This window comes from Roseateles sp., from assembly GCF_036404855.1.
Lineage (GTDB): Bacteria > Pseudomonadota > Gammaproteobacteria > Burkholderiales > Burkholderiaceae_C > Pelomonas.
In genome coordinates this window covers 1-53765 of sequence record NZ_DASWYS010000313.1, presented here as the reverse complement: position 1 = coordinate 53765, position 53765 = coordinate 1, and the positions used below count along the sequence as shown (strand labels likewise).

Annotated in this window: 46 protein-coding genes and 2 tRNA genes; 16 read left to right on the top strand and 32 right to left on the bottom strand. The window is 68.6% G+C overall.

Going from position 1 to position 53765, the window contains the following annotated elements:
* The first annotated feature begins 59 nt into the window (after positions 1-59).
* Entirely contained in the window at positions 60-2021 is a 1962-nt protein-coding gene (gene acs / locus VGF12_RS21185) for an acetate--CoA ligase (RefSeq protein ID WP_331178032.1), read from the top strand.
* A 241-nt stretch (positions 2022-2262) separates the two neighbouring features.
* Here acs and VGF12_RS21180 read toward each other — a convergent pair whose 3' ends face one another.
* Positions 2263-2562 carry a c-type cytochrome gene (locus VGF12_RS21180; protein WP_331178031.1) on the bottom strand — a complete coding sequence of 100 codons (300 nt, stop codon included), beginning with the start codon at positions 2560-2562 and terminating at the stop codon, positions 2263-2265.
* 68 nt (positions 2563-2630) lie between these two features.
* Here VGF12_RS21180 and VGF12_RS21175 point away from each other — a divergent pair, with 68 nt between their 5' ends.
* From VGF12_RS21175 to VGF12_RS21150, 6 genes are all read left to right on the top strand, one after another.
* The gene (locus tag VGF12_RS21175) at positions 2631-2891 is read left to right on the top strand and encodes a TIGR04438 family Trp-rich protein (RefSeq protein ID WP_331178030.1); all 261 of its coding nucleotides are present in this window, start codon (positions 2631-2633) and stop codon (positions 2889-2891) included.
* 124 nt (positions 2892-3015) lie between these two features.
* Positions 3016-3993, top strand: a complete 978-nt coding sequence (locus VGF12_RS21170) for a tetratricopeptide repeat protein (RefSeq protein WP_331178029.1) — start codon at positions 3016-3018, stop codon at positions 3991-3993.
* Positions 3994-4061: 68 nt separating this feature from the next.
* Positions 4062-4871, top strand: a complete 810-nt coding sequence (gene lgt, locus VGF12_RS21165; protein WP_331178028.1) for a prolipoprotein diacylglyceryl transferase — start codon at positions 4062-4064, stop codon at positions 4869-4871.
* A gap of 5 nt (positions 4872-4876) precedes the next feature.
* Positions 4877-5605 carry a DNA polymerase III subunit epsilon gene (dnaQ, locus tag VGF12_RS21160; RefSeq protein ID WP_331178027.1) on the top strand — a complete coding sequence of 243 codons (729 nt, stop codon included), beginning with the start codon at positions 4877-4879 and terminating at the stop codon, positions 5603-5605.
* 31 nt (positions 5606-5636) lie between these two features.
* A tRNA-Val gene (locus VGF12_RS21155) sits at positions 5637-5711 on the top strand.
* A gap of 89 nt (positions 5712-5800) precedes the next feature.
* A tRNA-Val gene (locus VGF12_RS21150) sits at positions 5801-5875 on the top strand.
* 138 nt (positions 5876-6013) lie between these two features.
* On the opposite strand, the gene VGF12_RS21145 is transcribed toward VGF12_RS21150, so the two are convergent.
* The 3 genes from VGF12_RS21145 to VGF12_RS21135 form a co-directional block, all read right to left on the bottom strand.
* The gene (locus VGF12_RS21145) at positions 6014-7192 is read right to left on the bottom strand and encodes a response regulator (RefSeq protein ID WP_331178026.1); all 1179 of its coding nucleotides are present in this window, start codon (positions 7190-7192) and stop codon (positions 6014-6016) included.
* A gap of 297 nt (positions 7193-7489) precedes the next feature.
* Entirely contained in the window at positions 7490-10702 is a 3213-nt protein-coding gene (locus VGF12_RS21140) for an efflux RND transporter permease subunit (protein WP_331178025.1), read from the bottom strand.
* On the bottom strand, positions 10702-11742 hold the full coding sequence (locus tag VGF12_RS21135; protein ID WP_331178024.1) for an efflux RND transporter periplasmic adaptor subunit: 1041 nt from the start codon (positions 11740-11742) through the stop codon (positions 10702-10704). Before VGF12_RS21135 ends, VGF12_RS21140 begins: the two co-directional genes overlap by 1 nt.
* A gap of 144 nt (positions 11743-11886) precedes the next feature.
* Between VGF12_RS21135 and VGF12_RS21130 the strand changes: the two genes are divergently transcribed.
* A complete protein-coding gene (locus VGF12_RS21130; RefSeq protein ID WP_331178023.1) occupies positions 11887-12246 on the top strand; it encodes a metalloregulator ArsR/SmtB family transcription factor in 360 nt (119 codons plus the stop codon).
* Between the two features lie 213 nt (positions 12247-12459).
* Positions 12460-14727, top strand: a complete 2268-nt coding sequence (locus tag VGF12_RS21125; RefSeq protein ID WP_331178022.1) for a bifunctional diguanylate cyclase/phosphodiesterase — start codon at positions 12460-12462, stop codon at positions 14725-14727.
* A gap of 139 nt (positions 14728-14866) precedes the next feature.
* On the opposite strand, the gene VGF12_RS21120 is transcribed toward VGF12_RS21125, so the two are convergent.
* The 8 genes from VGF12_RS21120 to VGF12_RS21085 are packed head-to-tail and all read right to left on the bottom strand — an operon-like array spanning position 14867 to position 24832.
* Positions 14867-16111, bottom strand: a complete 1245-nt coding sequence (locus VGF12_RS21120) for a dipeptidase (RefSeq protein ID WP_331178021.1) — start codon at positions 16109-16111, stop codon at positions 14867-14869.
* Positions 16108-17472: an MmgE/PrpD family protein gene (locus VGF12_RS21115; protein WP_331178020.1), complete on the bottom strand. Its 1365-nt coding sequence runs from the start codon at positions 17470-17472 to the stop codon at positions 16108-16110. The genes VGF12_RS21120 and VGF12_RS21115 overlap by 4 nt, the downstream gene beginning before the upstream one ends.
* Positions 17472-18203 (bottom strand): SDR family NAD(P)-dependent oxidoreductase, encoded by a 732-nt coding sequence (locus tag VGF12_RS21110; protein WP_331178019.1) that lies wholly within the window; start codon positions 18201-18203, stop codon positions 17472-17474. Before VGF12_RS21110 ends, VGF12_RS21115 begins: the two co-directional genes overlap by 1 nt.
* The gene (locus VGF12_RS21105; RefSeq protein WP_331178018.1) at positions 18200-19435 is read right to left on the bottom strand and encodes an FAD-dependent oxidoreductase; all 1236 of its coding nucleotides are present in this window, start codon (positions 19433-19435) and stop codon (positions 18200-18202) included. The genes VGF12_RS21110 and VGF12_RS21105 overlap by 4 nt, the downstream gene beginning before the upstream one ends.
* A gap of 17 nt (positions 19436-19452) precedes the next feature.
* Positions 19453-20157: an amino acid ABC transporter ATP-binding protein gene (locus tag VGF12_RS21100; protein WP_331178017.1), complete on the bottom strand. Its 705-nt coding sequence runs from the start codon at positions 20155-20157 to the stop codon at positions 19453-19455.
* A 51-nt stretch (positions 20158-20208) separates the two neighbouring features.
* Positions 20209-20883: an amino acid ABC transporter permease gene (locus VGF12_RS21095; RefSeq protein ID WP_331178016.1), complete on the bottom strand. Its 675-nt coding sequence runs from the start codon at positions 20881-20883 to the stop codon at positions 20209-20211.
* A complete protein-coding gene (locus tag VGF12_RS21090) occupies positions 20880-22472 on the bottom strand; it encodes an ABC transporter substrate-binding protein/permease (protein WP_331178015.1) in 1593 nt (530 codons plus the stop codon). Before VGF12_RS21090 ends, VGF12_RS21095 begins: the two co-directional genes overlap by 4 nt.
* Positions 22466-24832 (bottom strand): TonB-dependent receptor, encoded by a 2367-nt coding sequence (locus VGF12_RS21085; RefSeq protein WP_331178014.1) that lies wholly within the window; start codon positions 24830-24832, stop codon positions 22466-22468. Before VGF12_RS21085 ends, VGF12_RS21090 begins: the two co-directional genes overlap by 7 nt.
* Positions 24833-25287: 455 nt before the next feature.
* Here VGF12_RS21085 and VGF12_RS21080 point away from each other — a divergent pair, with 455 nt between their 5' ends.
* The gene (locus VGF12_RS21080; RefSeq protein ID WP_331178013.1) at positions 25288-26196 is read left to right on the top strand and encodes a LysR family transcriptional regulator; all 909 of its coding nucleotides are present in this window, start codon (positions 25288-25290) and stop codon (positions 26194-26196) included.
* A 113-nt stretch (positions 26197-26309) separates the two neighbouring features.
* Here the strand turns inward: VGF12_RS21080 and VGF12_RS21075 are convergent, their stop codons facing one another.
* From VGF12_RS21075 to VGF12_RS21040, 8 genes are read right to left on the bottom strand one after another with little or no spacing between them, the layout of a single operon-like run.
* Positions 26310-26765: a nuclear transport factor 2 family protein gene (locus VGF12_RS21075; protein ID WP_331178012.1), complete on the bottom strand. Its 456-nt coding sequence runs from the start codon at positions 26763-26765 to the stop codon at positions 26310-26312.
* Positions 26762-27535 (bottom strand): SDR family NAD(P)-dependent oxidoreductase, encoded by a 774-nt coding sequence (locus VGF12_RS21070; RefSeq protein ID WP_331178011.1) that lies wholly within the window; start codon positions 27533-27535, stop codon positions 26762-26764. The genes VGF12_RS21075 and VGF12_RS21070 overlap by 4 nt, the downstream gene beginning before the upstream one ends.
* A gap of 5 nt (positions 27536-27540) precedes the next feature.
* A complete protein-coding gene (locus VGF12_RS21065; protein ID WP_331178010.1) occupies positions 27541-28077 on the bottom strand; it encodes a DUF3833 domain-containing protein in 537 nt (178 codons plus the stop codon).
* The gene (locus tag VGF12_RS21060; RefSeq protein WP_331178009.1) at positions 28074-29366 is read right to left on the bottom strand and encodes an MFS transporter; all 1293 of its coding nucleotides are present in this window, start codon (positions 29364-29366) and stop codon (positions 28074-28076) included. The genes VGF12_RS21065 and VGF12_RS21060 overlap by 4 nt, the downstream gene beginning before the upstream one ends.
* Before the next feature lie 11 nt (positions 29367-29377).
* The gene (locus tag VGF12_RS21055; RefSeq protein ID WP_414710171.1) at positions 29378-29935 is read right to left on the bottom strand and encodes a chalcone isomerase family protein; all 558 of its coding nucleotides are present in this window, start codon (positions 29933-29935) and stop codon (positions 29378-29380) included.
* Positions 29932-31173 (bottom strand): cyclopropane-fatty-acyl-phospholipid synthase family protein, encoded by a 1242-nt coding sequence (locus VGF12_RS21050; protein WP_331178008.1) that lies wholly within the window; start codon positions 31171-31173, stop codon positions 29932-29934. The genes VGF12_RS21055 and VGF12_RS21050 overlap by 4 nt, the downstream gene beginning before the upstream one ends.
* 2 nt (positions 31174-31175) lie before the next feature.
* Positions 31176-31952, bottom strand: a complete 777-nt coding sequence (locus VGF12_RS21045) for a DUF1365 domain-containing protein (protein ID WP_331178007.1) — start codon at positions 31950-31952, stop codon at positions 31176-31178.
* On the bottom strand, positions 31949-33268 hold the full coding sequence (locus VGF12_RS21040) for an NAD(P)/FAD-dependent oxidoreductase (protein WP_331178006.1): 1320 nt from the start codon (positions 33266-33268) through the stop codon (positions 31949-31951). The genes VGF12_RS21045 and VGF12_RS21040 overlap by 4 nt, the downstream gene beginning before the upstream one ends.
* Before the next feature lie 123 nt (positions 33269-33391).
* On the opposite strand from VGF12_RS21040, the gene VGF12_RS21035 reads away from it, so the two are divergent.
* Complete coding sequence (locus VGF12_RS21035; protein WP_331178005.1) at positions 33392-34030, top strand: helix-turn-helix domain-containing protein; 639 nt, start codon at positions 33392-33394, stop codon at positions 34028-34030.
* A 55-nt stretch (positions 34031-34085) separates the two neighbouring features.
* Here the strand turns inward: VGF12_RS21035 and VGF12_RS21030 are convergent, their stop codons facing one another.
* The 3 genes from VGF12_RS21030 to VGF12_RS21020 all read right to left on the bottom strand — a co-directional run bounded on the left by VGF12_RS21030 (position 34086) and on the right by VGF12_RS21020 (position 35518).
* Positions 34086-34631 (bottom strand): hypothetical protein, encoded by a 546-nt coding sequence (locus VGF12_RS21030; RefSeq protein ID WP_331178004.1) that lies wholly within the window; start codon positions 34629-34631, stop codon positions 34086-34088.
* Between the two features lie 99 nt (positions 34632-34730).
* A complete protein-coding gene (locus VGF12_RS21025; RefSeq protein WP_331178003.1) occupies positions 34731-35282 on the bottom strand; it encodes a DUF2478 domain-containing protein in 552 nt (183 codons plus the stop codon).
* Positions 35279-35518 (bottom strand): hypothetical protein, encoded by a 240-nt coding sequence (locus VGF12_RS21020; RefSeq protein WP_331178002.1) that lies wholly within the window; start codon positions 35516-35518, stop codon positions 35279-35281. Before VGF12_RS21020 ends, VGF12_RS21025 begins: the two co-directional genes overlap by 4 nt.
* Before the next feature lie 146 nt (positions 35519-35664).
* Between VGF12_RS21020 and VGF12_RS21015 the strand changes: the two genes are divergently transcribed.
* The gene (locus tag VGF12_RS21015) at positions 35665-36096 is read left to right on the top strand and encodes a ModE family transcriptional regulator (protein WP_331178001.1); all 432 of its coding nucleotides are present in this window, start codon (positions 35665-35667) and stop codon (positions 36094-36096) included.
* 102 nt (positions 36097-36198) lie between these two features.
* On the opposite strand, the gene VGF12_RS21010 is transcribed toward VGF12_RS21015, so the two are convergent.
* Positions 36199-37350: a PepSY domain-containing protein gene (locus tag VGF12_RS21010; RefSeq protein WP_331178000.1), complete on the bottom strand. Its 1152-nt coding sequence runs from the start codon at positions 37348-37350 to the stop codon at positions 36199-36201.
* Positions 37347-37523 (bottom strand): hypothetical protein, encoded by a 177-nt coding sequence (locus tag VGF12_RS21005; RefSeq protein WP_331177999.1) that lies wholly within the window; start codon positions 37521-37523, stop codon positions 37347-37349. Before VGF12_RS21005 ends, VGF12_RS21010 begins: the two co-directional genes overlap by 4 nt.
* A 132-nt stretch (positions 37524-37655) precedes the next feature.
* On the opposite strand from VGF12_RS21005, the gene VGF12_RS21000 reads away from it, so the two are divergent.
* Complete coding sequence (locus tag VGF12_RS21000; RefSeq protein ID WP_331177998.1) at positions 37656-39749, top strand: TonB-dependent siderophore receptor; 2094 nt, start codon at positions 37656-37658, stop codon at positions 39747-39749.
* Here the strand turns inward: VGF12_RS21000 and VGF12_RS20995 are convergent.
* On the bottom strand, positions 39737-40237 hold the full coding sequence (locus tag VGF12_RS20995) for a dihydrofolate reductase (RefSeq protein ID WP_331177997.1): 501 nt from the start codon (positions 40235-40237) through the stop codon (positions 39737-39739). The two genes, VGF12_RS21000 and VGF12_RS20995, sit on opposite strands and share 13 nt — an antisense overlap.
* Before the next feature lie 231 nt (positions 40238-40468).
* Between VGF12_RS20995 and VGF12_RS20990 the strand changes: the two genes are divergently transcribed.
* From VGF12_RS20990 to VGF12_RS20980, 3 genes are all read left to right on the top strand, one after another.
* Positions 40469-41515 (top strand): extracellular solute-binding protein, encoded by a 1047-nt coding sequence (locus tag VGF12_RS20990; protein ID WP_331177996.1) that lies wholly within the window; start codon positions 40469-40471, stop codon positions 41513-41515.
* Between the two features lie 77 nt (positions 41516-41592).
* Positions 41593-43173: an iron ABC transporter permease gene (locus VGF12_RS20985; protein ID WP_331178033.1), complete on the top strand. Its 1581-nt coding sequence runs from the start codon at positions 41593-41595 to the stop codon at positions 43171-43173.
* Positions 43170-43844 (top strand): ABC transporter ATP-binding protein, encoded by a 675-nt coding sequence (locus VGF12_RS20980; protein WP_331177995.1) that lies wholly within the window; start codon positions 43170-43172, stop codon positions 43842-43844. Before VGF12_RS20985 ends, VGF12_RS20980 begins: the two co-directional genes overlap by 4 nt.
* Positions 43845-43877: 33 nt before the next feature.
* Here the strand turns inward: VGF12_RS20980 and thyA are convergent, their stop codons facing one another.
* The 6 genes from thyA to VGF12_RS20950 all read right to left on the bottom strand — a co-directional run.
* Entirely contained in the window at positions 43878-44774 is an 897-nt protein-coding gene (gene thyA / locus VGF12_RS20975) for a thymidylate synthase (protein ID WP_331177994.1), read from the bottom strand.
* Between the two features lie 116 nt (positions 44775-44890).
* A complete protein-coding gene (locus VGF12_RS20970; protein WP_331177993.1) occupies positions 44891-45493 on the bottom strand; it encodes a TetR/AcrR family transcriptional regulator in 603 nt (200 codons plus the stop codon).
* 17 nt (positions 45494-45510) lie between these two features.
* Positions 45511-46923, bottom strand: coding sequence for an efflux transporter outer membrane subunit (locus tag VGF12_RS20965; RefSeq protein ID WP_331177992.1), 1413 nt, complete (start codon positions 46921-46923; stop codon positions 45511-45513).
* Between the two features lies 1 nt (position 46924).
* On the bottom strand, positions 46925-50068 hold the full coding sequence (locus VGF12_RS20960) for an efflux RND transporter permease subunit (RefSeq protein WP_331177991.1): 3144 nt from the start codon (positions 50066-50068) through the stop codon (positions 46925-46927).
* Between the two features lie 15 nt (positions 50069-50083).
* The gene (locus VGF12_RS20955; RefSeq protein ID WP_331177990.1) at positions 50084-51298 is read right to left on the bottom strand and encodes an efflux RND transporter periplasmic adaptor subunit; all 1215 of its coding nucleotides are present in this window, start codon (positions 51296-51298) and stop codon (positions 50084-50086) included.
* A gap of 700 nt (positions 51299-51998) precedes the next feature.
* Positions 51999-53765 (bottom strand): penicillin acylase family protein (locus VGF12_RS20950; RefSeq protein ID WP_331177989.1); only part of this gene is annotated, 1767 nt, incomplete at its 5' end.

Genomic DNA, 53765 nt, shown 5'->3' with positions numbered 1-53765 from the left:
AGGACTTCGTCAGTCGTACCAAGCACAGTCCGCGCCAAGCTAATCGAGGAGACAACGCCATGAGCACGCTGAATACCTATCCGCCCAGCCCCGAGTGGCTCGCCAACGCCCACGTGAAGGGCGAGGCTGGCTATGCGGCGTTGGTGGCGGAGGCCGAGAAGGACTACGCCGGCTACTGGGCCCGCCTGGCCCGTGAACTGCTGAGCTGGCAGACGCCTTTCACCAAGACGCTGAACGACAGCGATGCGCCGTTCTTCAAGTGGTTCGAGGACGGCAAGCTCAACGTCTCGTACAACTGCCTGGATCGCCATGTCGAGGCCGGCAAGGGTGGCAAGACGGCACTGATCTTCGAGGCCGACGACGGCACCGTCACGAACGTCAGCTACGCCGAGCTGCTCGACAAGGTCAGCCAACTGGCCAATGCGCTGAAGGCGCGCGGCATCCAGAAGGGCGATCGCGTCGTCATCTACATGCCCATGTCCGTCGAGGGCGTCGTGGCCATGCAGGCCTGTGCTCGCATCGGCGCCACGCATTCCGTCGTCTTCGGCGGCTTCTCGGCTCAGTCGCTGCGCGACCGCGTCCAGGACGCCGGTGCCGTGGCGCTGATCTGCGCCGACGAGCAGCAACGCGGCGGCAAGTCGCTGCCGCTTAAGGCCATCGTGGACGAGGCACTGGAGGGCGGCTCGTGCCCGACGCTGCGCGACGTCATCGTCTACAAGCGCACCGGCGGCAAGATCGGCTGGATCGAGGGGCGCGACCTGTGGCTGCACGACCTGATGGCCGCCGAGTCCACCCACTGCCCGCCCGAGTGGGTCGAGGCCGAACATCCGCTGTTCCTGCTGTACACGTCCGGCTCCACCGGCAAGCCCAAGGGCGTGCAGCACAGCAGCGGCGGCTATCTGCTGCACGCTGCGCTGACCACCAAGTGGACCTTCGACCTGAAGGACAGCGATGTGTTCTGGTGCACGGCCGACATCGGCTGGGTCACGGGCCACAGCTACATCACCTACGGCCCGCTGGCGCTGGGCGGCACCGAGATCGTCTTCGAAGGCGTGCCCACCTATCCGGACGCCGGCCGCTTCTGGCAGATGATCCAGAAGCACAAGGTCACGATCTTCTACACGGCGCCCACGGCGATCCGTTCCCTGATCAAGGCGGCGGAGACCAATGCCGCCGTGCATCCGAAGAACTACGACCTCTCCAGCCTGCGGCTGCTCGGTTCGGTGGGCGAGCCCATCAACCCGGCCGCGTGGGAGTGGTACCACGAGCATGTCGGCGGCCGTCGCTGCCCCATCGTCGACACCTTCTGGCAGACCGAGACCGGCGGCCACATGATCACGCCGCTGCCTGGTGTGACGACGCTGGTGCCGGGCTCGTGCACGCTGCCCTTCCCGGGCATCACGGCGGCCATCGTCGATGAGACCGGCAACGACGTGCCCAACGGCCAGGGCGGCATCCTGGTCGTCAAGAAGCCGTGGCCCTCGATGATCCGTACGATCTACGGCGACCCGGAGCGCTTCAAGAAGAGCTACTACCCGGCCGAGCTCAAGGGCTACTACCTGGCCGGCGACGGCGCCATCCGCGATGCGGAGACCGGCTACTTCACGATCACCGGCCGCATCGACGACGTGCTCAACGTGTCGGGCCATCGCATGGGGACGATGGAGATCGAATCGGCGCTGGTCGGCTGCACCGACCTGGTGGCCGAAGCGGCGGTCGTGGGCCGCCCGGACGACACGACCGGCGAGGCCATCTGCGCCTTCGTCGTGCTCAAGCGTCCGCGCCCCAGCGGCGACGAAGCCAAGGCGATTGCCAAGCAGTTGCGCGACCACGTGGCCAAGGAGATCGGCCCCATCGCCAAGCCCAAGGACATCCGCTTCGGCGACAACCTGCCCAAGACCCGCTCCGGCAAGATCATGCGGCGGCTGCTGAGGTCGGTGGCCAAGGGCGAATCGGTCACCCAGGACACTTCCACGCTGGAGAATCCCGCGATCCTGGAGCAGCTGGGTCAGGCGTACTGACCCGCCCACGAGCTGCACCCATGCAAAGGCCCGCGAAAGCGGGCCTTTGTTCGTTCAGGGGGCATGGCCCAGGCCTTCCGGCGAAGCCTGACCTGGCATGGGCCAGCGGGTGACGGAAGTGGGCCTGCGTTTCTGCAGGTGCGTTTGACCGTCTAAACCCTGCGGTCGCGGTGTCACGAGCCTGCCGCGATGTGCGCAGCAGGCGCCCGTCCGGCGGCTGGCGCGGGGCGGGCGAGGAACTTCACTTGACGGTCAGCACCCACTTGGCCAGCGTCTCGGCTTCGGCCGCGCTGACTTGCGGATTGGCCGGCATCGGCACCGGGCCCCAGGCGCCGGAGCCACCCTTTTGGATCTTCTCGGCGAGCTTCTTGTAGGCGTCCTTGTCCTTGCCGTACTTGGCAGCCACTTCCTTGTAGGCGGGGCCGACGAGCTTCTTGTCCAGCGCGTGGCAGGCCATGCAGTTCTTCTTCTGCGCCAGTTCCTGGTTGGCAAAGGCGGCGGGGGCGATGAGGGCGAGACTCAGGATCAGGACATTCTTCATGCTTACCTTTCGAGGCGGTGGACTACAGTGACCATAAAGATACCTGAAATACCTGAAGGAGAGCCCGCATGGGTTTCGTATTGATCGGCGTGCTCTTGATCGTGTTGCGTCTGGGCGGCTGGGTCCAGTTCCACAAGGACGATTTCTGGGCGTGGGTCATCGTGCTGTCGCCCTTCGCGCTGGCGGTGTTGTGGTGGGCCTGGGCCGACTCATCGGGCCGGACCCAGCGCAAGGCCATGCAGGTGCTGGACGAGCGCAAGGCCGCCCGGCGCGAGCAGCAGATGGAAGCACTTGGTCAGCTGAAGCCGGGTGCCAAGAAGAAGCGCTGACGGCCGGCGGCTGGTTTGCCGGCTCCGGCATGGGGAGCCCCTGCCTGAAGTCACGGCGGGAAAACCCAGGCATCGGCATGTTGGCCGGGCGCGTTCAAGGTGCGCCCTTCAGGAGACTTCCCGCATGCATCTGCGTTTGATCCCCCTCGCGCTGGCCCTGTGTGCCGGCGCAGCCCAGGCCGACCTGCTCAAAGATACGCAATGGCAGTCCTGGCTGGACGCCGGCAAGACGGCCGAGCTGGACCGCGCCGCTCAAGCCCGCGCCAAGGCCCAGCCGGACGATGACCAGGCGGCCGTAGCCCTGGCCATGGCCGCCGTCGACGACAACGACGCCGTGCGCCTGGAAGCGAGCCTGCCCGCGCTGCTGGCCTGCGCCGACAAGCGCCCGCAAGCCATCTGCAGCTACGCCCTGGGCCGCGTCTACGGTCAGCAGGCGATGACGGCCAGCGTCTTCAAGATGCCCGGCCTGGCGAGCAAGACCAAGGATCAATTCGTGAAGGCCGTGGCGCAGGATCCCTTGCTCTTCGAGGCGCGCAGTGCGCTAGCGCAGTTCTATCTGATCGCGCCGGGCTTTGCCGGCGGCAGCGTGGCCAAGGCCAGGGAGCTGGCCGGCGAGGCGCGCCAGCCTGAACAGGCCAAGCTGGTGCGCTTCCTCGTCGCTGCCCAGGACAAGGACTGGGGCGGCGCCGAACGCGAATTGAGCGCCGTGAAGGCCGGCGACGACCGTACGCTGCAGCGCGAGCTGCGCAACGGCTGGATGCGCCTGGGCGCGGAGTTGGTGGAGCAGAAGTCGTTGGCCAAGGCCAAGACGGTCTTCGAGACGGTGCAGCGCGACAATCCTCAGCACGCCGCCGGCCCTTATGGCCTGGCCCGCGTTGCGCTGGAAACCCAGCAACCCGACGAGGCGCTGCGTCTCCTGGAGCGCTGCCGGGCCTTGGACGGTGCCGACCGCTACCCGCTGGACCATCGTGTGGGTCAGGCACTGATCGCCAAGGGCGACAAGGCGGGCGCCAAGGCCGCGCTGGAGCGCTTCGTGCAGAACAAGCGCGCCAGCCCGCGCAATCTCGAGGACGCGAAGAAGCTGCTGGCCAGCCTGGCCTGACCTGCGTCGGAGCGTGCGGGGAGGGCGCTGGCTATGATGCGCGCGCTTCCGCCACTCCGTCTCGAGCCATGCTGGTTCACCCGCAGTTCAACCCCATCGCCATCGAGGTCGGCCCCCTGGCCGTGCATTGGTACGGCATCACCTACCTGATCGCCTTCGGCCTGTTCCTGTGGCTGGCGACGCGGCGCGCGCGCATGCCCCAACATGCGGCCGTGGGCTGGACGAAGCAGGATGTCGACGATGTCCTCTTTTATGGCGTGCTCGGCGTCGTGCTGGGCGGGCGCCTGGGCTACTGCTTCTTCTACAAGCCCGACTACTACATCCATCACCTGCCGGAGATCCTGCAGGTCTGGAAGGGCGGCATGTCCTTCCACGGCGGCCTGCTGGGCGTGCTGCTGGGCCTGTGGCTGTTCGGCCGCAAGCGCGGGCGCAGCTTCTTCGAGGTGTCGGACCTGATCGCGCCCTGCGTGCCGACGGGCATCATGGCGGTGCGCCTGGGCAACTTCATCAACGGTGAGCTGTGGGGGCGGCCGGCACCGGCTGATCTGCCGTGGGCGATGGTCTTCCCGCAGGCCAACGATGGCGGCATCGCGCGCCACCCGTCCCAGCTCTACCAGGCAGCCGGGGAAGGCCTGCTGCTCTTCATCGTGCTGTGGCTGTACGCCCGCAAGCCGCGTGCAACCGGGCAGATCTCGGGCGTCTTCATGATGGGGTACGGCGCGCTGCGCTTCGTGGCGGAATACTTCCGCGAGCCCGACGACTTCCTCGGCCTGCGCGCGCTGAACTGGAGCCAGGGCCAGTGGCTGAGCCTGCCGATGATCCTGGTCGGCGCGGCGATCTTTGCCTGGGCGACCCGGCGCAACCAGCGGCCCGCCTGAGCGACATGAGACAGATCTTCTTCGACACCGAAACCACCGGCCTGGAGGCCGACAAGGGCGACCGCATCATCGAGGTCGGCTGCGTCGAGATGGTCAACCGCCAGCTCACCGGCAACAACCTGCACCTGTACATCAACCCCGAGCGCGCCAGCCACGAGGATGCGCTGCGGGTGCACGGGCTGACCGAAGACTTCCTGTCGGACAAGCCCAAGTTCGCCGAGATCGTCGACCAGCTCCTCGCCTTCCTGGCCGGCGCCGAGCTCGTCATCCACAACGCGCCCTTCGACATCGGCTTCATCAACGCCGAGCTGAAGCGCTTGAAGCGTGGCGTCCTCACCGACCACGTCGCCGGTGTGCGCGACACGTTGCTGATGGCGCGAGACCTCTTCCCCGGCAAGGCCAACTCGCTGGATGCCTTGTGCCGCCGCCTGGAGGTGGACAACACCAAGCGCGTGCTGCACGGCGCGCTGCTGGACGCCGAGTTGCTAGCCGACGTCTACATCCGTCTGACGCGCGGCCAGGACGCGCTGTTGATGGACGACCACGGCGATGCGGCGGGTGGCGACAGCCATGCCGCGGTCGAGGCCATCGACCTGAGCCGTTTCGAGTTGCCCGTGCTGCGTGCCAGCGAGGCGGAAGCGGCGGCGCATGCCAAGCTGCTCGTCGATCTCGACAAGGCAGCAGGCGGAAGCTGCAAGTGGCGTGTGTTGGAACCAGCGCAACCCGTGGCATAATCGCGGGCTTCCCGGAAGTCGGGCACATTCAGGGCGGTTAGCTCAGCGGTAGAGCACTGCCTTCACACGGCAGGGGTCGCAGGTTCGAACCCTGCACCGCCCACCAAGAGTCTTTGCGACCCAGGGACTTGCGGTGAATCCTGAATGCGCGACTCAGCGGGATGGCCGAAAGCAGGCCAGAACGAGTTTTTGATTGGGCGGTTAGCTCAGGGGTAGAGCACCACATTCACACTGTGGGGGTCGCAGGTTCGAAACCTGCACCGCCCACCAATCAAGGACTCAGCAAGAACCCGGCGTCAGCCGGGTTTTGTTTTTTGCGCCCCTCGAAAGCAGTCTGCGGGTGACACCGACCACCCACGCGGAGTTCGTTGCACCCCGCTGGCCGCCTGGGAGGCAGCCCTTGCTGCCTCACTGCGCCGAGAGAGGACGCCCTGGCAGGACCCGGTGCAGTTCCTCGGCCAGAGCCCGAAGGTCCATGGGCTTGTTGAGATAGCCATCCATGCCGGCATTCAGGCAGGCGCTGCGGCGCAGCTCTGTGTCACCGCTGGTGGCGGCCACGATGGGGAAGGGCGGCAGGGTGCCGATGCGCTGCAAGGTCCTCAGGTGCTCGCTGGCTTCCAGGCCGTCCATTAAAGGCATGTCAACGTCCATCAGGACCATGTCGGGCGGCTCGTCGCAGCAGGAATCGAGCGCCTCGATGCCGTCGCCGGCGACGACCACCTCATAGCCCAGCGCTTCGAGCTGTCCTCGCGCCACGATCTGGTTCACGACGTTGTCGTCGACGACGAGCACGCGCCGGCTTTCCTGGGCGTACAGCGGTGCCGGGGACGTCAGCCGTGAGAGGGCCGTCGACGTCCGGGTGTCGACGTGCGCGGTGAAACGTTCCAGTTCCAGCGGGCTGAGCGGCAGCACCCGGATGTCGACGGTGGAACTGCCCCTTGCGTTCAGGCTCTCAGAGCCGGAGACCACGGCAAGCACTGCCCACAGGCTGGGCAACGCGTGCACGATCTGTTCGAGCAGGAACACTTCGTGACCGGCATGCTCCGTGACGATCATCAGCACGGGGGCCTGGGCGGCAGACATTGCCGCCATGGCGTCCTCAAGCTGCCCGAACGAGACGACGTGCCAGCCCAACTGGCGCAAGCGGGCCTCGACCGAGTCCAGTGCACCGGGCAGCGGACTGACCAGCCAGGCCACCGAGCCGGCTGCGTCGGGCGTGTGCTCGGACGGAAGTTCTTGCGCGGCCACCTCGCCGCTCAAGGAGATCACAAGGCCGTTATCGCCTGCGTCTACGAACTGGACCGATCCACCCGTGGCAGGACACTCACCTGCGGCATGTTCAACCTTGCTCTGCTCGACAGCGGCTTCCTCGGGGACCAACTGCAGGCGGTGCAGCACGCCCATCACGTCGCCCGATCGGCTGGACCCTGTCCCTGCGGCATGGATGATGATCTTGCAGCGGCCGAAGACCGGCGGTTCGATCTCCGCGCTGAACATGACGAAGCCCGATTCGAAGCAGTCGACGATGCCCAGCAGGACGCGGTGGATGCCAGCCCTCAGGTACGGCCCGGGATCGTCGAGCGCCACGCGAGGTCCACGACAGTCGAAATACGTGACCAACCCCTTTTTGCGGGCATGCGGCAGGACGTCGCGTGCACTCTGCGTGAAAAGCTCTGAAAACTCCATGGGCCCACATTTGCTACTGGCCTTCAGCGTAGATCCAAAGTGGTTGCCGCATCGTTTCCAGATGTGGCCAACGCTTACTGTTCTACACAAACAGCTGCTTCTGCGGCCAATAGGCGCGAATCCGCCGCCTTCTCGCGGCTGTGGATATTCACGGCGGCCGTGTTCAGGATGCGAGCCGGCGCCCGATGTGCCGGTACCTCATGGGGTACGCGTGGCTTGAGATGGCGGGGATGTGGGCGTCTCGTGGCGGTATGCCACGTAGTACAGGAGGGGAATGACGACCAGCGTCAGCAACGTGCTGACCAGGATGCCGAAGATCAGCGAGATCGCCAGGCCGTTGAAGATGGGGTCGTCGAGGATGAAGAAGGCGCCGAGCATGGCGGCCAGGCCGGTCAGCACGATGGGCTGCGCACGCGTGGCGGCCGAATGCACGACAGCCTCCTTCAGCGGGCGCCCTTGTGCCACCTCCAGGCGGATGAAGTCCACCAGCAGGATGGAATTGCGCACGATGATGCCCGCCAGCGCAATCATGCCGATCATGCTGGTGGCGGTGAACTGCGCACCCAGCAACGCATGCCCCGGCATCACGCCCACCAGCGTCAGCGGGATGGGCGCCATGATGATGAGCGGCGTCACGTAGGAGCCGAACTGCGCGACCACCAGCAGGTAGATCAGCACCAGGCCCACCGCGTAGGCTGCCCCCATGTCCCGGAAGGTCTCGTAGGTGATCTGCCACTCGCCGTCCCACTTCAGTGTGTAGTCGCGCCAGGCATCCTCGGGCGCCTGGATGAAGGCCTCGGCCAGCACGCCGCCGCCGGGTGTGACGATCCGGGACAGCGCGTCGCGCATCCTGAACATGCCGTAGAGCGGGCTGTCCAGCGCGCCGGCCATGTCGCCCACGACGAAGTGCACCGGCAGGCCGTCCTTGTGGAAGACGGGCTGCTCGCGCAGGCCATCGCTCACCTCGACCAGTTCCCGCAACGGCACGAGGGCGCCGGCGGCGCTGCGCACGCCGAGCTGCAGCAGTGCATCGAGATCGCCCTGGCGTTCGGCCGGCAGCTGCAGCCAGGCACTGGCGGGGTACTTGCTACCGTCGTGCAGCCACGTCACGGCCTCGCCCCCGAGACCGGCGGCGATCGTCGAGACCACGGCGGCCTGGGGCACGCCCAGCAGCGCCGCCTTGCGGCGGTCCACCAGCAACAGCTTCCTGGGCGCCGCCGCGATGCCGGAATCGTCCACGTCGACGATCCCCGGCGTCTGTTCGAAGACCTGGCGCACCTGTCGGGCCACCTCACGGCGGCCTTGCACATCCGGGCCGTATATCTCGGCCACGATGGGCGACTGCACCGGCGGGCCGGGCGGCACTTCGACCACCTTCACGTTGGCGCCGTGGCGGCGGCCGATCTCCTGCAGCGCCGGACGAAGTCGCGTGGCAATGGCGTGGCTCTGCGCGCTGCGGTGGTGCTTGTCGACGAGGTTGACCTGGAGGTCCCCCACCTCACCGCCAGCGCGCAGGTCGTACTGGCGCACCAGGCCATTGAAGTTGATGGGGGCGGCGGTGCCGGCATAGGCCTGGTAGTCGGTCACCTCGGGTTGGCGGGCCACGTAAGCCGCCAGTTCTCGAAGCACCGCTGCCGTGCGCTCCAGCGGCGTGCCCGCCGGCATGTCGACGATGACCTGGAACTCCGACTTGTTGTCGAAGGGCAGCATCTTCAGCACCACGAGGCCCAGCGCCGGCAGGGCGAGCGAGACGGTGATCAGTCCGGCCACGCCGACCCCCAGCCACCGCCGGTTGCGCGCGCCGGCGGCATCGTCCAGCAACGGGCGGAATACCCGTTCGAACAGCGGCCCCAGCCGCGCCGCCAGACCATGGCTGGCATCGCTGCCCTGACCCGTGCGCCCGAGCCACAACCGAGCCAGCCAGGGCGTGACGACGAAGGCGATGGCCAGCGACAGCAGCATGCCCATGCTGGCGTTGATGGGGATGGGGCTCATGTAGGGCCCCATCAGGCCCGACACGAAGGCCATGGGCAGCAAGGCCGCGATGACGGTGAGGGTCGCCAGGATGGTGGGGCCTCCCACCTCGTCCACCGCGCCAGGGATCAGCTCGGCCAAGGACTTGCCGGGATGCAGTGCTCGGTGGCGGTGGATGTTCTCCACCACGACGATGGCGTCGTCCACCAGGATGCCAATGGAGAAGATCAGCGCGAACAGCGACACGCGGTTCAACGTGAAGCCCCAGGCCCAGGAGGCGAACAGCGTGACGGTCAGCGTCAGGACCACCGCGCTGCCGACGATGGCCGCCTCGCGCCGCCCCAGAGCGATGAAGACAAGGGCGATCACGGAGGCCGTGGCGAACATCAGCTTCTGGATCAGCTTCATCGCCTTGTCGTTGGCCGAGGCGCCGTAGTTGCGGGTCTGCGCCACTTCCACGCCCTGCGGGATCACGGTGTTGCTCAGCCCCGCCACGCGCCGCATGACGGCATCGGCGACCTGAATGGCGTTCTCGCCGGGCTTCTTCGTGATGGCCAGGGTCACGGCCGGGACTTCGGCGCCCCCGGCGCCGTGCCAGACGTAGCGCTGCGGCGGCAGCGGACCATCCACCACCTGGGCCACGTCGCCGAGATAGACCGGTCGGCCATTGCGGGCGCCGACCACCAGTTGACTCAGTTCGCGGGCGTCGCGCAGATAAGGGCCGGCCTCGACGTCCACGGCACGGTCACCTGACAGCAACTGGCCCGCGGCGGCACCGCTGTTGGCGGACTGCAGGGCCTGGCGCAGCTCGGCCACGCCGAGGCCTGCGGCGGCCAGGCGGGCCGGGTCCAGTTCCACTCGAATCGCACGGCCCGGGCCCCCTAGCGTCGTCACCGTGCGGGTGCCGGGAACGCGCTTGAGGTCGGCCTCCAGGCTGTGGGCGATTCGCTCCAGGTCGAAGGCCCCCGTCTCGGCGTCCTTGGCGTGCAACGTCAACGTGACGATGGGCACGTCGTCAATGCCCTTGGGCTTCACCAGCGGTGCCGCCACCCCGAGTCCTTGAGGCAGCCAGTCGGCATGGGACTGGACGGTGTCGTACAGCCGCACGAGCGCTTCGGTGCGCGGCACGCCGACCTTGAACTGCACGGTCAATACCGCCAGCCCCGGGCGCGACACGCTCATCACATGCTCGACGCCGGCCATCTGCGAAAGCACCTGCTCGGCCGGCGTCGCCACCATCTGCTCCACGTCCTGCACGGCGGCACCAGGGAACGGAACCAGCACATTGGCCATGGTCACGTTGATCTGCGGCTCCTCCTCGCGCGGCGTGACCAGCACGGCGAACGCCCCCAGGAGGAGGGCCACCAGGGCCAGCAGCGGCGTGATCTGGGCCGATTGAAAGAAGCGGGCAATGCGCCCGGACAGGCCGAGAGCCATCACAGCCTCCGCGCCGCAGCTTGCGGATCCAGGGCGATGCGTTCACCGGCCTTGAGACCGGTCAGCACTTCGGTCTGGTCGCCGCTGACCGGCCCGGTGCGCACCTGGCGAAGCATCGGGCGGTCGTCGGTGCTGACGACGTAGACGCCCTTGAGTTCCGCGCGCTGCACGAGGGCCCGGCTGGGAATGAAGACACGCTGCGTCTCGCTGCCTTCGGGGGCAACCGGCAGCCACGCCCGCGCGAAGCCACCGGGCGCAGCACCGCTGCCGGCCGGCAGTTCGATGCGCACCGTGACCGTGTGTGTCAGCGGGTCGGCCGCCGGCAGTACTTCCCAGCGCGCCGCCATGACGCGCCGCCCGGTGAGCTCGACCGCCACGGGCGTCGCGAGCCGGCTCCTGAGCAGACCGGCCGACGACTCCGGCACGGCCACGGCCAGGCGCAACGCCGACGGGTCGAACAGCGTGACGAGGGCCCGGCCGGGCAGCGCCATGTCACCCGGCATGACGCTCACCTCGGCGACCACGGCGTCGTAGGGCGCCTTGACGAGAAAGTACCCGGTCTCGGTGCGCGCGGCCTGCGCCGCGGCCATCTGGGCATTCGCCTGCGCCGTGGTGGATTTGAACTGGGCTTCGGCCTGGTCCAGTGCCGCCTGGCTGATGAAGCGGCTGGCAAAGAGCTGGCGCTGACGCTGCATTTCCAACGTGGCGGCCTGCTGAACGGCGCGCGCGGCCTCCACCTGGGCCGCGGCCGCACCGGCCTGTTGCTCGGCCGCACGGGCGTCCAGCCGGGCCAGCAACTGGCCGGTCCTCACCCGGTCGCCCGCTTTCACCGGCAGGGCTACCACGGCGCCGGCAACCTGCGCCGAAACCACTGTCTGGCGCACGGCTTCGACGGTGCCGTCGTGACTGCCCAGCCCGGGAGGGGCGGCATGCGCCACCGTCCAGGTTGCCAGTGGGTCAGCCGCTGGGCTGACGGTCGGAAGGAGGCCCGCCATCAGGGCCAGGATGGCGAGTGACAGGACGTGGGACCGGCGGGACATGCGGACTCCTGAACGTGATCTTTCGTGCTTGATGATCTATTATTTAACTAAGTAGCTAAATAGTCAATCGCAAGCATGAGCAAGCAGATGCCTTCCACGCAAATCGGGCATGATGGGCCCCCGCCCCCCAGTTCATGTCTCGCGATGCAGGACCTGCCCGACGAAGCCCTTCAGCAAGTTGCCGCCTATTTCCAGGCGTTGTCCGAGCCCACGCGACTGCAGATCCTCAACCTGCTGCGCCGGGGCGAGCGCAACGTGGGGGAGATCGCCCAGGCCTGCGGCTTCACGTCGGCCAACATCTCGCGGCACCTCTCGGTGCTGATGCAGCAGGGCCTGGTCACCCGCGAATCGCGGGGGTCCGCCGTCTACTACAGCATCGCGGACGAATCGGTCTACGCGCTTTGTGACCTCGTGTGCGGCAGCATCGGCCGGCAACTGGAGCGGGCCGCAGCGCAGCGCAACACCTTCCTGAAAGGCGCCAAGGCGTCGCGTCGGGTCGGTTGACCGGCCGCCTCAATGCGGCGGGGCCGTTAGCCGTGGTCGTGGCCGCGGTCGCCCGCCGGCGAGGCGGTGTGCCAGTCCTGCGGCCTGAAGGCCTTAGCGAGGACGCGCCCTCTTGCCTACTGCCTGCGTCCTGCACGGTTGAATGGCATGGCGATGCATCGCTGCTCCGGTAGACTGGACTGAATCCACGAAGGACAGACCAACAAGTTGGGGATGCACGCACATGAGGCAGGGCCTCCGGTGCGGGCAGGCACCCTCTGCGACATGCCGCTTAGCGATCCTCAAGATCTCGTTGACAGGGCCGCGAATCGACGGCGCAGAACAGGAAGATGGCTCGTCGGGGTCAATCTCGCGCTGGCACTCCTCCTGTGTGCCCTGGTCACGTTCGTCCTGGACAGGTCCCATCGCGAGTTCCAGAATGACGCGCGCAATGAGGCAGAAGGCCTGGCTTCTGTTGCGCAACTGAATATTCAGATTGAGATCGACCGCGTCGATGGCGTGCTGCGCTCCACAGCCTCCGAGTTGGAGCGGTTGATGCGTTCGGGAGCCCTCCCCGATGCAACGATCAACGAGATCCTGCGCTCCCGATACGAGCTGCTGAGCAGCATTGAGGCATTCCGGCTCACCGATGCCGATGGCTTGATCCGTTGGGGTGCAAGCGAGACGGACGGCACAGGGCAGGACCTCTCCGATCGGGACTATTTCCATCAGGTGAAGGCGCAGCCCAAGCCCGTCACAGTGATTGGCGGGCCGCTGAAGTCGAAGGTTTCGGGCCACTGGGTGGTCACGCTCGCGCATCCCGTGCGTTCGGCGGGCCGATTTGCCGGCATGCTCTACGCGAGCATCGGCACGGAGCATTTCCGGCGCATGTTCCAGCAGTACGGTATCGAACCCCTGGATGCGATCACGCTTCGAAGGGACGACCATCGGCTCGTCGCGCGCTATTCGCCCGAGAGCCCCTCTCAGGGGGTGCCCGGCGATACCTCGGTATCCCAGGAGCTGCGCAAGGCCTTGGCCGCCCATCCCAGCGCAGGCAGCTTCGTGTCACGGACCGCCGTGGATGCGCAAGTGCGAACCACAGCCTACCGCAAGTTGGAGTCCTGGCCTCTGGTGGTCCTGGCAGGCATCAACAACGAGCGCTTCTTCGGGACATGGCGTCAGCAGGCCGTGACCGTGGTGGCCCTGGCGGCGCTGGTCTGGATGCTGGTCGTCGGGGCGACATGGAAGGTCCAGCGAGCGCATCGGCGTGTCGAAGCAGTCATTCAGGATCTGGCAGAGCAGGGCAAGCGCATCCAGGCGTTGCTGCGCACCGCGGGCGACGGCATCCACATCATGGACCGCACCGGCCGTCTGGTGGAGATGAGCGATTCCTTCGCCGAGATGCTCAAGTCCTCTCGCGAGAAGCTGCTGGGGCGGCACATTGCGAGTTGGGACCCGAACCAGGACGAGGCCAGCATTGACGCGTGGCTCGCAAAGGTCAAGCCGGGCGATCGTCAGCGGGTCGACGTGCAGCACCGCCGCGACGACGGGCAGGTCATCGACGTGGAGTTGCAGCTGAGCATGGCAGACATCGCCGGCCAGCTCTTCGTCTTTGGCTCTTCCCGGGATGTCACAAGTCAGCGTCGCCTGATGCGCGAACAAGCCGCCATGCTGGATACCGATCTGGTCGGCATGGCGAAGATCGAGAACCGGACCATCACCTGGCGCAATCGCGCGCTGGAACGCCTCCTGGGCTACGGCGAAGGCGAGCTGCAGGGCAGGGCAGTGAGCGACCTCTACTGGGACCAGGCCGCCCATCGGGAGGTCGGGGTCGAGGGTTACGAATCCCTTAGAAAGACCGGGTACTACCGCTCGCAGCTCCGCATGCGAAGCAAGGCCGGCGAGCTCGTCTGGGTCGACTTCGGGGCGGTGCCCTTCTCGCCCTCCGAGCTCTTCGTGATGCTCGTCGACATCACTGCAACGAAGAAATCCCTGGAGAGCTGGGTGCATGCTGCGTCGCACGACCCGTTGACCCAGTTGCCCAACCGCGTGCTGCTGCACGACCGGCTCGCTCAGGCCCTCGGCGTGGCGCGCCGACAGCAAAAGCAGACGGCGATCTGCTATCTCGACCTGGACGGCTTCAAACCAGTCAACGACCAGCATGGCCACGCAGCAGGGGATCATCTGCTCAGGTCGGTCGCCCAGCGGCTCGTGGCGGCGGTTAGGCCATCGGACACGGCGGCCCGGCTGGGTGGCGACGAGTTCGCCCTCGTGCTGGTCTGTGTGGAGGGCGACGACTGGCGACCCGTGCTGGATCGCGTGGTTGCGTCCGTCCGGGAGCCCGTCGAACTGGACTCAGGAGCGACGATCACCGTGGGTGTGACGGTCGGCGTGACGATCGCAGCGTTTGACGAGGCCGAGGGGCCGCAGGAACTCATCGCCCGCGCTGATCATGTCATGCTGCGCGGCAAGCGCGCCGGCAAGGGGCAAGTCTTCACCTGATCGGATGTCGCGTCACGGCCCAGGACGTTGCCGCCGCCGTACGTCTGCAGGGCAGTCGATGCACTGATCGAGTGCCCGATGTGTGTGCCTGGCAAGGCCGCCCAAGGCGGCTGACCGCTTGGCAGCGCGACAGCACCGTTCAGGGGATGCCTGGCGCCTTGCAGTCCCCCGCTGAATCCGATCTCGGGAACGCCTGCGCGCTGTCCAGAGCCCGCATGAGATTGCCGCCCCAGATGCCCGCGATCTCCGCTTCGCTGTAGCCGGCATCCATGAGCCGCTCGGTGATGCGCGGCAGCTCCGACACATCTTCCAGGCCTGCGACGCCGCCACCGCCATCCCAATCTGCACCGATGCCGACGTGGGCGGGGCCGACGAGCTTGAGCACATGCAGCAGATGCTTCATGAAGTCGTCCAGGCTTGCCCGGGCCTTGGGATAGCGCCGCTCGACCTCGCCGATCTGCTCCGCCAACGCCTGGAACTCCGCCGGCTGCAGCGCCGCCATGCGCCGGATCTGCGCGTACAGAGGCTGCAACAGCGCCGCGCGCCGCGGATCGTCCTTCTGCGCAGACAGGTAGCTGCTGTAAAGCGTCACCTGCATCACGCCCCCCTTCTTGGCCAGCCTCAAGAGGCGCGCGTCGTCGAGGTTGCGTCGGTGTTCGGTGATGGCGCGACTGGCCGAATGCGACAGCACGATCGGGGCGGCCGATGTCTCCAGCAACTGGTCGAACACCTCATCCGAGGCGTGGGATGCGTCCAGCAGGATGCCCAGACAGTTGGCGCGACGCACCAGCTGTCGCCCCACGGGGCTCAGGCCATGCCACTCGGGCGCTGCGGTGGCCGAATCGGCCACCGCGTTGTTGCTGGCGTGAACCAGTCCGAGCATGCGCAGTCCGTGCCGGTGGTAGGTGTCGAGCAGCGCGGGGTCGGACGCCACGGGCTCGGCGTTCTCCATGCTGATGAACACCGCATGCCGGCCCGCAGCGGCAAGCCGTCGTGCATCGGCGCTGTTCAGCGCCAGGCCGAACTGACGGGGGTGGCGCGCCACCAGGTCGTTGAGCCGCATCAGTTGCGCCAGGCCATGCTGGGCCGCTGCGGCCCGCCCCTGCAGGTCGCGACTGCCCTGCGGCGTGTAAATGGCCCAGAAGGCGCCATCGAGCCCGCCTTGAATCAGGCGTGGCCAGTCCACCTGCGAGAGGTCACGGGCGGTGTCGTGGCGTTCCAGGATGTTCCAGCCCGGTCGTTCCAGCTGCCTTGCCGTGTCGATGTGGCTGTCCAGCACCATGACGCGCCCGTGCAGTGCCAGTGCCGCCTCCGACACAGGCGCTCCGCTCGAGGGAAGGCATGCGAGCAGGGCGAGCGTCGCGATCAGGGGACGCAGACTCATGGCGACTGGAACAGCAAGGCGGCCACCCGCTCGGGCTCGCGAGCCAGCGCCAAGAGGCGTTCGGCCATCGGTGCCGAGCACAACGCGCCGACCTTGGCGCTGAACAGTGCCTGGCGCGCCGCGGCGTCCAGGCCGTCCTGCGGGCCTTCGCACATCTGCACGTCGATCTCCGTGCCGTCGCTGAACACTCGAACGATCGCGGGGAAGCCGCCCGTGGCCTGCTGCTTGGCCGTCAGCTCGACACTGGCACGCAGGTCCACGCGCCGCATGAACTCCTGCACCGCCGGATCGGCCAGGGCGGGGCCTTCGAAGTCGCCGAGACCTGAGCGGTGTCGCACCATTGCGCTGCTCACGGCATAAGGCAGGCTGAATCGTGCTGCCAGCGAGTTGGTGATGCTGCGCGTGGACAGCGAGCTCGCGCTGCCCTGGTTGACCTCGATGCGCACGCTGTCGATGCGCTCGAGCGGCACCCGTTCGACCAGCCTCAGCGCGGCCGTGATGGCGGACTGGCAGCCAAAACACGCCGGATACGGCTTGATCTCGTAGCTGCCCAGGTCGGCTTCGAGCGGGTTGCCCAACAGGCGCTGCGGCTGCTCGGTGCCCAAACCGAAGCTTGCCAGCCAGCCGTGTTCACCGGTCAAAGGCTGGCGTGGCCCATCGGCACCCGCTTGCGCGAGCTGCAGGGCCTGCACCGGGTGACGGGCGGCGAAGCCCACGGCGAAGTCCTTGTCCAGGCTGTAGCTGCCCACCTGCGGTGACAGCGAGGACAGCAAGCCGGCGCTCAGCGAGCTGGCACAGATCGCCACCGTGTTCAGCGCCAGCTCCACGTCGTCGCTGACCAGGGCGGCGACGCCCAGAGCCGCAGCAACGGGCGCCACCACGGACGTGGTGCGAAAGCCGGCCTTCCCGGCGCGGTGCCCGCGACCCAGGGCCTCGGCGAGGCGAATGTTGGCGGCAAAGGCCACCCACAAGGCCCTCAGCAACCGCTCACCCGAGATGCCGCGCTGCTCGGCCAGGGCCAGCAGGGCGGGGACGATCACCACTGCGGCATGACCGTTGTTGCGTGGGTTGATCAGCACCTCCTGGAAGTCCAGTGCTTCGGCGGCGCAGCCGTTCAGAAAGGCGGCGTCGGCCGGCCCGACACGGAAGTCCGCGCCCCAGACCGCGCATCCATCGGCCTGTGGCGAGACCATCGCCCGGTCGACGCGGGTGCCGCCAACCTGCCCGAGCCGTGCATGGCTGGCGATGGCCACCGTGTCGGCCAGGAGCACGCCGATCACTTCGCGCACCTTGCGTCCGGGCGCGTGTTGGAGCAGGGCCAGGTGGTTGGCGACCCACTGTCGATCCAAGGTCGTCGTCATCACTCCACCCCATTGGCCATGATGCCGCCATCGATCACGAAATCGCACCCATTGGCATATCCCAGCGCGGGCGCTGCCAGCGCGCGGATCGCCTGACCGATCTCGACGGGTGCCGCCAGGCGTCCTGCTGGAATGCGTGCAATCAGCTTCTGCTCGTTCAGGCGCCCGGCCTCCAGGGCCTTCGCGACCATCGCCGTGCGCGTGTAGCCCGGGCTCACCGAGATGGCGCGGACCCCATGCTCGGCGAAGTCCAGCGCCAGCACCTCCGTGAGGCCGACCACGCCGGCCTTGCTTGCCACGTAACTTGCGCGGCCGGGGCCGGACCGGTGGGCGACAAAGGACGCCACGTTGATGATGAGGCCGTTGCCGGACGCCTTGAGTGCAGGCAAGGCGGCCTGGCAGCAATAGAACGTGCCGCTCAGATTGGTGTCGATGACGGCGCGCCAGTCCTCGGCGGCCATCGTCGCAGCATGGGCGCGCCGGGCGATGCCGGCGCAGTTGATCAGCAGGTCCAGGCGTCCCAGCGCTGCGGCAGCAGCACGCACCGAGTCCGAATCGCGGATGTCCACGGCCTTGATCGGGGCGTCCAGGTCTGCACTGCCTTGCAGGTCCCAGCCCAGGACTTCGTCGCCGGCTTCGCGGAAGGCCTGCGCCACGGCCTGCCCGATGCCGCTGGCGGCACCGGTGACCAGCACACGGCGCGCCGGCGAGGGGGAAGTTGGAGGATTCATATCAGGGCTCCCTGTTCGATCAAAGTCTGTTGCACCACCGGGAGTGGTGCGCGCTGCCCGGGAGACGACAGCGCCGCGGCAACCCCCGCGGCATGGCCCGTGGCGAAGGCACAACCCATCACGCGGACCGAGCCGAACGCGGCGTCGTCTGCCCCGATGCTGCTGCCCGCCAGCCAGCAGTTGCCGTCGCCATCGGTCTGCAGCGCGCCATAGCGGATGTGGAACCAGTCGTCGCCGGCGATCCAGCGGTACTCGGTGACACCCGCGCGCGGGTGCAGCTCGCCTGGCCAGCCCGAGCGGGCGATGCCGTCGGGGTGGCGTCGCGCGTGGACCAGGTCCTCGAGCACGGCGTCGCATTGCGACGCGATGTGCTGCGTGGCTCGAACACCCAGCGCCGGCCCGGTCACGTCCAGCTGCGCAGCGCCAAAGCCCGGAACGCAGCGGCGCAACGACTGCAGGTAGTCATGCGCGATGGCGCGCGCCTGCATCTCGGCGCGCGTGAGGCTCTCAGCCGAGCAGTCGTCCAGCTCGACGTCGACCATCATGGCCCAGCACGCGTCGCTCCATGGCAGGGGCACGAAGTAGCCGCCGTTGCGACGGGCCAGCGGCGCCCCGGTGCACGCCTCGTAGTCGAGTGCTGCACGGCGCAGGTCGTCACGGTCGTGGCTGCAGGAGGGATCCAACCCCGACAGCCGCGCCGTCAGCGTCGCTGCTTGGCGCCGCGGCTTCATGCGCTCCGGCCAGGCCAGGGCGGCCAGATTGGCGTTGCCTGTCGCGTCCACGAATTGCCGTGCCCGAACCTCGAAGAGACCTTGAGGGTCGGCGCACAGCAGGCTCTCGATGCGGCCAGCACGTTCCTGCACGGCCACGACGCGGCAATGCAGCAGCGGCGCCACGCCCGAATCTCGCACCAAGCCGTCCATGGCGCGCTTGAGCCGCTCCGGGTCCAGCAGGATGATCCAGTTGCCCGAGCTCTGATGCCTAGGCTCCACGTCGTGGCCCAGCGCCTGCAATGCGTCCAGGGTCTTCTGTCCTACGCCGGCGACCACCTGCTGCGGCCGCGCGCCGCGCGTGTGAAAGCCGCAGTAGGCCTGAACGCCGGCCACCGTGGCGGTGCCGCCGAGGAAGCCATAGGCCTCGATCAGCGCGACCTTCGCGCCGCAAGCCGCGGCGCCGAGCGCGGCAGCGACGCCACCCGAGCCGCCGCCGACCACCACGATGTCGAACTGCAAGGGGGGGCGTGGAGCACTCACAGCACTTTGTCCAGGAAGGCCCGCGTGCGGGCATCGACCGGCGCGTCGAACACCTGCTTGGCGACGCCGTGTTCCACCACCTTGCCCTTGTCCATGAAGTACAGGTAGTCGGCCACCTCGCGCGCAAAGCGCATCTCGTGCGTCACCAGCAGGCAGGTCATGCCGTCGGCAGCGATCTCCTGGATCACGCCCAGGACTTCCTTGACGGTCTCCGGATCGAGCGCGGCTGTGACTTCGTCGAACAGCATCACTTCAGGCTGCATGCACAGGCTGCGGGCGATCGCCACTCGCTGCTGCTGGCCGCCGGACAACTCGCCGGGATAGGCGTTCTCCTTGCCGGCCAGGTGCACCTTGGCGAGCAGCTCGCGCGCCCGGGCCTCCACCTCGCCACGTTCACGGCGCAGCACCTGGATCGGGGCCATCATCACGTTCTGCAGCACGGTGCGGTGCGGAAACAGGTTGTAGCCCTGGAACACGATGCCCACGCGGCGGTGCAGTGCCTGGGCATCCAGCCGTGGGTCGTCGACACGGGTGTCGCCGACCCTCACGCTGCCCGCATCGATGCGTGTCAGCGCATTGATGCAGCGCAGCACCGTGCTCTTGCCTGAGCCGGAGGGGCCGATGATGCAGGCCACCTCCGAGCGAGCGATGGCCAAGTCCACGCCATTGAGCACTGAGGTCGGCCCGAAGGACTTGCGCACGTCCCGAAGCTCGATGAACGGGGAAGGGAGATCTCGGATGTTCACGGGCACCTACCTGCCTGAGCGGCGGCGCTCCAGCGTGCGCGCCAGCATGGAAATGGGGAAGATGTAGACGAAGAAGGCCATCAGCACGACGCCATAGACGGGCAGCAGCAGCTCGGTCCGCGCCTCGGCCGCCAGCACCTCGCGCGCCACGCTCAGGCCTTCGCTCACACCAACAAGGCTGCCGAGTGCCGTCGACATCGTGACGACGCAGTACAGCCCCATGGCGGGCGGCAGCATGAGCCGTATGGCTTGCGGCAGGATCACGCGCCACAGCCGCGCCGCCGGGCTGTAGCCCAGGGCTGTCGCGGCCTCCCACTGCGCAAGGGGCACGGCCCGCAGGCCGCCGCGGACGATCTCGGCAAAGTTGCCGGTGGCGGGCAGCGTCAATGCCAGCACCGCCTTGAGCCAGGCCGGGAACGGCCAGCCCGCGCCGATGGGGAGTTCGTAGGGCAGCGCCTGCATGACGAAGAACATCACCACCAGCCAAGGGGCATTGCGCAGCAGCTGCGTGAGCCAGGTGGCCGGCCGGCTCAAGGCCCTGGACGGGGCCAGCTGTGCGGCGCCCAGCAGGGTGCCCAGCACGCATGCCAGCGACATGGCGAGTGCCCCCATGCCCAGGTTCACCAGCAGTCCGCGGCCCATGAGCGGCAACCAGGGCCACAGCGTATCGATGAGGTTCACAGTCCGACCCCCGGCAGCTTCAGGCGGCGCTCCAGGCGCGACAGTCCGACGACCAGCAGCGCCATGAACCCGAGGTAGGTCAGCAAGACCAGCAGCATCATCTCAAGCACGTTGTTGCGGTCGCTCCAGATCTCCTGCGCGCTGTAGAGCACTTCCGGCACCGCGACCGCGTAGGCGATGGAAGTGCCCTTGATCAGCTGCACGAGGTTGTTGCCCAGGGCCGGCAGGCTCGCGCGCAGCGCCAGCGGCAGCTCCACATGACGCAGACGCCCCCAGCGTCCGTAGCCCAGGGAGAGGGCGGCTTCGCGGGTGGCCTGCGGCACCGCATGGAAGCCTGCACGGAACACCTCGACGGCGAACGCGCCGTAGTGCAGGCTGATGCACAGGGCGGCGAGCGGGAACGCGTCGGCGTACCAGGGCGCTGGGGCGCCGGGACTGGCGCTGCGCAGCAGCGTTCCTACGCCGAAATACAGGAAGTACAGCTGCACGAGCGTCGGCGTGTTGCGCAGCAGCTCGACATAGCCCAGCACCAGCCAGCGCAGTGGGCGAGGGCCCCGGGTGGCGAGCGCGCCCGCCAGGCCGATGACACATGAGACGGCCATGCAGAGCAGTGCGAGTGCCAGCGTGGTGAGCATGCCCCCGAAGAAGAGGCCGGCGGACCAGCTGTCGTAGAACACCGTGAAGTTCCAGCCGGTGCGCTGGTAGAGCTGCTGGAAGGCCTCCGTCACCCGATGCAGCACGCGCGGCACGCCCTGGTCGTCCAGGCCGCCACGCTGTTCATCGGACGCCTGCAGCACGGGTTTGTGTGGCAGGCCGTACCGTGTTTCCAGGCGTTCCAGCAGGCCTTCGCTGCGCCACTGCCGCGCATAGCCATTGAGCAGGGCGCGCAGCTCCGGGTCGCCGTGGGCGATCGCCATGCTCCAGGGGGCTTCGAGGATGGGCGGCAGCACGATGGAGAAATCCGCCCACTGCGTCGAGTCCTTCAGGCGCAGCCGGGCGACGGCTTCGTCCATGACCTGCCCCACGCATCGCCCATCGCGCATCGCCTGAGCGCTTTCCGTGAGCCCCGCGAAGGCGAGGATGCGCACACCGTAGCGCTCGGCCACGGCCTGGTTGTAGGTCGAGCCGTGGCTGCTGCACACGGCCTGGCCGCGCAGACTCTCCCAGCTGGTCGGGGCCTTGTCGCTGCGGGCAAGCAGCACCGCGCCCGAGCTGTAGAAGTTCGGCGCGATGAAGTCCACCAGGCGCCGGCGTTCGGCGGTCACGCTGAAGCCGGTGATGATCAGGTCGCACTTGCCCTGATCGAGGAACACCACGCGGTTGGCACCGCTGGTGGCGATGGTTTCCCGCTTCAGCGGCTGGCCGAGTTCGAGGGACAGCCGTTGACGGATGTCTTCGGCCAAGTCGATGTTGAAGCCGCGGGCCTCGCCATTCGGGCTGAGGTAGGCGAAGGGCCTGTTCTCGACGTTGGTGCAGACATTCAGCACGCCCTTGGCCGCGATGCGCTGCAGCACGGCCCCGGCGTTGGCACCGGTGCTCAGCACCAGGGCCAGGATGCCAGCCAGGGCGAGCCCGCAGCCTCTCACCATTGGTAGCTGGCCTTGGCGTAGTAGAACGCCCCGTTGATGCCGAACGGCGAGTAGGAGATGTACCTGACGTTCTGGTCACCGGGGTTGTTCACGGCGTTGCGCTTGTCCGGGTAGACGTTGGCGATGTTGTCACTGCCGACGGTGAATTCCCAGTGGTTGCCGCGGTAGCTGGCGGACAGGTCGAGCACCCACTTGGCGGCGTAGGTCTGGTCGAAGCTCGCACCGGTGTTGCTGATCGCGACGAACTTGCCGTAGCGAACCAGGTTGCTGCGCAGGCCCCAGGCCCCGTAGCTGTAGTCCGTGGCCAGCGACAGCTTGCTGCGCGGCGTGCTGTCGGTGAGCACGCCGTACTGGTCGCGACGGTCGATGCGCAGCAGGGTCAGTCCGTTCTGGCTGAGCACGGCTGGGTTGGGCTTGACTTCCGTCACGCGGCTGCGGGCGTACGAGTAGCCTAGGGAGTTGCTGACGCGACCGCTGTTCTCGAAGCGGTAGCGATGCTGGACCACCACGTCCACGCCGGTGGTGGTCGTGTTCACCGCATTGGTGAAGTAGCGGATCGACTGGTACAGGCCCCTCGGGATGCCGTTGGCCACCAGGTAGTTCTGGGCGGCGGTGTTCTGCACATCCAGCGTGCTGGACAGCGTGATGCGGTCGTCGATGGTGATGCGGTAGGCATCGATCGTCGCGCTGAGTGTCTTGGTGGGCTGCAGGACCACCCCGGCGCTGATGTTGCGCGACTTCTCGGCCTTCAGGTCCTCGGCACCGAACAGGCGCGCGACCGGATCGTCGACCGGCGCGGTGCGCTGGTCCTGGAAGGCGTTGATGGTGGTATTCAGCGCACTGGCGGTCGCCGCGTAGTGCTGCTGTGCCAGCGCCGGCGCACGGAAGCCCGAGGAGACGCTGCCGCGCACGGCCACCTGCGGCGTGAAGTCGTAGCGCGTGGAGGCCGAGCCGGTGGTCGAGCCGCCGAAGTCGCTGTAGCGGTCATGGCGCACCGCCAGCGACGAACGCCACTTCTCGGTGAAGTTGGTTTCCAGGTCCAGGTACAGGCCGACCAGGTCACGCCGGAAGCTGCCACTGTCAGTCGACTTGAAGCCCGAGAAGCCCTCGACGCCGGTGCCGTAGTAGGAGGCCGCCTCGCCAGCACTTTCCTTGTAGGTCTGGTGCTGGTACTCCACGCCCGTCGCCACCGACACGGGATTCGCGAGGCCGGGCACGGCCAGGGCGTTGCTCAGGCCGAACTGGTAGACGGCGAGGCTGCTCTTCAGGCTGCCATCGTCGAAGTCCCGTTGCCGGCTGCCTGTGTCGCGGAACAGGTAGCGGTTGAGTGAGTCGCGGGTCGAGAAGTCGATCTCGTTCTGGCCGTAGTCGGCGCTGGCATCCCACTTCCAGCCGCCGGCAAGGCCACCCTTGAGGCCGAACACGAACGATTGGTCCACGCTGCGCGCATGCAGGCGCGGCCGGTAGCCCTCAGGGTAGGCCTGCGCGTCGTAGGTGGAGGCCCGGCCGTTTCGGAAGGCGTCCCACGTGTCGCCGTCGGCCTGGTTGTATGAAGCGAAGCCATAGGCGCTCAGGCCGTCACCGAAGCTGTAGTCGGCGTTGACCAGCAGCTTGGCGTTCTTCACCTGCGGATCGCCCAGTCGGTAGGTGGTCGTGCCGTAGCCGGGCGCGCCGACGTTGCGCAGATCAAGGCCTGCGCGATTGGTGAAGTCGTTGGAGTTGGCTTCGACGCTGGCGTGCAGCTTGCCGCGACCCAGGAGCGAGAAGCCGGCGTCGGCATTGAGGTGGCGCCGCAGGCCGTCACCCTCGCCCGTCTGGCCCAGACTCGCGGTGATCTGACCGCCTTCGGCGTCATCCTTCAGGATGATGTTGATGACGCCTGCAATCGCATCCGACCCGTAGCGTGCAGACGCGCCATCGCTGAGGACTTCCACATGGTCGATGGCCGAGACGGGGATGGTGTTCAGGTCGACGGGCGCCGAGCCGCGGCCCTGGGTGACGTTGGTGTTCAGGAACGCGCTGGTGTGGCGGCGCTTGCCGTTGATCAGCACCAGCACCTGGTCCGGTCCCAGGCCCCGCATCTGGGCCGGGCGGATGATGCCGGTGAAGCCGGAACTGGCGGGGCGGGGGAAATTCAGGGAAGGCACCAGGCGCGAGAGCGACTCGCCCAGTTCGCTGCTGCCGCTTTGCTCCAGATCCTTGGCGGAGACGACCTTGATCGGCTGCAGCGATTCCGCTGCCGTGCGGTTGGCGGCACGGGTGCCGGTGACCACCACCGTGCTCAACGCCTCGGTCTCGTCGGCCGCGTGGGCGCTGCCTGCGCTCGTGATGCTGAGGATGGCGAGTGCGAGTCGCGGCATCGCGAATCTGTGGCTTGGCTGCATTTGAATACCTCTTCTTGGAAGCTCGGACTGATCTGGGAAAATCGGCGGTTTAAACCGCATCGATTTGATGATGTGTCGCCTCGCGCTCGTCGAGCTCGGTTATCCGGGCCTTGTTGGGAAAATGAGGTCGGCCCGGTCCCGGTAAGATAAATGCGTTCCCGATCGATGAAAATTGACTTTTTCAGGGGCGGCCTTAACTTTTGCTCCTTAGGTTGATTTCGTCATTTGTATATACTCGGTGCGGATATCTCGAACCACGCCCGGCGCGTGGGCACGGATGCGACCTGCAATCCGACCTCATGGGAAGGCGCCTTGCACATTGATCTCGAAGCCGCCGGCCTGCGGCCGGCGCCCCGGGCCCGCATGGGAAGGCGTGGGATCGACCCCACTTGCCGGACCTTGAGGCGGGATCTCACCGGGAGGCAGCGCTCATGAATCTGCGACAGATGGAGGTCTTTCGCGCCATCATGCTCACCGGCAGCATCACCGGCGCGGCGGAGCTGCTGCACATCTCGCAGTCGGCGGTCAGCAAGATGCTGAGCCACACCCAGCAGCGCACGGGGCTGAAGTTGTTCCAGCTCAGCAAGGGACGCCTGGTGCCGACCAGCGCGGCGAAGGAGCTCTACTCAGAAGTCGAGCACCTGTGGCGCAATGTGGAGAAGGTCCACGCGCTGTCCAAGGAGCTGGCGGACCCGAGCAAGGGAAACCTGTACGTGGCCGCCTCGCCGAGCTTGGGCATGACGGTCGTGCCACTGAGCGTCGCGGACACCATCAAGAAGGCGCCTGATCTGAAGGTCAAGGTGATCTTGCCGTTACCCAATCAACTGATCGACGTGGTGGCGGACAAGGTCGTGGACATCGGCATCGGCACCTTCGAGGTCAGCCACCCCAGCATTGAAGTCCATGCGCGCTTTCGCTGCCCGCTGGTCTGCATCATGGCGCCGGGCCACCCGCTGGCGGCGCGCCGTGAAATCCACCCCCGCGACCTGGTCGGCCACCGGCTGATCTCCGTCCCCTTCCAGGAGCTGTATGGCCTGAGCGAGGAGAAGGTCTACGGCGACGTGCTGGAGGATTTGGACAAAGGCGTGGAGGTGCGTTCAGGACTGATTGCCAGTCTGTTCAGTCGCGCAACGGGTGAAGTCGCGGTCGTCGATGCCATCGCAATTTCCGACGGATTGATTCCTGAATTGGAAATTCGCCCACTGGTGACCGGGGAGAGTATCAATATCAACGTTGCATATAACCGGTTCAAACCGGCTTCGCCCCAGGTGACCCTATTTGAGGAATTGCTCCTGCACCGCTTGAAGGAGTGCTGCACGGAGGTCACGGCGCGCGCGTGATCCGGGGCAGGGGCAGCGCGCCCCGCACCCCGCATTCCAAGGCGAGCACGGCTGACATCGATGCCGACGGCGCGTGCTTTAAAGAGGCCCTCGGGCCTCGGCCTCTGAGGCCTCTACGTCTTCTGCGGCGTGGACAGTCGCCGCCGCAGTGTGCGCATCACGGCGCCCAGCAGCGGCAGCTTGGCGTAGAGCTCCTCCGCGGCATCCCAGTAGTCCCGGTGCAGGGTGACGAGACCGTCGAGCGAATACTGCAGATGCGTTGCGCCCCGGATCGTCATCGGCATGCCATTGCCCTGGCGCAGGAAATGGAGTTCCCAGGTGAGGAAGGCATTGCTGCCTTCCGATGTCGCGACCAGGACGACGAACCGCGGGTCGCGCAACTCGTCGAACATCTGGGTGAAGATGCGCTCGATGGCCATCCGGCCGCTGACCTCGTTGAAGGGGTCCTTGAAGCGGGCTTGCCCGTCGTACAGCGCCAGCAGCGCGGGCAGGTTCTCGCGGGTGAGGCCGCCATAGGCCTCTACCAGTTGGCGGGTGCGGGAGTCGGATGAATGGACGGGCATGTTCATGAGGCTCCCGTGGCGCGGCGCACGGCCGCGAAGTACCAGGCGTCGGGCAGGCAGCGCAGCAGGCGCATCCAGGCCGTGAAGCGGCGAGGGAAGTTCATCTCGAAGCGGCCGCGGGCCCAGCCTCGAATCATCTGCTCGGCGGCTTCTTGCGGAGAGATCAGGGCCGGCATGTGGAAGTGGTTCTGTGCGGTCAGCGGCGTCGCGACAAAGCCAGGATTGACGATGGACACACCCAGGCCCAGCGGGTGCAGGTCCAGGTAGAGGTTCTCGGCCAGGTTGTTCAGCGCCGCCTTTGTGGGGCCATAGGCCAGCGACAGCGGCAAGCCCCGATAGCCGGCCACGCTGCCGACGAGGCAGAGGTGGCCCTGGCCGGCTGCGATCAGCATGGGCAGCACGGCCTCCAGCAGATGCAGCACGCCGCCGTAGTTGACGGCCAGGTGCTTCTCCATCTCCTGGCGGTCGAACTGAACGGCCTGCTGTGCCTTGTAGTGGCCGGCGCAGTAGAGGATCAGGGCCGGGGTGCCCAGGGTCTGCACGGTGTGCGCGGCAGCGCGGAGTTCCTCGGGCCGTGTCACGTCGAGCGGCAAGGCCACGCTGCCGGGGTGCGCTTGCTCGAAGGCCTGCAGCTGCCCGGCCTGCCGGGCCGACACGATCACCCGGGCCCCCTGACGACTCAAGGCCGCCGCCACCGCATGGCCGATGCCCGATGACGCGCCGATGACCCAGACCCAGCGGCCCTGCCATTCTCGCAGCGGGGGATTCAGCGGCATGGCGATCAGTCCTTGGTGATGACGAGGGTCACATCGCCCAGGTGCAGGCCGAACTTGCTCATGGCCGAACGGTTGAGGATGGTGCGTTCGTCGACGAGGAACATCCAGTCGTCGAGGGCAACGTTCCAGATGCGGTCATCGACCGGCAGCGCCAGGGTGTAGTTCCAGCGCAGGGCGTTGCCGGCGCTCTCGCCTGTCGCCTCGCCGACGACATCGTCCGCCGTGCCGCTGTAGCGCCCCTGGCCGAGGGTGCGCAGCCGCCAGACGCGCCGCTGCGTGCTGCCGTCGCTGTACTGGAACCGTTCGTCGAGGATGCCGACGTCGCCCTCCCAACTGGCGTCCATCGTGACGGTGAAGCGCTTCACCACGCGGCCCGAGCGGTCGGTGAAGATGCCCTTGGCGCTCAGCGGGCCGCTGAAGAAGCTGCGAAGGTCGAGCCTGGGCACTTCCTTCGCATAGTCCTTCACGTCCGGCGAGGCGCAACCGGTCAGTGCGATGACGAGGCCGGCACCCAGCAGGGAGCGGCGAGTCAAGATGTTCATGTGCGGTCCTTCCAGCTCGGGTTGAGGCGCTCGGCACGCAGCAGTGCGGCGGCGGCCATGAGCTTGAGCAGGCAGGGCAGCCCGCCGTAGGCCCAGGCCAGGGCCTGCAGGCCGGCGGCACTGCCGCCGCCGCTCTGGTAGCCGGCGAGCGACAGCAGGGGCAGGGCCAGCCCCGCGGCCAGCGCCAGGTTGAGCTTGGTGGCGCAGGCCCACCAGCCCAGGTAGGCCCCTTCGTCGCGGCCGCCCGAGCCACCCTGGTGGATGACGCCCGTCAGCAGCGCGCCGGGCAGGGCCAGATCGGCGCCCAGGGCCAGGCCGCTGAATAGGCAGACGGCCGCGAAAGCGACGCCGTCACCCGCCGACAACCACGGCGTGGCCCCGAAAGCCAGCACGCTGGCCACCATGCCGACGCGCCAGGCCGGCGCGACGCCCCATCGGGCGGTGGCGCGCACCCACAGCGGCAGGCCCAGCACCGCGGCGCCGAAATAGCCCAGCAGCAGCGGCGCCTGCCAGCTCGGCAACTGGAGGCGGTCGGCGACAAAGAAGGGCAGCAGCGTGGCCGGAATGGCGCTGGCGATGCCGTTCAACATGAACACGGCCAGCAACTGCCGAAAGGCGGCCCGTCGCCAGGGCGAGCGATCGGCGCTCGCAGGGGACGTGGACGGGGGGCGCAGACTGGCCGTGGCCGGGAGTCGGCTCAGCCCGAACAGGCCCAGGGCGAGCAGTGCGGCAAGTGACGCGCTGGTGGCATTCCAGCCCAGCCAGGCGGGCAGGGCGCTGGCCAGCAGCACGCCGGCCAAGGTGCCGCCCTCTCGCCAGCCGGTGACCTGGGCGCGCAGCTCGGGCCCGCCGCCCCAGCGCGTGCCCCAGCTCTGGTGCAGGATGCTGACGCCACTGTAGGCCAGGGTGCACAACAGCAGTGCCGCGGCCAACCAGGCCGTCACCCCGGGGGCCTGCACGGCGGGGGGATGCCACAGCGCCGTGAAGGCGAGGGCCAGCACCAGGCTGCCGAGGCCCGCGGCCCATCGCGCGGTGGCAGCACCGCGGCGGAACAGGTGGTCGGCGGCCCGTCCCAGTGCCGGGTCGATGACGGCGTCGAACAGCCTCACGACGAGCATCACCGTGCCCAGCACCGACAGCGGCAGGCCCAGCACCGAGGCGTAGTGGAAGGGCAGGTGGACGTAGAGGGGCAGGGAGACGAAGGCCAGCGGCACGCTCAGGCTCCCATAGGCCAGCCCGCGTCGCCAGTCGAAGGCGATGGGCAGGGGGCCAAGGGCGGACGTGGACATGGCGCGAGGGATCAGCGGGCCAGACCGAGCAGGGCGTCGCGCAGCGCGGGCGCCGACGACTGCTGGGACAGCCAGATGCCGAAGAAGAGGCGGGCGTAGTCGGCGTCCACCAGCTGCGCGGTCAGTTTGCCGTTGTGGAAGAAGCTCACGTCGCCCTGGCCGTCGTGCAGGCCTAGCAGTCGGTCGCTGGCCACGACGTCGGGAAAGGCCTTCACCATCAGGCTGCGCCAACGCTTGGCCGTCGCCTCGTCGAAGGGGCCGACGCGGCGCATTTCGGCCACCGAGCGTTCTGCGATGGCCTGGCCTTCCAGGCGGCGGTCATAGATCAGCTCGAGGGCAAAGGGCTGGCGGGCGTAGTCCGCGGCGACGAAGCTGGGTGCCGTCCACAGGCGGGCCTCGTAGACGCGCAGGCCGAAGAAGCGCAGCACGCCGCTGCCCTGCAGGCGGGCCTGGGGCAGGGCGCTGCTGACTTCGGCAGGGGCGGGGGTGTCGGCGAAGGCTGGGAGCATGGTGATGGGGGTCAGGGTGGCGGCCGCCGCCAGGTGAATGCAGAGGCGGCGCTGCATCATGGGCCGGGCTTTCTCAGCGTGAACTGGATGACGTCGGTGTTGCCGGTGTCGAAGGCGGCTTCACAGTAGGCCAGATAGAAGGCCCAGATGCGCTGGAAGCGATGGTCGAACCCCTGGCGCTGCACGGCGTCGAGCTGGTCGACGAACGCATCGCGCCAGCGGCGCAGCGTCTCGGCGTAGTCGCGCCCGAAGGCCAGTCGGTTCTCGACGACGAAGCCGGCGCGGCGGGCTTCGGCTTCGAAGGCCGACGGGCTGGGCAGCAGGCCGCCAGGGAAGATGTACTGCTGGATGAAGTCCGTCGAGCGCAGGTACCGTGCAAACAGATCGTCGCGGATGGTGATGGTCTGGATGCAGGCATGGCCGCCGGGCTTGAGACAGGCATTCAGGGTCTGGAAATAGCCAGCCCAGTATTCGTGGCCGACGGCCTCGAACATTTCGATGGAGACGACGGCATCGAAGGGCTCGCGGCCGTGGCGCGCCGGCAGGTCGCGGTAGTCCATGTACAGCAGCTCGGTCTGGTCGGCCAGGCCGGCGGCCTGCATGCGCTGCTCGGCCCAGCGCAACTGCTCGGCCGAAAGCGTGACGCCGGTCAGCCTGGCGCCGAACTCGCGCGCGGCCAGCTCGGCCAGGCCGCCCCAGCCACAACCGATCTCCAGCACGCGCTGGCCCGGCTCGACACGCGCCTCGCGCAGCGCGCGGCGGTACTTGGCCTGCTGGGCGGCCAGGAGGTCGGCGCCGCGCGGGTCGCGGCCCTCGAACCAGGCCGCGCTGTAGCTCATGCTGGGGTCCAGCCAGAGTCGGTAGAAGTCGTTGCCGAGGTCGTAGTGGGCATGGATGTTCTTGGCGCTGCCTGAGCGCGAATTGCGCCGCAGCAGATGGCGCAGGCGGTAGCCGAGGCGGCCCCACCAACTGCCGTAGAGGACGCCTTCGACGTGCGTCCGGTTCAGCAGACACAGCCGCAGCAGCTCGGTCAGGTCGGGACTGTCCCAGTCCCCTGCGATGAAGCTCTCGGCGAAGCCGATGTCGCCGGCCCTGAGCGTGCGCTCGAAGACGCGCCAGTTGGCCAGCGTCAGCGTGGCGCGAGGTGCTCCCGCGCCGAGCATCTGCACTGAACCGTCAGGCAGGCGCAGCTCCAGCTGGCCGAGAGGCAGCCGCTCCAGCAGCCGCAACAGCCGGCGTGCCGCGACGGGGGGTGACTCGGGGAGGGGGGAGGCCGTGAGGGCGGTGGGGGTGCTCATGCTTATCGGCTCACGAAGTTCTGGGGGGCGGTGGGCTTGCTGAAGAAGGGCACGCGCTTGATCCACAGCCGGGCGGCCTGCCAGTGGATGCGCAGCATCACGCCCAGGGTCATGAAGGGCATGCCGAAGAGGGCGCGGCGGACATTGGCGGACGTCAGCGCAGCCAGGGCGCCGCCGACGCTGGTCTGCAGCAGCGGGCCCTGGGCGTCGTGCAGGTCCACCCGCGCGACGGTGTGGGCGGGCTGGCCGTCGGCCGTGCTCAGGCGCTCGAAGCGGAAGCTGTACTCGCCGCCCACGCCACAGAAGGGCGAGACGTGGAAGACCTTGCTGGCATGGCAGGGCCTGCCCCAGCCCAGCGCCGGTCCCGCGAGCAGGTAGGCGTGGCGTTCGCCGAAGGTGTTGTTGACCTCGGCCAGCACGGCCGCGAGCGAGCCGTCGGCGCGGTGGGCATACCAGAAGCTCACCGGCTTGAAGACGTAGCCGAGCACGCGCGGAAAGGTCTGCAGCCAGACCTCGCCGTCGGCGTCGTGGATGCCTTCGTCCTGCAGCAGCTGCTCGAACCAGGCCAGGGCGTCGTGGCCGCCTTGACCGTGGTCACGGTCCTGGAAGCTGAGCCAGCCCCGACGGTTGCGATTCAACGCGGGGCAGGGGTGTTCGCGCAGGCTGCGCAGCGGCAGCAGCAGGAAATAGCTGCGGTAGCGGAAGGCGTGCTCGACCGGCCGCAGGCGCCGGTGCCAGACGGCGCCGAAGCCGATGCAGGGCGAAGCGGGCGTGCTCACGCGGCACTCCTCTCGTCGCGAGGCACAAAGGCGCTCAAGGCCTGCAGCACGTCGTCTGCCGCCTGGAGTCCGGCGCGCAGTCCGTCTTCATGGAAGCCATAGCCGCACCAGGCGCCGGCGAACCAGGTGCGCTGCAGTCCCTGCAGTGCCGGGACGCGGCGCTGCGCCTGCAGGGCGGCGAGGTCGAACACGGGGTGGCTGTACTCGATGCGGCGGTGCACGAGATGGTCCGCGATGGGCCGTGCCGGGTTCAGCGACACGATGACGTCCTGCTGCCAGGGCAGGGGTTGCAGGCGGTTGATCAGGTAGTGCAAGCAGACCTGCGCCTGCTCGGCGGCCTCGCTGCCGGCGCGCTCGTAGTTCCAGGAGGCCCAGGCCGCGCGCCGCTGTGGCAGCACGCTCACGTCGCCGTGCAGCACCGCGGTGTTGGGCTGGTAGCGGATGGCGCCGAGCACGGCGCGCTCGTCATCGCTGGCGCCTTCGCCGAGCAGGGCCAGGGCCTGGTCGCTGTGGCAGGCCAGCACGACGGCGTCGAAGATCTCGCTGCCCTGCTGGGTCAGCAGGCGCACCTGGAGGCCGGAGCGCTGCAGGCCCAGGACGGGCGTGTTCAGCCGCGCGTCGGGCAGGCGCGCCACCATGCGGCGCACGTACTCGCGGGAGCCGCCGCGCACCGTGTACCACTGCGGGCGGTCGGTGACCTGGATCAGGCCATGGTTGTGGCAGAAGCGGACCAGCGTGCCGAGCGGGAACTGCAGCATCTGGTCGGTGGGGCAGGACCAGATGCAGCCGATCATCGGCAGCAGGTAGTGCTCACGGAAGGTGGGCGAGAAGCCCTGGGCGTCGAGGAAGTCGCCGATGGAGCCCTGCAGCGTGGCGTCCGGCGCGGTTTCAGCCAGGGTCGTCGCGAGGCGGTTGAAGCGCAGGATCTCCGCCAGCATGCGCCAGAAGCGCGGCTTGAGCAGGTTGCGCTTCTGGGCGAAGACGCTGCGCAGCGAGCTGCCGCTCCACTCCAGGCCGGCCTGGCCGTCGGCCCGCGGCACCTGCACCGAGAAGGACATGTCCGATTCGGCCGGCGTGATGCCGAGGTCGGCGAAGAGCTGGATCAGCAGCGGATAGGTGCGGCGGTTGAAGACCAGGAAGCCCGTGTCCACGCCGTGCACCACGCCTTCGAGTTCGAGGTCGACGGTGTTGGCGTGGCCACCGAAATGGCCGCCTGCCTCAAACAGCGTGACGCGGTGTTCGCCCGGAGCCGTCGCGATGCGGTGGGCCGCGGCCAGGCCCGCGATGCCGGATCCGATGATGGCGATGCGATGCATGGCGGGCCCCTTTTGAACTGAATAGGTCATGATCTGAACTCGTCAGTTCACAGAATAACCCATCAGTCTGAAATTTGCACCATCGGGTTTTCGAGACGGCCTTGCGGGTCTAGAATCCAGTCCATGAGTGCCCGTCCGTCCATCAAAGACCAACTGCTGCGCGTGCGGCAGGACGCCATCGTGGGGGCGGTGAACCGCCTCCTGGCCACCAAGGGCTATGACGCGATGACGGTGGACGAGGTCGCGGCCGAGGCCGGCCTGGCCAAGGCCAGCCTGTACAAGCTCTTCCCCTCCAAGGAGGAACTGGCGGGCGCCGCCATGGTGGGCGTGCTGGACCGGGCCCTGGCCTTCGTCGACGCCTTGCGCGGCCGGGCCGAGCAGGTCGCCGAAGGCGATGCACCCGTGCCAGCCATCGAGCAGCTCAAGGCCGTGACCCGGTGGGCCATGGCGACGCAGCTGGAAGGCGAGATGCCGTCACTGCCGGCGCACAACTCCAGCCTGAGCGCGTCGCTGCAGTCGAACGAGGCCTACATGGACCGGCTGATCTCCCTAAGCAACCGCCTCAGCATCTGGATCACCGAAGCCCAGACCAGCGGCCAGCTCAACCCGCAACTGCCGCCCGAGCTCGTGCTCTACACGCTGTTCGCACGCGCCTGCGATCCGGTCGTGGCCCTGCTCAAGGAGTCCGGGCAGTACACCCACGAGCAGATCCTCGACTGGGTGACTTCAACGACGTTTGGCGGTCTGGCCGAACCGCGCTGAAAGGCGCGGGCCAAGCCCCCGGGGCTTCGGAGGGCGCGGACCGCCGCGGAGCGTCTCAGTTGCCGTGGCGGCTCCAGGCCATGAAGGCCCATCGCATGGGCCTGCCCCCGAGGGCGGCACGTTCCGGGTTGGCCTCGTACCAGGCCTGCAGCCGCTGACGCGCCTTGCCCGTCACGGGTCCGTGCGTCCAGGCCAGCCGCTCGAGGAACGCTTCGAAGTTCTCGCAACCCGCCAGGCGACTCGGCGTCTCAATGAAGTCGACCCGCGGACTGATGCCCATGCGATGCAGCACGCCCAGCACGAGAAAATGGTCCGGCAGCGGCAGCTGCAGCGGCAGCGGCGGCGGGGCCGGGTCGAGCAAGGCGCCGATCTCGGGATCGAAGAAGTGCCCGCCCACAAGATAGGTCAGGTACACCCTCTGGCGCGCGTGGGCATGCAGCTTCTCCAGCGCGTCGCCCAGGTCACCGACCAGCGTCGATCGGGATGCGATGGCGATGTCGCACGCAGGGATGTCGCTCCAGTCGTCCTCCCAGGCTCGCAGCATCGGGATGATGTTGTCCGCCCCTGCGGCCGTGGCGTCCTGTCGCAGCTGATCCAGCATGTGCCGGCTGTAGTCCAGTGCCACCACGCGGCACGGGCGCCGCGCCAGGGGCAGTGCCGACGAGCCAGGCGCACCGGGACAGTCGTGGCGATGGCGCCATCACGAGGCCTCCGGTGCGGCGAGCGCCTGCTCGATCCAGCCCTCGATGGCTTGCGCGTCGGCCGCCAGCATCGTCGTGCCGCCACTGAAGCGCTCCCAGGCCGCCAAGTGCTGGGGCGCCACCACCGTCAGCAGCGGAAGGCCCGCGGCCATCAACGTCAGCAGCTCCTGCGTGAAGCCGGCGCCTTCCGCCTCCAGCCCGCCGAAGCGATTGCAGATGACCAGGTCGGGCGCCTGCAGCGCCGCATCCCGCAGCACCTGGCTGGCGCGCGCGAAACCCTGCGGGTCGGCGCGACAGCCCGCGGCACCGCGGCCCAGCGGCTGCGAGACCAGGTACTCGTCGAGGGTGTGAACGTCGATCAACACCATGTCGCCCGCGCACCCCACCGCGCCTTCGGTGCGGATCATCACGAGGCCGCGCACCTGGCGGCCCGCGCGCCGCTGGGCACAGGCGATGCCGGCCAGTAGCGCGTCCGCCTGCCCCCGTTGCAGGCCTTCGTCCAGGATGGCCGCGGACCTGACGGCGAAGACGTCTTGCGAATCAGAACTCATAGCGTGCGTTGGCGAACCAGGTCCGCCCGAGGGGCGAGGAAGCCGGCATCGAGCGCGTAGAGCAGGTGCGGGTCCAGCTGATGGAGCTTTGCGCGGGGCTGCGCGGTCGCGCCACGCTCCGGCGCCGCGGGCTCATGCTCGCAGCAGCGGATCGCGGCGGCCTGCTGGCCCCGGGTCGCCGCCGCGTCCATGACGGCGGCTCTGCCGGCGCTGCGTTTGAAAGGGGGCGTCAACATCAAGACCTCTTGAGTGGGACACGTTCGTTAGGATGGTCGCAATATACGGACGAATATATCGATTGCCTACCCAGTCAGATCAAGGAAACGCCACGGGACGACTGACCGCGATGGTTAAATGGGCGCGTTGAGCCCCACCGACGTCCATGCCTTCCGCTGTCAAGACCTCCGCGCCAGCGCCCGCCCCGCGTTCATCGGTGGCGGAGAAGTCCGCGTCGCGCACGTCCGCCGACCGGCCGCAATTCAGGCTCCGCATGCGGGTGACGGTGGGCGAGGCCATCGCCGTCGGGCCGGGCAAGGTGGCGTTGCTGGAGGCCGTGGAGGCGCACCGCTCCATCTCCGCGGCGGCGAAGGCGCTGGGAATGTCCTATCGCCGGGCTTGGCTGCTGGTCGACGAGCTCAACCGCTCGCTCAAGGAGCCCGCAGTGACAGCTGCGGCGGGCGGCGTCCATGGCGGTGGCACGGAACTGACGGACGTGGGCCGGCAGCTCATCGTGCTCTACCGCCGCATCGAAGAGCGGGCGATGTCGGCCTGCGAGGAAGACATCAGGCGCCTCACGGCGCTGGTGTCTGCCTGACGATCCTTCAGGCTCAGGCTCAGGCTCAGGCTCAGGCTCAGGCTCGAGCTCACGACCGGCGCCGCGGCGCCGGGTGCCTCAAGGTGCTGGAACGATCGCCCGTCAACGGCTGCCGCGCCCCGCGGCCGCCGCGCCGGCGGCCCGCGTCGCGGCGCCACCCTGGCGGCGTTTTTTCAGCCACAGATAGAGACCGCTGCCGAGGACGATGACGGTCACCACGTCGAGCAGGGCCCAGATGATTTTCATCGGCAGCCCGCCGTAGTCGCCGAAGTGCAGCGGCTGCGACAGCAGCAAGGCTGTCAGGTACCAGGGCAGGTCGGGCGCGGCAGTCACCTCCGCGCTGCGTGCGTCCACCAACACCGGCTTGAGCAGCTTGGCTGTCAGCGGTGTGTTGCCCTGCATGAAGAACGTCGTGTGGTGAGGGCTCGAGAAGGCCGTGCCGGGGAAGGCGATGAAGAGCAGACGCTTGTCCGGCTGGTGGGCCTGCGCCGCCTCCAGGCTGCGCTGCAGCGGCGCGCGCTCGGCCTCGGGGACGATGGGCTGGCCCTGATAGGGGGAGAGCAGGGCGCTGAGCTGGTCGTACTGCCAGTACTTGACGAGCAGGTCGGCCCAGGTGTTGATGACACCGGTGGCGCCCACCACCAGCGCCCACACCAGCGTGACGATGCCGAGCAGGTTATGCAGATCCAGCCAGCGGGTGCGCGGGCCGCTGGCCTGGCGCACGGCGCCGAAGTCGAGCTTGCGCATGAAGGGGGCGTAGAGCACCACGCCCGAGACGATGGCGATGACCAGCAGCAGGCCCATCAGCCCGAGAAAGAGCTTGCCGGGCAGGCCGGCGAAGAGGTCGATGTGCAGCCGCGCCATCCAGTACATGAAACCCTCGTCGTAGCGGGGTTCGGCCAGCACCTGCGCATTGCGGCCGTCGATGGCGACCGAGCGGTAGTCGTCCGTCACGTCAAGGCGGGGCGTCAGCGTCACGTACCACAGCCGCGCGTCCTCCTCGTCGGGTGAGGCGTACTGGACGACGCGGTCGGGATGGCGGGCGCGGCCGGCGGCGACCACCGCGTCCAGTGGGGCCTGACCGGCCCGTGCCTGCGGCTCGGGCAGCTCCACCGCCTTGCCGGTCAGGTGGGCGATCTCGTGCGCAAAGATCAGCGGCAGGCCGGTCAGGCACAGCAGCAGCATGAAAAGGGTGCAGACCAGGCTGCTCCATTTATGCAGCCAGGCCCAGACGCGCAGCGACCGCGCGCTCATGCCTTGCGCCCCGCAAAGCTGTGCCGGGCCATGACGAGCAGTGGCAGGCCGAGGGCAAACCAGGCCCAGGCGTCGCCCCAGTCGTCGGAGACGAGGGCGCTGACGAGCCCGGAGGCCGAGAGGAGGGCCAGCGCGACGGGCCAGGCCCAGACGCGGCGGAAGTGAACAGACATGGGATCTCCTGGGTGTCGACGTCGCGCCACGGGCGGGGCCGATCTCCGTCATCTTATTGGAATCTACATGCGAATCATTCGCATTTGTATTTATAGTGCGGGCCATTCCCCCTTTTTTTGTCAGGTTCATCCATGAAGAACACATTCGCCCTGAGCACCTGCGCCGTCGCCATCGGGGCGATGCTGGGCACGGCCCACGCCCAGGTGCCGACCGAGCAAATCGAGGCCGTCGTCGTGACCGGCAAGCGGGCCAACCGCCTGTCCAAGGGCGCCACCGGCCTGCCCATGCAGCTCAAGGACACGCCGCAGACCATCAGCACGCTCGACAAGGAGGACATGACCCACTTCGGCCTGACCGGCAGCAACGAGGCGCTGGGCCTGGCCACGGGCATCAACGTTGAGCAGTACGAAACCAACCGCGCCACCTTCAACGCCCGCGGCTTCGAGATCCAGCTGACGCAGCTCGACGGCCTGGGCATGACCAACTCGTGGGGCACCGTCGTCGGCCGCGAGGACACCTACCTGTTCGAGAAGATCGAACTCATCCGCGGCGCCAACGGGTTGCTGACCGGCGTGGGCAACGCGTCGGGCACGATCAACTACGTGCGCAAGCGCCCCACCAATGAGGACGGCGGCGAGGTCAACCTCACCCTCGGGTCCCACGGCCTCAAGCGCGTGGCGCTGGACTACAACCAGGTCCTGACCGCCGACGGCGCCTGGGCGGGTCGTCTGGTCGTGGCCCGCGAGGACAAGGACTCCTACCTGCGCGACCTGCATGACAAGCGCACCACCGTCTACGGCGTGGTGGACGGCCAGATCGGCAGCAACGGCGTGCTGACGGCGGGCGTCACGGTGGTCGACGCCCGGCAGGACTCGCCCATGTGGGGATCGCTGACGCTGGTGCGCACGGACGGCACGCAGGCGGACTTCCCGGTGGGCTCGTCCACCTCGCAGCGCTGGACCTACTGGAACACGATGTCCTACAACGCCTTCGTCGAGTACACCCACCGCCTGGCCCAGGACTGGGAGGCCAAGCTCACCTACGACGTCCGCCACGGCAACGAGGCGACGAAACTGTTCTACGCCTACACCGACTTCTCGACGCCCCCGAAACCGCTCAACCCCGACAACACCGGCCTGTCCGGCTGGCCCTACCGCAGCCTGGGCAGCACCGACAGCTCGGTGGTCGATGCCAACCTGTCAGGCCAGTTCTCGGCCTTCGGCCGCAAGCACAGCCTGCTGCTCGGCGCGAGCCGCTCCAGTGCCCGGAACACGGCGGACAGCTTCCCGGCCCTGAGCAATGCCTTCATGCCGCTGCCCGCCTTCCCGTACGACGGCAACAGCTCGCCGGAGCCGACCTGGGGGGAGCGCACCTTCGCCAGCGCCGGGGAGCAGACCCTGACCCGGCTGTACCTGGCCACGCGCATCGCGCTGAGCGATTCGCTGAAGGCCATCGGCGGCATCAACGCGGTGCGCCTGGTCCGCGGCGGCGGCTCGCGCTACGGCAGCAGCGGCCAGTTGGTGGATCCGAAGACCGAGAAGGTCAGCCCCTATCTGGGCTTCACGTATGACATCACGCCGGACCTGCTGGGCTACGTGTCCTATTCGGACATCTTCCAGGCGCAGGAACAGAGCGACGTCAAGGGCGACGTGCTGGCGCCGACCCAGGGCCGCAATGCGGAAGCGGGCCTGAAGGCGGAATGGCTGGGCAAGTCGCTGCTCACGACGGTTGCGGTCTTCGACGGCGAACAAAAGGGGCTGTCCACCTTTGCCGGCATCACGGGCAGCGGCCAGTACTACTACGTGCCCAAGGACGTGAAATCCAGGGGCTTCGAGGTGGAAGCCACGGGCCGGCTCGGCAAGGACGCCAAGTTGACCGTCGGCTACACGCAGTTGCGGCTGTCGGGCCTGGACGGCCAGGACACCTTCGAATGGGTGCCGCGACGCACGCTCAACTTCCGGGTCGATGGCCCCATGCCCGGGCTGTCGGCCCTGCGCCTGGGCCTGGCCGGTCGCTGGCAGTCCGACGTGTACAAGGTCGGCAGCGCCCGGCAGGACGCCTATTTCAAGGCGGATGCCTTCGCCGCGTACGCGCTGAACGAGCGCACGACGCTGCGGCTCAACGTCAACAACCTGTTCGACAAGAAGGCCATCGGCGGCCTGGCCTATGGCGCCATCTACACGGCGCCGCGCAACGTCGCGCTCTCGCTGAACTACCGGCTCTGAGTGCGCACGTAGTCGACGAATGCGAAGCCCAGGCCGTTCGCGCTGGTGTGGGCTTCGCGCGCGGCCTCCGTGAAGTGCTGCCGCGGCCAGTCGGGGAAGTGGCGGTCGGCGTCGGGAAAGGCGGCGTCCACCTCCGTCAGCGCCAGCTTGCTGGCTCGGGGCAGGGCCAGCGCGTAGATCTCGCTGCCGCCGATGACGCACACCTCGGGCTCGGCCGCGCAGGCGGCGAGTGCCGCGTCCAGGCTGTCGAACACCTCGGCGCCTGGCAGTCCCGTGGCACTGCGGCTGACGACGAGATTGCGCCGCCCGGGCAGCGGGCGGAACCGCGGGGGCAGCGAGTCCCAGGTCTTGCGGCCCATGACGACTGGCTTCCCCAAGGTCAGCGCCTTGAAGCGCGCCATGTCCTCGGGGAGGTGCCAGAGCAGCGCGTTGTCGCGCCCTATGGCGCCGTCCCTGGCGATGGCGGCGACCAGCGTGACCCGGCTCATGGTCGGGCGGGGGCGGAGCCCAGGGGCGGAAGGAGGGGGTTCTCTGACATGTCGTGACCGGAGGCTGCCGTGGGACGCACCGTTCGGGCCTGGACGCGGGCCGGCAGCACCCCCAGGGTCGCATCAGATTATGGCGGCCGCGCAGCGCGCGGCGGCGCCGGCAGTGCGGGTTTGCGATGATAATGATTCTCATTTGCTGGCTTGCCCGCGTCACTGCCCCAGGAGAGATCGATGACCTTTCGCCCCCGTGCCCGCTTCACCGCCCTCGCTGCCAGCATCGTTGCCCTCTGGGTGAGCGCGGCCCCGGCGCATGCCGACGGGGAGGTGACGGTCTACACGACGCGTGAGCCGGGCCTGATCCAGCCCCTGTTGGCCGCCTTCAGCGCGCGCGCCAACGTCAAGGTCAACACCGTCTTCGTCAAGGACGGCCTGCTGGAGCGGGTCAAGGCCGAGGGCGCCCGTTCGCCGGCCGACGTGCTGATGACCGTCGACGTCGGCAACCTGCTGGACCTGGTGGACGCCGGACTGGCCCAGCCGGTCAAGTCCGCGGCGCTGGAGCAGGCCGTGCCGGCCAACCTCCGCGGCGCTGACGGCCAGTGGTTCGCCCTGTCGCAGCGCGCCCGTGTGCTGTATGCCGACAAGGGCCTGAAGCTGGACAGCATCCGCTACGAAGACCTGGCCGACCCGAAGTGGAAAGGCAAGGTCTGCATCCGCGCCGGCCAGCACCCCTACAACACCGCGCTGGTCGCGGCCATGATCGCCCACGCTGGCGAAGCCCGGACGGAGCAGTGGCTGCAGGGCGTCAAGGCCAACCTGGCGCGCAAGGCCACGGGCGGTGACCGGGACGTCGCGCGCGACATCATGGGCGGCATCTGCGAGATCGGCCTGGCCAACTCCTACTACGTGGGTCAGATGAAGAGCGCCAAGGAAGGCAGCGATGCCCGCAAGTGGGGTGATGCCATCAAGGTGCTCAAGCCGACCTTCGCCTCGGCGAAGAACGGCGGCACCCACGTCAACATCAGCGGCGCCGTCGTCGCGCGCAACGCGCCGCAGCGCGCCAACGCGGTGAAGCTGCTGGAGTTCCTGGCCTCGGAGTCGGCCCAGGCGCTCTACGCCCAGGCCAACTACGAATATCCCGTGCGTGCCGGCGTGACGCTGGACCCGATCATTGCGGCCAGCATCGGCGAGCTGAAGGCCGACCGCCTGCCCATCACCGAGATCGCCAAGCACCGCAAGCAGGCCAGCGCGCTGATCGACAAGGTCGGCTTCGACCGCTGACCGGGGCTCGCGTGAAGTCCGTGCGGTCTGTCGGGCCGCTGTGGCGCGCGGCCGCCATCGTCATCGCGCTCGGCGCGATGGCGCCCATCCTCAGCCTCTTCTGGCTGGCGGCCGAGGCCGACCGCAGCCACTGGGCCTTCCTGTCCGCCTATGTGCTGCCGCAGGCGGCGATGAACACCGTCGTGCTGCTGGCGGGCGTCGGCGCGGTGGTGCTGGTGGTCGGCACCGGCACGGCGTGGCTGGTCAGCGCCTGCGACTTTCCCGGCCGCCGGGTGCTGGACTGGGCGCTGCTGCTGCCGCTGGCGATGCCCACCTACATCGTGGCCTTCGCCTACCTCGACCTGCTGCACCCCATCGGCCCCGTGCAGGGGGCCCTGCGCTGGGCGCTGGGCTACGACAGCCCGCGCGAGTTCCGGCTTCCGGACCTGCGGTCGATGGGCGGCGCGGTCTTCGTCCTCGGCTTCGTGCTCTATCCCTATGTGTACCTGACGGCGCGGGCCATGTTCATGACGCAGCCGCTGCACCTGCTCGAGGCGGCGCGGGCGCTGGGCGAGAGCCGCCTGGGCGCCTTCCGGCGTGTGGCGCTGCCGCTGGCCCGGCCCGCCATCGCCGTGGGACTGTGCCTGGCGCTGCTGGAGACGCTCAACGACATCGGCGCTTCCGAGTTCCTGGGCGTCCACACGCTCACGGTGGCGATCTACACCACGTGGATCACGCGCTCGGACCTGGGCGGCGCCGCGCAGATCGCCTGCGTGGCGCTGATCATGGTCGTCACGCTGGTGCTGCTGGAGCAGCAGGGCAGGCGGCACCAGCGCTTCGGCTCCGCGCAGCGCATGCATGCGCTGCGGCCCCGGCGGCTGGCCGGCGCTGCCGCCTGGTCGGCCACGTGTGCGGCGGCGCTGCCGGTGCTGATCGGCTTTGTCGCGCCCGCCCTCTATCTGGCCTGGGAGACCGTCAAGCGCCTGCAGTTGGGCAGCGGCGTCTCGGAGCACCTGCTCGCCAGCCTGCTCAACACCGTGACGCTGGCGGCGGGCGTCACGCTCTTCACGGTGGTCGCCGGGCTCGTCGTGGCCTGGGCCGCGCGCAACCAGGGCACGCGCCACAACGGCGACCAATGGCAGGCGCGCCTGGCGTCGCTGGGCTACGCCGTGCCAGGCACCGTGCTGGCCATCGGGCTGCTGACGCCGGCCCTGGCGGCGGACAACGCGCTGGCCGACCTGCTGGGGCTGAAGTCGTTGCCGCTGATGTCCGCGGGCATCGTGCTGGTCGTGGCCTGCGGCATCCGCTTTCTCGTGATGCCGATCGGCAGCATCCAGGCCGGGCTCTCCCGCATCCCGCCGGCCATCGAGCAAAGCGCCCGGGTACTCGGCGAGAGCGCTTCCGGCACGCTGCGCCGGGTGCACCTGCCGCTGCTGAAGCCGGCTGTGCTGACCGGCGCGCTGCTGGTGTTCGTCGACGCGATGAAGGAGCTGCCGGCGACGCTGCTGCTGCGGCCGGCGAACTTCGACACGCTGTCCACCTTGCTCTACGGCGAGGCGGCGCGCGGAACCTATGAAGAAGGCGCCATCGCGGCGCTGGCCATCGTCGTAGCGGGCTTCGTGCCGGTGGCCCTGCTGGCGCGCACCTCGCGCGCCGAAACCAAGAAGGAGGTCGCATGAGCGTTGCACTGCGCCTGGAAGGCGTCAGGCTGGGCTACGACCTGAGGCATGAGTTCCACACCGTCGTGGACGACGCGTCCCTGACGCTGGAGGCGGGGCGCATCGGCTGCCTGCTGGGGCCGTCGGGCGGCGGCAAGTCCACGCTGCTGCGCGCCATCGCCGGCTTCGAGCCGGTGCGGGCGGGCCGCATCCTGCTCGGCGACCGCGTCGTGGCCTCGGCCCAGGTCAGCGTTCCGCCGGAGCGGCGCAGCGTGGGCCTGATGTTCCAGGAGTACGCGCTGTTCCCGCACCTGACGGCCGCGCAGAACGTCGGCTTCGGGCTGAGGACGTGGCCCCGCGCCGAGCGCGACGCCCGCGTGCAGGAACTGCTGGCGCTGGTGGGCCTGGAAGGTGCCGGTCGCCGCTATCCCCATGAGCTTTCCGGCGGCCAGCAGCAGCGCATCGCGTTGGTCCGCGCGCTGGCGCCGCGGCCGGCGCTGCTGCTGCTGGACGAGCCCTTCTCCAACCTGGACGCCCAGACGCGCGAGCGCCTGATCGTGGAGGTGCGCGACATCCTGCGCGCGGCCGGCCAGACGGCGCTGCTGGTGACGCACAACGAGGCCGAGGCGGCGGTGCTCGCCGATCAGGTCAGCACGGTCCGCAACGGCAGGCTGGAACACCGCAGCACCTGAGGCCGGCGGGCGCCGTGCGAACCGGCGCGGACCTCAGACCGCCACGTCCGCCTTGATGGGGGGGTGCGGGTCGTAGCCCATCACCTCGAAGTCATCGATGGTGTAGCCGTCGATGCTCTCGGCCTTGCTCGTCAGGCGCATCGTGGGGGCAGGGCGGGGCGTGCGGCTCAGCTGCTCCCGCGCCTGCTCCACGTGGTTCAGGTACAGGTGCACGTCGCCGCCCGCCCAGATGAACTCGCCAGGTTCCAGGCCGGCCTGCTGGGCCAGCATCAGCTGCAACGCCACGGCACCGGTGAAGTTGAAGGGGGCGCCGAGGAGGATGTCGCAGCTGCGCTGGAACATCATGCAGTTCAAGCGGCCATCGCTGGTCGTGTGGAACTGGTAGACCATGTGGCACGGCGGCAGCGCCATGTCGGGGATGTCCGGCACGTTCCAGGCATGGAAGAGGATCCGGCGGCTGGCCGGGTTGTTCTTGAGCGCGTCGAGGACGCCGGCGATCTGGTCGTGCTCGCGGCCGTCTGCCCCCAGCCAGCGGCGCCACTGCTTGCCATACACCGGGCCCAGCTCGCCCCAGCGGGCGGCAAACGCGGCGTCTTCGATGATGCGCTGCTCGAAGGCGTCCTGCGTGAGGGACTCGCCCGTCGCCTGACGGAACTTGGCCAGCGGCCAGTCCGTCCAGATGCGCACGTTCTCCTGCAGCAGCGGCCGGATGTTGGTGCCGCCGGTGAGGAACCACAGCATCTCCTTGACCGCCGTCTTCCAGTACACGCGCTTGGTAGTGAGGATGGGGACCTGACCGCCGCCGAGCGGGAAGCGGCACATCGCGCCGAAGACCGACAGCGTGCCCACGCCGGTCCGGTCCACCCGCTTGTCGCCGTTCTCGAGGATGTGGGCGAGGAGGTCGAGGTACTGGTGTTCCGGCAGCCGCATGCCAAAGGCCTTCTTGTGAGGGGGAGCGGGCGGAATTATCGCTGGCGGGGGGGCGGGTGCCGCCCGGACCAGGGCGGCATGCCGGCCCGGCGCGCGCGCCGTCGCCCGCGTGGGGTTCAGTCCGCCAGGATGACGTTGAGGATCCGGCGCATGACGGGCGCCATCTGCGTCGACAGCGCCGCCATGTCCGGCCGGCGCACGCTGAGGACCGTCAGTCCGTTGAAGAGGGCCCCGAGCATCAGCGCGCGGCCCTGGATTTCGTCGGGCGGCAGCGCATCCGCACGCGCGCCCAGGCTGAGCCGGATCAGCTCCTGCGCCTTCTGGGTCACCAGGGCTTCGCTGCGGTGCACCACGGCGGCGAGCTTGGGGTTGCGGCTGGCCTCGGCCAGCACTTCCAGCTGCAGCGCGGACTTGGCCACGTGGCTGTGCTCGTCGATGGCCTGCTCCGTGGCGGCCAGCATCTTCTGCAGCAGGTCGCCTTCTTGCTTGAACTCGGCGATGCGGTCCAGCACCTCCTCGCAGTCCCGCTCGACGATGGCCGCGATGACGTCGTCCTTGTTCTCGAACAGGTTGTAGATGTGGCCCGGGCTCATGCCCGCCGTCTTGGCGATCTCGGCCATGCTAGCGGCGTGGAAGCCGCGCCTGCGGAAGCACTCGGCGGCGGCCTCCAGCACCTGCTGGCGGCGGGCGAGGGTGCGGTCGGACGGGGAGGCGGTCATGGCGGCGGCGAAGTCGGTCAGGACGCGGATTGTCTGTCGCCTGGGCGGTCGCCCTGGCCCCCACCCAGGGCCTTGTACAGCGTCACCCGGTTGACCTGCTGGGCCAGCCGGGCCGCGATGAGGCCCTGCTGGGCGCCGTACAGCGAGCGCTGCGCGTCCAGGGTGGCGAGGCGGTCGTCCAGCCCTTGGCGGAAGCGGGCCTCGGCCAGGCGCAGTGCATCCTGTGTCTGCGCGACGAGCCGCTGCTGCGACGCGATCTGCTGGTCCAGCGTGGCACGCTCGGCCAGCGCGTCGGCGACTTCACGGAAGGCGGACTGGATGCTCTTCTCGTACTGCGCCACCGCGATGTCGCGGTCCACCTCGGCGATCTTCAGGTTGGCCCGGTTGCGCCCGGCATCGAAGAGGGGCAGCGTCAGCTGCGGCACGAAGCTCCACATGCCGGTGCCGGCGCGGAACAGGTCGTCCAGGGCGGGGCTCGCGCTGCCGGCGCTGGCCGTGAGGCTGATGCGCGGGAAGAAGGCCGCGCGGGCTGCGCCGATGTTGGCATTGGCGGCCTGCAAGCTGCGCTCGGCCTGCTGCACGTCCGGCCGTGCCAGCAGCACGTCGGATGGCAGGCCGGCCGACAGCTCGGTGGTCTGGGTGACGGGAGCGTCCGTGCCGCTCACGGGCCATTGGCCCGCTTGCAGCGGCTGGCCCACCAGCAGCTCCAGTGCATGGCGGTCCTGGGCGACCTGGCGGGTCAGCGCAGCGAGGTCGGACTGGGCGGTCTCGGCCGCGATCTCGGCCTGGCGCAGGTCCAGCGTGGAGGCCACGCCGGCGCCCTGCAGGCGCTGCGTGAGGCGCAGGCCGTCCTGGCGCGACAGCAGCGTCTGCTCGGCCAGGTGCAGGCGCTCCTGGTCGGCCGCCAGCGTCAGCCAGCCGCCGGCCACGGCCGCGACCAGGCTGATCTGCGTGCTGCGGCGGGCATCCTCGGTGCCGAGGTACTGCGCCAGCGCCGCGTCGCCGAGGCTCTTCACGCGGCCGAACAGGTCCAGCTCGTAGGCGCTGATGCCCAGCGTGCCGGTGTACTGGCGGGTGATGGTGCCGCCGGGCGCGCGCGTCGCGGTCTGGCCCAGGCCTGCATTGACCGTGGGCAGCCGGTCCGCCTGCTGCACGCCGTACTGCGCCTGGGCCCGCTGCACGTTCAGCACGGCGACGCGCAGGTCGCGGTTGCTGGCCAGCGCCTGCTCGATGAGCTGCTGCAGCCGGGGGTCGGTGAAGAACTCGTGCCAGCCGATGTCGGCGGCCTGGGTGTCGGCCGTCGCCTGCGGCACGGGCCACTGGGCCGCCACCGGCGCGTCAGGGCGCTGGTAGGTCGGGGCGAGGCTGCCACAGCCCGCCAGCGCGAGGCTTGCGGCCAGCAGCGTGGGAAGGAAGAACTTGCGGCTCATCTCAATGGCCCTCCAGGGCTTGGGTCGTGGCGGCGGGGGCGGGCGGCGTCGCGGTGCGTGCCGGGAACCAGCGCCGCACAGCGACGAAGAAGACGGGCACGAAGAAGATGCCCAGCACGGTGGCGGACAGCATGCCGCCCAGCACGCCGGTGCCGATGGCGTTCTGGCTGCCGGAGCCGGCGCCGGTGGCGATGGCCAGTGGCAGCACGCCCAGCGCGAAGGCCAGCGACGTCATCAGGATGGGCCGCAGCCGCAGGCGCACGGCCTCCAGCGTGGCGCTGACGGCGTCCTTGCCATGCTCCATCTGCTCCTTGGCGAACTCCACGATCAGGATCGCGTTCTTGGCCGACAGGCCGATGGTGGTGAGCAGGCCCACCTGGAAGTACACGTCGTTGGACAGGCCGCGCAGCGTGGCCGCCAGCAGTGCGCCGATGACGCCCAGCGGCACCACCAGCATCACGGAGAACGGGATGCTCCAGCTCTCATAGAGCGCGGCCAGGCACAGGAACACCACCAGCAGCGACAGCGCGTACAGCATGGGCGCCTGGTCGCCGGTCAGGCGCTCCTGGTAGGACATGCCCGTCCAGCTCAGGCCCACGCCGGTGGGCAGCTGCGCGGCGATCTCTTCCACGGCCTTCATGGCCACGCCCGAGCTCTTGCCGGGCGCGGCGCCGCCCAGCACTTCCACGGCGGGGAGGCCGTTGTAGCGCTCCAGGCGTGCCGGACCCTGCTGCCAGTGCGCCGTGCCGAAGGCCGAGAAGGGCACCATCTGGCCGGCGGCGTTGCGCACGCGCCAGCTGTTCAGGTCGTCGGGTTGCATGCGGTAGGCCGCGTCGGACTGCATGTAGACCTTCTTCACGCGGCCGCGGTCGATGAAGTCGTTGACATAGGCACCGCCCCAGGCGGTGGACAGCAGGCTGTTGATGTCGGCTACCGACACGCCCAGGGCACCTGCCTTGGCCGTGTCCACGTCCAGACGCAGCTCGGCGGCGTCCTCCAGGCCGTTGGGACGCACGGCGGACAGGCGCGCGTCCTGGCTGGCCGCGCCCAGGAACTGGTTGCGCGCGGCCACGAGGGCATCGCGGCCCACGCCGGACTGGTCCTGCAGGTAGACGTCGAAGCCGCTGGACGTGCCCAGGCCCGGCACCGCGGGCGGCGCGAAGGCGAAGGCCGACGCGTCGCGGTACTGCATGAAGGTGCCCATCGCGCGGCCGGCCACGGCCTGCACGCTCTGGCCCTTGCCCTTGCGCTCGCTCCAGTCCTTGAGCTTCACGAAGCCCATGGCCATGTTCTCGCCGCGGCCGGCGAAGCTGAAGCCGATGACGGAGAACACCGACTCGACGTTGTCCTTCTCCTGGGTGTGGAAATGTTCCTCCACGCGCTGGAGCACCTCCAGCGTGCGGCCCTGCGTGGCGCCGGACGGCAGTTGCACCTGCGTGAACAGGATGCCCTGGTCTTCGTCGGGCAGGAAGGACGTGGGCAGGCGCATGAAGAGCACCGCCATGCCCGCGACGATGAGGCCGTAGACGATGAACTGGCGGCCCCAGCGGCGGATCATGCCCGCCACGATGCCCTGGTAGCCCTGGGCGGTGGCGTCGAAGCGGCGGTTGAAGGCGCCGAAGAAGCCGCGCGTGGCCGGGCCGTGGCCGGGCTTGAGCAGCGTGGCGCACAGCGCCGGCGTCAGCACCAGTGCGACGAACACCGACAGCACCATGGCCGACACGATGGTGATGGAGAACTGGCGGTAGATGACGCCCGTGGAGCCCCCGAAGAAGGCCATAGGCACGAACACGGCCGACAGGACGAGGGCGATGCCCACCAGCGCGCCGGTGATCTGGGTCATGGACTTGCGCGTGGCCTCCAGGGGCGACAGACCCTCCTCGGTCATCACGCGCTCGACGTTCTCGACGACGACGATGGCGTCGTCCACGAGCAGGCCGATGGCCAGCACCAGGCCGAACATGGTCAGCGTGTTGATGGAGAAGCCCGCCGCGGCCATGACGCCGAACGTGCCCAGCAGCACCACCGGCACCGCGATCGTCGGGATCAGCGTGGCGCGGAAGTTCTGCAGGAACAGATACATCACGAGGAACACGAGCACCACGGCCTCGATCAGCGTCTTCACCACTTCGTGAATGGAGACCTCGACGAACGGCGTGCTGTCGTAGGCGATGACGGCCTTCATGCCCTGGGGCATGAACTGCTGCAGGCGCTGGATCTCGGCCTCGACGGCCTTGGCCGTGGACAGCGCGTTGGCGCCGGTGGCCAGCTTGACGGCCAGGCCCGCGGCGGGCTTGCCGTTGTAGCGGGCCACGGTGGCATAGCTCTCCGCGCCAAGCTCCACGCGGGCCACGTCACGCAGGTGCACGGTGGCGCCGTCGGCGGCCGTCTTCAGCACGATGTTGCGGAACTGCTCAGGCGTCTGCAACCGGCTCTGCGCCGTCACGGTGGCGTTGAGCTGCTGGCCCACGTTGGCCGGGGCCGCGCCCAGTTGTCCGGCGGACACCTGCGCGTTCTGGGCCTGAATGGCGCCGGACACGTCGGCCGGCGTGAGGCCGTGCTGCGTCAGCTGGTTGGGATTGAGCCAGATGCGCATGGCGTACTGCGCCCCGAACAGCTGGGCCTCGCCCACGCCTTCCACGCGGCTCAGCGGATCCAGCACGTTGGCGGAGACGTAGTCGGACAGGTCCACCTGCGCCAGCTTGCCGTCCTCGGACACGAAACCCACCACCATCAGGAAGTTGCTGGTGGACTTGACCACCTGCACGCCCTGGCGCTGCACTTCCTGCGGCAGCAGCGGCGTGGCCGACTGCAGCTTGTTCTGGACCTGCACCTGGGCCGTGTCGGGGTCGGTGTTCGCGGTGAAGGTCAGCGTGATGCTGGCGTTGCCCTGCGAGTCCGAGGTGGACGACATGTAGGTCATGCCGTCGATGCCCTTGAGCTTTTGCTCGATGACCTGGGTGACGGTGTCCTCCAGCGTCTTGGCGGACGCGCCGGGGTAGCTCGCGTTGATGGAGATCTGCGGCGGCGCGATGCTCGGGTATTGGGAGACCGGCAGCGTGCGGATGGACAGCGCGCCGGCCAGCATGATGACGATGGCCAGCACCCACGCAAAGATGGGCCGGTCGATGAAGAAACGGGACATGGCAGCGACCTCCGATCAGCGGGCCAGCGCAGCCGATGCCGCGATGCCGGCGGCCGGCGCGGCCGCGGCCTGAACCGGCGCTCCGGGGCGCAGGCGCTGCAGGCCGTCGACGATGAGCTGGTCGCCTGCCGCCAGGCCCGAGGTCACGAGCCACTGGCCGTTGACGACTGCGCCGGTCTGCAGCTGGCGGGCCTCGGCCTTGCCGTCCTTGCCGACCACCATGGCCGTCGCTTGACCCTTCGGGTCACGCTGCACGGCCGTCTGCGGTGCCAGGATGGCCTGGGCCTGCACGCCGCTTTGCACCTGCGCGCGCACATACATGCCGGGGAGCAGCTGGCGCTTGGGGTTGGGGAACTGGGCGCGCAGCGTCACGCTGCCGCTGGCCGGGTCCACCTGCAGCTCGGAGAACTGCAGCTTGCCTTCGATCGCATAGGTGCTGCCGTCTTCCAGCAGCAGCTTCACGCGCGCCTGGCCGGCGGCGTCGCGCTGCAGCCGGCCTTCGGCGAGATCGCGCTGCAGGCGCAGCAGCTCGGCGCTGGTCTGCGTGACGTCCACGTAGATGGGGTCCAGCTGCTGCAGCGTGGCCATGGCGCCGGCCTGGTTGGCCGTGACCAGTGCGCCCGGCGTGACCGCCGAGCGGCCGATGCGTCCGGCGATCGGGGCGCTGACGCGAGTGCGGTCCAGGTCGATCTGGGCGGTGCGCACGGCGGCGGTGGCGGCGGCAACGTCGGCCTGGGCCTGCTTCAGCGCTGCCTGCGCGTCGTCGCGCAACTGCTTGCTGACGGCGTCGATGCCGGCCAGCTCGTCGTAGCGGCCGGCCTTGAGCTTGGCCGACGTCGCATTGGCCTCGGCCTTGGCCAGAGCGGCGCGGGCGCTGTCCAGCGCCGCCTGGTAGCTGGCGGGGTCGATCTGGTAGAGCAACTGGCCGGCCTTCACGTCGCTGCCCTCGGTGAAGGCCCGCGTCTTGACGATGCCGTTCACCTGCGGACGCACCTCCGCGGTCTGGTAGGCCACCGTGCGACCGGCCAGCTCGGCACTGAGTTCCACGCGCTGCGACTGCAAGGTCACGACACCCACCTTGGCGGCCGGCGGGGCGGCGCCGGGCTTTGCGCCCTGGGATTCGGCCTGTCCACAGGCGCTGAGGGAGAAGGCGGCGATGACGGCGACCGCCAGGGTCAGCAGCGTGAACGCCGGCATGCCGAGCGAGGGGCGGGTGGGGAATTTGGGCATGGGCAGGACTCGTTCTTGGAAGGGCCGGACACCACGCGCTCCCCAGGGGCGCCGCGCGAGTCTCAGTCGGTTGCATTGTCTGAATGAACATTCATTCTATTCGCAAGACGTCAATTGACAAGAAAAGAATGAATGACCATTCAGCAACGTGGGGTCATTGGAGGACAGGCGGGGCGGTCGGGGCGGCCTGACATCGTGGCTGTCCGGGTCCCCGGAATCCCTGAAACCGGCACCGTTCAGACGAGCGGGCGCCCGCCGTCGGCCCTCCCTGAAACCGGCTGCCGGGCGCCGGGGGCCAAGGCAACGCGGGGGCCTGGCCCGATCACCTCGGCGTGTCGGGCATGCGCGAACCCGCGCTTTTGCCTTGTCGAAGGGGCCGCCTCTGGGCGTTACTGCTCTGGACAATGACTCGCCGGGGCGCGCTCGGGAATCTTGCCGCAATGGGCCGCAATGGGCCGCAATGGGCCGCGAAAGGTCTGCGAGAGGCCAGCGAACGGCAGCTTGGCCTGGAAGCTCAAGCACCCGACGGACCTGGCGGTGGCTGAAGGGACGTGCTGCCGTGCCAGCGAGATGGTCGACCTGCCGGTCGGCCATGCGGCCAGGGGCTCACGCCACCGTCACACCACCATCACGATGGTGACGACGGTGCCGACAGACTGCCGCGCGAGCTTGCCTGTTGCTGTTGAACGAGCGCCAGTACTCAGCGCTTGGCGCGCAGCGTGATGACCTTCAGGTGAGGATCCCGACGAATGTCGCCCTCGGTGAAGGGAAGATTCACCCAGCCGTAGTTGGAGAACAGCCTTGTCATGTCTGCGTAATGCGGGCTGGCCGGATCGCTGGACTGCGAGTAGGTCAGCACCGCGCGCGCTTCGGGACCCCTTGGGGTGAAGGTCACCGACTGGATGTAGCTCGATCCCGCGCCGATCTGCGCGTAGCCCACGCCAGGCACGATGCTCGCCGGGCTGATGGCGTTGTAGACGCCCGAGACACCCGAGCCGCCGTGGATGGGGAGACGTTTACCGTTGCGCGTCTCGAACTGCACCTGGCCCCAAGGGCGGTCGAGCGGAATGCCGTTGACGGCAAAGAACTGTACCGTCGCCCCCAGCTCGCTCATGACGCGGGCCACGACAGCGGCATTGCCGGTGTTCAGGCCGCGCGGCGTGTTGACCGGATCAGCCGGGTTGAAGGGCATGGCGTAGATGCCGTCCACGCTGGCGAGGCGTCGCCACAGCTCGGTCCACACGTGCGCGCCCACGCTGCCGGTGTTGTTGCGCCGGTCCCAGCCGGCCAGCACGGCACAGGCTGGCGCCACGTTCACCGGTTGGACGCCGACGTTCACGGTGTTCGACTGCGAGCCGCAGAGTTGCAGCACCCCGTCGAGCATGATCTCGGCGCTGTAGTGGCGATTGCGATAGAGGACGTCCTGCAGCCACTGGCGGTTGAAACCGGATCCCGGCAATTGGTCGGTGCCGGCTTTGCGCTGTTCGATCTGCGTGATGCCCAGCCGGGTGCGGAACGCCTGTGGCGTGTTCTCGTCGGTGCCGATGATGGGCGAGAACCCCACCAGCGGCTGCGCGGCGTTGGCCAACCAGTAGCTGTCGTTGGAGTTCTGCACGTAGTCGCGGCGCATCAGCCCGGGCATGCTGCCCGCGCCGAAAATTCCCGCCTCGGGGGCGTCAGCGTCGGTCCCCAGGTCACAGGCCGACCTGGAGCCGTCCAAGCTGTACAGCCGCTGGCTGTTCAGCGCCGCCGAGATGGGGCTGGCAACGCAGGCCGCAAGCCGCGCCGCCGAGGCGTTGGGCATCGAGCCGATGTCAGCGTAGAACACATTGCCCGCACTGTCGGCCGCGACCGTGTTGACCCACGGCAGCCCGACATGCCGGCGTAACACAGCGGAGAACTCGTCGAGGTTGCGGGCCGTGCCCATTTCGCGGTACTGGCGGAAGACGCGCGCGTTTTCCAGGTTGACGTCGGTGAGCGCAAAGGCACGGGTGGGCGTCCAGGCCGCCACCGCGGCCGGCGCCACCACCGGGCCGTAGCGTGTCATCCAGAAGGTGAAGCTCGTCTTGGCCACGCTGCCGTCGGCCTGGCGCACGTCGACCTTGACGGTTTCGGGCGTCATCGCAACGACGGCACCGTCCACCACGTAGGCCGTCGGGTTGCCAGGCGCGATGGCAAGCTCGCGCAGCACGAAACGGCGCGCGGTGGAGACGGTGTGGCTCCACGCGACATGGCGGTTGAAGCCGATGTTGACGAGGGGGAATCCGAAGATGGAAGCGCCCATCGCGTCGTAGCGACCGGGGATCGTGAGGTGCACGGCGTAGAAGCGCTCGATGCCCTGCCAGGGGAAGTGCGGGTTGCCCAGCAGCGCACTGGCGCCGCCCGTGAGGTCGCCGCCCAAGCCGACGGCGTTGCTGCCGAAGTGCTCGACGTTGAAGTCAGGCAGTTCTGCCGGGTCGATGGCGGC

What these genes read in the sequence shown, in the direction of transcription:
- acs (WP_331178032.1), top strand. Translation starts at nt 60, where the DNA reads ATGAGCACGCTGAATACCTATCCGCCCAGCCCCGAGTGGCTCGCCAAC.
- VGF12_RS21180 (WP_331178031.1), bottom strand. Translation starts at nt 2,562, where the DNA reads ATGAAGAATGTCCTGATCCTGAGTCTCGCCCTCATCGCCCCCGCCGCC.
- VGF12_RS21175 (WP_331178030.1), top strand. Translation starts at nt 2,631, where the DNA reads ATGGGTTTCGTATTGATCGGCGTGCTCTTGATCGTGTTGCGTCTGGGC.
- VGF12_RS21170 (WP_331178029.1), top strand. Translation starts at nt 3,016, where the DNA reads ATGCATCTGCGTTTGATCCCCCTCGCGCTGGCCCTGTGTGCCGGCGCA.
- lgt (WP_331178028.1), top strand. Translation starts at nt 4,062, where the DNA reads ATGCTGGTTCACCCGCAGTTCAACCCCATCGCCATCGAGGTCGGCCCC.
- dnaQ (WP_331178027.1), top strand. Translation starts at nt 4,877, where the DNA reads ATGAGACAGATCTTCTTCGACACCGAAACCACCGGCCTGGAGGCCGAC.
- VGF12_RS21140 (WP_331178025.1), bottom strand. Translation starts at nt 10,702, where the DNA reads ATGGCTCTCGGCCTGTCCGGGCGCATTGCCCGCTTCTTTCAATCGGCC.
- VGF12_RS21135 (WP_331178024.1), bottom strand. Translation starts at nt 11,742, where the DNA reads ATGTCCCGCCGGTCCCACGTCCTGTCACTCGCCATCCTGGCCCTGATG.
- VGF12_RS21130 (WP_331178023.1), top strand. Translation starts at nt 11,887, where the DNA reads ATGCAGGACCTGCCCGACGAAGCCCTTCAGCAAGTTGCCGCCTATTTC.
- VGF12_RS21125 (WP_331178022.1), top strand. Translation starts at nt 12,460, where the DNA reads ATGCACGCACATGAGGCAGGGCCTCCGGTGCGGGCAGGCACCCTCTGC.
- VGF12_RS21120 (WP_331178021.1), bottom strand. Translation starts at nt 16,111, where the DNA reads ATGAGTCTGCGTCCCCTGATCGCGACGCTCGCCCTGCTCGCATGCCTT.
- VGF12_RS21115 (WP_331178020.1), bottom strand. Translation starts at nt 17,472, where the DNA reads ATGACGACGACCTTGGATCGACAGTGGGTCGCCAACCACCTGGCCCTG.
- VGF12_RS21110 (WP_331178019.1), bottom strand. Translation starts at nt 18,203, where the DNA reads ATGAATCCTCCAACTTCCCCCTCGCCGGCGCGCCGTGTGCTGGTCACC.
- VGF12_RS21090 (WP_331178015.1), bottom strand. Translation starts at nt 22,472, where the DNA reads ATGGTGAGAGGCTGCGGGCTCGCCCTGGCTGGCATCCTGGCCCTGGTG.
- VGF12_RS21085 (WP_331178014.1), bottom strand. Translation starts at nt 24,832, where the DNA reads ATGCCGCGACTCGCACTCGCCATCCTCAGCATCACGAGCGCAGGCAGC.
- VGF12_RS21080 (WP_331178013.1), top strand. Translation starts at nt 25,288, where the DNA reads ATGAATCTGCGACAGATGGAGGTCTTTCGCGCCATCATGCTCACCGGC.
- VGF12_RS21075 (WP_331178012.1), bottom strand. Translation starts at nt 26,765, where the DNA reads ATGAACATGCCCGTCCATTCATCCGACTCCCGCACCCGCCAACTGGTA.
- VGF12_RS21070 (WP_331178011.1), bottom strand. Translation starts at nt 27,535, where the DNA reads ATGCCGCTGAATCCCCCGCTGCGAGAATGGCAGGGCCGCTGGGTCTGG.
- VGF12_RS21065 (WP_331178010.1), bottom strand. Translation starts at nt 28,077, where the DNA reads ATGAACATCTTGACTCGCCGCTCCCTGCTGGGTGCCGGCCTCGTCATC.
- VGF12_RS21060 (WP_331178009.1), bottom strand. Translation starts at nt 29,366, where the DNA reads ATGTCCACGTCCGCCCTTGGCCCCCTGCCCATCGCCTTCGACTGGCGA.
- VGF12_RS21055 (WP_414710171.1), bottom strand. Translation starts at nt 29,935, where the DNA reads ATGATGCAGCGCCGCCTCTGCATTCACCTGGCGGCGGCCGCCACCCTG.
- VGF12_RS21050 (WP_331178008.1), bottom strand. Translation starts at nt 31,173, where the DNA reads ATGAGCACCCCCACCGCCCTCACGGCCTCCCCCCTCCCCGAGTCACCC.
- VGF12_RS21040 (WP_331178006.1), bottom strand. Translation starts at nt 33,268, where the DNA reads ATGCATCGCATCGCCATCATCGGATCCGGCATCGCGGGCCTGGCCGCG.
- VGF12_RS21035 (WP_331178005.1), top strand. Translation starts at nt 33,392, where the DNA reads ATGAGTGCCCGTCCGTCCATCAAAGACCAACTGCTGCGCGTGCGGCAG.
- VGF12_RS21030 (WP_331178004.1), bottom strand. Translation starts at nt 34,631, where the DNA reads ATGCTGGATCAGCTGCGACAGGACGCCACGGCCGCAGGGGCGGACAAC.
- VGF12_RS21025 (WP_331178003.1), bottom strand. Translation starts at nt 35,282, where the DNA reads ATGAGTTCTGATTCGCAAGACGTCTTCGCCGTCAGGTCCGCGGCCATC.
- VGF12_RS21020 (WP_331178002.1), bottom strand. Translation starts at nt 35,518, where the DNA reads ATGTTGACGCCCCCTTTCAAACGCAGCGCCGGCAGAGCCGCCGTCATG.
- VGF12_RS21015 (WP_331178001.1), top strand. Translation starts at nt 35,665, where the DNA reads ATGCCTTCCGCTGTCAAGACCTCCGCGCCAGCGCCCGCCCCGCGTTCA.
- VGF12_RS21010 (WP_331178000.1), bottom strand. Translation starts at nt 37,350, where the DNA reads ATGAGCGCGCGGTCGCTGCGCGTCTGGGCCTGGCTGCATAAATGGAGC.
- VGF12_RS21005 (WP_331177999.1), bottom strand. Translation starts at nt 37,523, where the DNA reads ATGTCTGTTCACTTCCGCCGCGTCTGGGCCTGGCCCGTCGCGCTGGCC.
- VGF12_RS21000 (WP_331177998.1), top strand. Translation starts at nt 37,656, where the DNA reads ATGAAGAACACATTCGCCCTGAGCACCTGCGCCGTCGCCATCGGGGCG.
- VGF12_RS20995 (WP_331177997.1), bottom strand. Translation starts at nt 40,237, where the DNA reads ATGAGCCGGGTCACGCTGGTCGCCGCCATCGCCAGGGACGGCGCCATA.
- VGF12_RS20990 (WP_331177996.1), top strand. Translation starts at nt 40,469, where the DNA reads ATGACCTTTCGCCCCCGTGCCCGCTTCACCGCCCTCGCTGCCAGCATC.
- VGF12_RS20985 (WP_331178033.1), top strand. Translation starts at nt 41,593, where the DNA reads ATGGCGCCCATCCTCAGCCTCTTCTGGCTGGCGGCCGAGGCCGACCGC.
- VGF12_RS20980 (WP_331177995.1), top strand. Translation starts at nt 43,170, where the DNA reads ATGAGCGTTGCACTGCGCCTGGAAGGCGTCAGGCTGGGCTACGACCTG.
- thyA (WP_331177994.1), bottom strand. Translation starts at nt 44,774, where the DNA reads ATGCGGCTGCCGGAACACCAGTACCTCGACCTCCTCGCCCACATCCTC.
- VGF12_RS20970 (WP_331177993.1), bottom strand. Translation starts at nt 45,493, where the DNA reads ATGACCGCCTCCCCGTCCGACCGCACCCTCGCCCGCCGCCAGCAGGTG.
- VGF12_RS20965 (WP_331177992.1), bottom strand. Translation starts at nt 46,923, where the DNA reads ATGAGCCGCAAGTTCTTCCTTCCCACGCTGCTGGCCGCAAGCCTCGCG.
- VGF12_RS20960 (WP_331177991.1), bottom strand. Translation starts at nt 50,068, where the DNA reads ATGTCCCGTTTCTTCATCGACCGGCCCATCTTTGCGTGGGTGCTGGCC.
- VGF12_RS20955 (WP_331177990.1), bottom strand. Translation starts at nt 51,298, where the DNA reads ATGCCCAAATTCCCCACCCGCCCCTCGCTCGGCATGCCGGCGTTCACG.